General features: G+C 36.4%; 29 protein-coding genes. 21 read left to right on the plus strand and 8 right to left on the minus strand.

All coding sequences use genetic code 11. From position 1 onward, the window contains the following. Positions 1 to 281 precede the first annotated feature (281 nt). The 3 genes from LVD51_RS17810 to LVD51_RS17820 form a co-directional block, all read right to left on the minus strand. The gene (locus tag LVD51_RS17810) at positions 282 to 623 is read right to left on the minus strand and encodes a hypothetical protein (RefSeq protein WP_236972723.1); all 342 of its coding nucleotides are present in this window, start codon (positions 621 to 623) and stop codon (positions 282 to 284) included. Between the two features lie 9 nt (positions 624 to 632). Then, positions 633 to 1,622 (minus strand): permease, encoded by a 990-nt coding sequence (locus LVD51_RS17815; protein WP_236972724.1) that lies wholly within the window; start codon positions 1,620 to 1,622, stop codon positions 633 to 635. A 113-nt stretch (positions 1,623 to 1,735) separates the two neighbouring features. Then, entirely contained in the window at positions 1,736 to 2,071 is a 336-nt protein-coding gene (locus LVD51_RS17820; RefSeq protein WP_236972725.1) for an ArsR/SmtB family transcription factor, read from the minus strand. Between the two features lie 179 nt (positions 2,072 to 2,250). Between LVD51_RS17820 and LVD51_RS17825 the strand changes: the two genes are divergently transcribed. The 4 genes from LVD51_RS17825 to LVD51_RS17840 all read left to right on the plus strand — a co-directional run bounded on the left by LVD51_RS17825 (position 2,251) and on the right by LVD51_RS17840 (position 5,121). Further along, a complete protein-coding gene (locus LVD51_RS17825; protein ID WP_236972726.1) occupies positions 2,251 to 2,658 on the plus strand; it encodes an OsmC family protein in 408 nt (135 codons plus the stop codon). A 162-nt stretch (positions 2,659 to 2,820) separates the two neighbouring features. Then, entirely contained in the window at positions 2,821 to 3,720 is a 900-nt protein-coding gene (locus LVD51_RS17830; RefSeq protein WP_236972727.1) for an oxidoreductase, read from the plus strand. A 4-nt stretch (positions 3,721 to 3,724) separates the two neighbouring features. Next, positions 3,725 to 4,222 (plus strand): hypothetical protein, encoded by a 498-nt coding sequence (locus LVD51_RS17835; RefSeq protein WP_236972728.1) that lies wholly within the window; start codon positions 3,725 to 3,727, stop codon positions 4,220 to 4,222. Next, positions 4,219 to 5,121, plus strand: a complete 903-nt coding sequence (locus tag LVD51_RS17840; RefSeq protein WP_236972729.1) for a helix-turn-helix domain-containing protein — start codon at positions 4,219 to 4,221, stop codon at positions 5,119 to 5,121. The genes LVD51_RS17835 and LVD51_RS17840 overlap by 4 nt, the downstream gene beginning before the upstream one ends. A 108-nt stretch (positions 5,122 to 5,229) precedes the next feature. Here the strand turns inward: LVD51_RS17840 and LVD51_RS17845 are convergent, their stop codons facing one another. The 4 genes from LVD51_RS17845 to LVD51_RS17860 form a co-directional block, all read right to left on the minus strand. Beyond that, positions 5,230 to 6,090 carry an alpha/beta hydrolase gene (locus LVD51_RS17845; RefSeq protein ID WP_236972730.1) on the minus strand — a complete coding sequence of 287 codons (861 nt, stop codon included), beginning with the start codon at positions 6,088 to 6,090 and terminating at the stop codon, positions 5,230 to 5,232. Beyond that, positions 6,087 to 6,644, minus strand: coding sequence for a DUF1543 domain-containing protein (locus LVD51_RS17850; RefSeq protein WP_236972731.1), 558 nt, complete (start codon positions 6,642 to 6,644; stop codon positions 6,087 to 6,089). Before LVD51_RS17850 ends, LVD51_RS17845 begins: the two co-directional genes overlap by 4 nt. Positions 6,645 to 6,670: 26 nt before the next feature. Beyond that, complete coding sequence (locus tag LVD51_RS17855; RefSeq protein WP_236972732.1) at positions 6,671 to 7,945, minus strand: serine hydrolase domain-containing protein; 1,275 nt, start codon at positions 7,943 to 7,945, stop codon at positions 6,671 to 6,673. Positions 7,946 to 8,179: 234 nt separating this feature from the next. Further along, positions 8,180 to 8,710 (minus strand): RNA polymerase sigma factor, encoded by a 531-nt coding sequence (locus LVD51_RS17860; RefSeq protein WP_236972733.1) that lies wholly within the window; start codon positions 8,708 to 8,710, stop codon positions 8,180 to 8,182. A gap of 276 nt (positions 8,711 to 8,986) precedes the next feature. On the opposite strand from LVD51_RS17860, the gene LVD51_RS17865 reads away from it, so the two are divergent. From LVD51_RS17865 to LVD51_RS17910, 10 genes are all read left to right on the plus strand, one after another. Next, positions 8,987 to 9,823 carry a FecR family protein gene (locus LVD51_RS17865; RefSeq protein ID WP_236972734.1) on the plus strand — a complete coding sequence of 279 codons (837 nt, stop codon included), beginning with the start codon at positions 8,987 to 8,989 and terminating at the stop codon, positions 9,821 to 9,823. 29 nt (positions 9,824 to 9,852) lie between these two features. After that, a complete protein-coding gene (locus LVD51_RS17870; RefSeq protein WP_236972735.1) occupies positions 9,853 to 13,269 on the plus strand; it encodes a SusC/RagA family TonB-linked outer membrane protein in 3,417 nt (1,138 codons plus the stop codon). Positions 13,270 to 13,280: 11 nt separating this feature from the next. Then, positions 13,281 to 15,002 carry a RagB/SusD family nutrient uptake outer membrane protein gene (locus tag LVD51_RS17875; RefSeq protein ID WP_236972736.1) on the plus strand — a complete coding sequence of 574 codons (1,722 nt, stop codon included), beginning with the start codon at positions 13,281 to 13,283 and terminating at the stop codon, positions 15,000 to 15,002. Positions 15,003 to 15,520: 518 nt separating this feature from the next. Continuing rightward, positions 15,521 to 18,691, plus strand: a complete 3,171-nt coding sequence (locus LVD51_RS17880; protein WP_236972737.1) for an FAD-dependent oxidoreductase — start codon at positions 15,521 to 15,523, stop codon at positions 18,689 to 18,691. A 21-nt stretch (positions 18,692 to 18,712) separates the two neighbouring features. Further along, complete coding sequence (locus tag LVD51_RS17885) at positions 18,713 to 19,795, plus strand: hypothetical protein (RefSeq protein WP_236972738.1); 1,083 nt, start codon at positions 18,713 to 18,715, stop codon at positions 19,793 to 19,795. 512 nt (positions 19,796 to 20,307) lie between these two features. Continuing rightward, positions 20,308 to 21,273, plus strand: coding sequence for a family 43 glycosylhydrolase (locus LVD51_RS17890; protein ID WP_236972739.1), 966 nt, complete (start codon positions 20,308 to 20,310; stop codon positions 21,271 to 21,273). A 167-nt stretch (positions 21,274 to 21,440) separates the two neighbouring features. Then, positions 21,441 to 22,934, plus strand: a complete 1,494-nt coding sequence (locus tag LVD51_RS17895; protein ID WP_236972740.1) for a sulfatase family protein — start codon at positions 21,441 to 21,443, stop codon at positions 22,932 to 22,934. Between the two features lie 371 nt (positions 22,935 to 23,305). Continuing rightward, positions 23,306 to 24,820, plus strand: a complete 1,515-nt coding sequence (locus LVD51_RS17900) for a sulfatase (protein ID WP_236972741.1) — start codon at positions 23,306 to 23,308, stop codon at positions 24,818 to 24,820. A gap of 784 nt (positions 24,821 to 25,604) precedes the next feature. Continuing rightward, the gene (locus LVD51_RS17905; RefSeq protein WP_236972742.1) at positions 25,605 to 29,117 is read left to right on the plus strand and encodes a SusC/RagA family TonB-linked outer membrane protein; all 3,513 of its coding nucleotides are present in this window, start codon (positions 25,605 to 25,607) and stop codon (positions 29,115 to 29,117) included. 20 nt (positions 29,118 to 29,137) lie between these two features. Then, positions 29,138 to 30,766, plus strand: a complete 1,629-nt coding sequence (locus LVD51_RS17910) for a RagB/SusD family nutrient uptake outer membrane protein (protein WP_236972743.1) — start codon at positions 29,138 to 29,140, stop codon at positions 30,764 to 30,766. A gap of 311 nt (positions 30,767 to 31,077) precedes the next feature. On the opposite strand, the gene LVD51_RS17915 is transcribed toward LVD51_RS17910, so the two are convergent. Continuing rightward, complete coding sequence (locus LVD51_RS17915; RefSeq protein WP_236972744.1) at positions 31,078 to 31,620, minus strand: RNA polymerase sigma-70 factor; 543 nt, start codon at positions 31,618 to 31,620, stop codon at positions 31,078 to 31,080. Positions 31,621 to 31,826: 206 nt separating this feature from the next. On the opposite strand from LVD51_RS17915, the gene LVD51_RS17920 reads away from it, so the two are divergent. The 7 genes from LVD51_RS17920 to LVD51_RS17950 all read left to right on the plus strand — a co-directional run. Continuing rightward, entirely contained in the window at positions 31,827 to 32,900 is a 1,074-nt protein-coding gene (locus tag LVD51_RS17920) for a FecR family protein (protein ID WP_236972745.1), read from the plus strand. A 95-nt stretch (positions 32,901 to 32,995) separates the two neighbouring features. Next, positions 32,996 to 36,454 carry a SusC/RagA family TonB-linked outer membrane protein gene (locus tag LVD51_RS17925; RefSeq protein ID WP_236972746.1) on the plus strand — a complete coding sequence of 1,153 codons (3,459 nt, stop codon included), beginning with the start codon at positions 32,996 to 32,998 and terminating at the stop codon, positions 36,452 to 36,454. Positions 36,455 to 36,525: 71 nt separating this feature from the next. Then, the gene (locus LVD51_RS17930) at positions 36,526 to 37,914 is read left to right on the plus strand and encodes a RagB/SusD family nutrient uptake outer membrane protein (protein WP_236972747.1); all 1,389 of its coding nucleotides are present in this window, start codon (positions 36,526 to 36,528) and stop codon (positions 37,912 to 37,914) included. 13 nt (positions 37,915 to 37,927) lie between these two features. Further along, the gene (locus LVD51_RS17935) at positions 37,928 to 39,334 is read left to right on the plus strand and encodes a sulfatase (protein WP_236972748.1); all 1,407 of its coding nucleotides are present in this window, start codon (positions 37,928 to 37,930) and stop codon (positions 39,332 to 39,334) included. 148 nt (positions 39,335 to 39,482) lie between these two features. Continuing rightward, complete coding sequence (locus LVD51_RS17940) at positions 39,483 to 40,547, plus strand: sialidase family protein (protein ID WP_236972749.1); 1,065 nt, start codon at positions 39,483 to 39,485, stop codon at positions 40,545 to 40,547. Continuing rightward, complete coding sequence (locus tag LVD51_RS17945) at positions 40,531 to 41,937, plus strand: arylsulfatase (protein ID WP_262912806.1); 1,407 nt, start codon at positions 40,531 to 40,533, stop codon at positions 41,935 to 41,937. The genes LVD51_RS17940 and LVD51_RS17945 overlap by 17 nt, the downstream gene beginning before the upstream one ends. 430 nt (positions 41,938 to 42,367) lie before the next feature. Further along, positions 42,368 to 42,959, plus strand: a 592-nt coding sequence (locus tag LVD51_RS17950) for a sulfatase-like hydrolase/transferase (RefSeq protein WP_236972751.1), incomplete at its 3' end; no start/stop codon positions are given.

Below are 42,959 nucleotides of genomic sequence, written 5' to 3' on the forward strand. Positions count from 1 at the left end.
ATGGAGGCAATGCGATATTTATGTTGATATTTGCCCATTATATATAAACATTAGATGTCAATCACAAATTCCATTATGACAAATTAACTACCCTATTAGACGCAAAATCTTGCGTCTCTACAAGTGATGATTTCTGAAATGATAAATCTATATTTTATATAATTTATCTTTTATCCAATGTAATGGATTATTAATAATGGATTAGATATGATGATTGAAAAAATTAGGGAAATTCATGTATCACTTTATAGTTGTATTTTTCCGATTTGTTGACATATCCATTATCTTTTTTCAATGGCACTATTATATCTGTATAGTGCCACATAATTTACACCTAGAATGAGGAGGCCGAGAACTACAAATAATGCTGAATGAATGACATTCAACATTATGAATTCTTTACTGGCTCCAGATAAAATAGCATACCAAAGAAAAGGGCAAAAAACGCCAACTAAGGAAATGTTGCGCCCGGTTTTCATGCCGGTTTTATATCTCTGCATTTTATTTTCTATATTTTTATCGGACTTCGGTGCAGCCTTGAATATCTCAATACCCTTCTTACCAAGGATGGTATAGGGACAAGCTTTTACGATAGATTTAAAATAGCGATTTAGATGAATCATATGGTTAGTTTAAAAGAAAAAGTAAAAAATAAAACCACCGACTATGGCCATGGTCATAACGGAAAAGACAAATGCAATAATAGCCTTGGGTTTCAACATAGAAGAAACAATAGCGATCTCCGGTAAACTCGCCCCTGTTCCTCCAATAATCAATGCCATAGCCGCTCCCATACTCATGCCTTTTACAATAAGTGCTTGTAATATTGGTATGGCCATTTCAATTCGTAAATACAATGGAATTCCTACTGTGGCTGCGATAGGAATGGCAAGAGGACTATCATTTCCTAGATATTTTTCAACCCATGCATCAGGTACAAATACTGCAGAAACCGCACTAATTATGGCGCCGAGCAACACATAGGGAAAAATGCGCTTAAACAATGCCCAACCAAAGGTGAATGCTTCATTTAGTTTTTGATTGGAATCTTTACTCTGTGCACAAGAAGATGGGGAATTCGTATTCGGTGAACTTCCACAAGCGTTTACTGATGAAGATGGAGTGGCGGTACAACTCACTGGTGCCGGTGAACCACAGGAGGTAGCAGCTGATTTTGGCTTTAAATCAATGCGCTTCACACTATGCTTGAGTGATGTTTTTCCTGCAATGCTTCCGAAAATAATAGATCCAATAAACACAACTAAGAAATATACCAATGCTACTTTCCAGCCGAAAACACCGAAAATAAATCCAACCACTACAAAATTAGCTAATGGGGCAGAAAGCAAAAAGGAAAACACCATGGCAAATGGAGCTCCCATTTCTATCATCCCCATTGATACAGGCACCATAGATGCGCTGCAGAAGGGGGTCGGAATGCCCAGTAAAGCTCCCATTAATCCACTGTATTTTCCGGATTTTGATAGTCTTTTTTGAATTTTTTCCTGTGGAATAAAAGCCCTGATCAATCCAGTAATTATTGATACTATGGCAATGACGATGACCAATACTAGGCCTACATGAATAAACTCGTTTAATGCTAAATTTAATTTTTCGTTCATGGTATTTATTTTGAGGTTAAAGATCATATGTGTTTTGGCGCATATGTTATTGCAAAAAAAAGCCAATGCTTGATTTCTTTACTTTTTATGATGTATTTCGTAAATAATGATTTTTAATTCTCTCGTTTCCCTAGTAATACTTTGCATTTCTTGATTTCATTGTGCATCTGTGATTCTGGAATGGTTTTTATCGCATCCTGAATCAATTGTCTAAATTCGTTTTCAATCGGGGTCAAATAGTAAAACACCCACTTCCCTTCTTTAACTTCTTGGACTAATTTGACATTTTTCAATATTTTTAAATGGCGTGATACATTGTATTGATGCTCTTCCAAAACCTCAACAATTTCTGAAACACAAATCTTTTCATCTATATTAGTGAGCAGCCAAACAATTTTTAATCTGGTTGCATCCGATAAGGCTTTAAATATTTCAATCTGTTTATCCATTAACCTTTTTTTACGACATATGTGTTTTGGCGCATATGTTTTCGATTGCAAATATATAAAATTTGTATAAACTCAAACACGACCTAACATTTTTATTTATTTTAGAGCATAGTACATCAAGCGAGCCTTCCTTTAACCGTTGAAGTGTTGCCACTTGCCAGAATAAATAATTAATAATAATGAATTATCAAATCAAAGCTTCCTCAATTGCCAATGAAGATGCAGTGGTCCAAATAAAAGAATCGAATATAGATTTTGGTACCACTAAAGGATCTGAAGAGACCCTGCCAAATCCTGCAGAGTTATTCTTGGGCTCTCTAGCTTCTTGCATACTGAAGAATGTAGAACGTTTTTCAGGCATTTTGAAATATACCTACTCCAAGGCCACTATTGAAATCAAGGCCACTCGTCATGAAAGTCCGCCCAGAATGGAAGATATCATTTACGACCTAACCCTTTACAGTGAGGATAAAAAAATAAAAGTAGATTTACTAAAAAAGAACATTGAAAGATATGGCACGATCTACAATACGGTAAAATTGTCTAGTGACATTTCAGGGACGATTCGTATCATTGATCCTGTTTGATGGACTATAAGGTATTTCGTATTAAACCCTGCAACTGGTTATCTTGAAGGCTATTGTGAAGAGCGAAAGCCAATAATCTGCGAAATGTATTCAACTTTCTGCCATACCGATCATTGGATGTTTTTTTTAACCATGATTTTTGTCTAATAAAAATTGTGAATTATGTCAAAATCAAATTGGGATAAAAATAATATACCGAATCTAAATGGTCGGAATATAATTATTACTGGAGCATCAAGCGGATTGGGAAAAGAAGCTAGTCGAATACTCTCTGAAAAAAATGCTCGGGTTATAATGGCAGTAAGGAATGTTCAAAAAGCAAAAATTGTAGCCAAAGAAATAAGAGATCAGGTTCCGAACGCAAAATTGGATATACGAGAAATGGATTTATCCAGTTTACAATCCATTATGGACTTTTCAGATGGCTTAGTGTCAGAGTATAAAAGGATAGATGTATTGATAAACAATGCCGGAATCATGGCTTGTCCGTTCGATAAGACCAAGGACGGCTTTGAAATTCAAATGGGGACAAATCATTTAGGACATTTTGCACTAACAGGTTTAATGATGCCATTGCTTCAAAAGGCAAATAATGCTAGAATAGTCGCTACATCAAGTCTCGGACATAAAATGGGTAAGATAGATTTTGAGGATATCCATTGGGAAAAAAGAAAATACAATTCTACACAGGCCTATGCAGATAGCAAATTAGCAAATCTATATTTTTCCTATGAACTTGGCCGTAAGTTGGAAAGTATAGGCAGCAACATAAAAGTAACCGCTGCGCATCCAGGTTGGACTAGAACTAATCTACAAAAACATAGTTGGTATATGCGTATGCTTAATCCTTTTTTCTCACAAGGACCGGACAGAGGGGTTTTGCCGACCTTACGTGCCGCATTTGATAGTCATGTTGGTTCAGGGAATTATTTTGGACCATCGCGGTTTTTTGAGATGCACGGAAATCCTGTTGTTGTTCAGTCTAGTAAACTCTCACACGATGGAGTGGCGGCCAAAAAACTATGGGAATTATCAGAACAAATGACCAATATTAAATATTAAAGAGATGAATTTTTTAGAATATAGTTTACATTGGGTAAAAGGGGAAATATTAGAAGGCTGGATTATTTTAATATCTGGTTTAATAACCTTGTTTTGCAGTTTTTGCCTTTGGTATTTTGGGACAACAGCGAATGCTAAATCGTTAATTCTTCCAATGATTGTTGTTGGGACTTTATTTTTGGCAATGGCTTCCTCAATGGTTTATAGCAATAATAAGCGATTGCCAGCGATGCAACAATCTTATCAAGAAAATCCCATGCAGTTTGCACAGAATGAAAAAAAACGAGTAGAGGATTTTCAAATTTTATACCCAATTTCATTAGCTGTGAGTACGGTTTGCTTTATCCTAACCTTGATTTTCTTTTGGTTTACCAATAACCAAACACTGTATGCAGTAGGGATTCCCTTATCCATATTTGGCATCGCTCTGATTGTAATTGATTATTTTTCGAAAGAGAGAGCAAGCATTTATTATGAACAAATTTTAAATTACTTGAAATGACATCCATATACACCATAGAATCAGTGGCTCACTTACATAACTTATTAGAAATAGAAAAACCAGTACATCCATTGATATCGGTGGTTCGACATTCTCCCTCAATGAGGATTGATTTTGGCGATGTAAGGTTCAATAGTGAGCTCTATTTTATTTCTTTAAAGGAGGATATAAATGGTTCATTTAAGTATGGTAGGAATTCCTATGATTTTGGTGAAGGTTCTATGCTTTTTGTAAGTCCACGACAAGTAATTTCTTCAAATGGCAATACGAGAGTAGACGAAGGGGGTTGGTCTATTTTTTTTCACCCCGACTTAATACGCAAATCTAATTTGAGGGAAACTATTTCTAATTATTCTTTTTTTAATTACGATAGTTATGAAGCACTGCATTTGTCGGACAAAGAAAAGAAGATAATGACAGAATGTGTCAATAAGATTGAAATAGAAATAAATCAAAATATTGATAGGCACAGCCAGGAGTTAATTATTCACAATATTGAAGCCATTTTAAAATATGGCAGCAGGTACTACGATCGTCAATTTGTCACAAGAACCAATTACAGCAAAGACCGAATACTTGAATTTGACCGATTCTTAAAGGATTATTATCAAAATAAAAAACAGTTGGAATTAGGTATTCCGACGGTTGATGAATGTGGTAAAGCGATGAATATGTCAGGGAAATATTTAAGCGATTTACTAAAAGCAGAAACCGGGAAAAGTTTAATAGAGCATATTCATTTACATATAGTTGATATTGCTAAAAATGACTTGCTTGGAACCAATATCACAATTAGTCAAATAGCGTATTCTCTTGGTTTTGAATATCCTCAACATTTTAGTAAAGTATTTAAAGAAAAGGTCGGAATGAGTCCTTCAAAGTATAGAAGTCTAAACTAAAATAACCGAATGGCTAGAAGGTATAATAGGTATTTCGTATTTAACCTATTAGGACAACTGAAGACTGTTTTGGTAGTATGTCCAGCCTAGGTGGCAAATTAATTTTATCTATGGTATTTGCTTTTCGATTCTCTTGATTTCTTTGATGAGTAATGGAAAGGCAGGGAAGGTCATACCATGGTTGTAACCATCTAATTCTAACAAATGAGTCTCTGTATGACCAACGACTTTCATCATCCTCATGAGATAGGCATTTTCTTCATACCGACCTAGTAATTCCAGTTCGCGATCACCGGTAATCAATAGGAGGGGGGGAGCATCGGGTCGTACATGATAGAGAGGTGCATATTGATCGATAATGGGTTGACTACCTTTGATTCCATTTTCCGCACGAATGGTGAAATGGGTAATGGTATGACCACTAAAAGGGATAAGGCCTGCAATGCGATTGGCATCGATATCGTATTGCTTTAAATATTCCACATCGAGTCCGACCATACTAATCAAGTAACCACCGGCGGAATGACCCGAAAGGAATATCTTATCCGGATTCCCACCATAGTCTTTAATATTTTGAAAAGTCCATGCTACTGCCGCTGCAGCGTCTTCTATATATGCCGGTGCTTTAACCTTTGGAGATAATCGATAATTGACTCCAATGACGGCCATTCCTTTTTCCTTTAAGGCTGCGGGTATTTCTTTTTGTCCTGCGGTAATACCTCCCCCATGAAACCATACTACTGTTGAATAGTTTTCGCTATTCTCCGGATAATACAAATCTATTTTACAACGCTCTGCGATATACTCATCGCCTGCTCTATCGGCTTCCGAATAATACGGAATGTTTTCAATAAGTCGGTATGTCGTCTGAGCTGAAGAGGTTTGCCCACACAAAAAAGCAATAACCGTTATGGCAGTTGCTATGACTCTATGTAAACCTTTGGTTTTTATATTGATCGTGTAATTCATAGGCCTTGTCTTAATTTTGAAAGTGTTAAGTATCCGATGTGTAATTCGTCTTCTTTACGGTGTTGATTTTTGGATATATGGATGTGAAATTTCTCCTTATATTTTGGATGTAGAATATCTTCGATGGTGTAGAAGTCGTCGACATCAATACCGTATTTGTCGTCGATATGTGAAACAGCACCACTGTATCCACAATGTTTGTAGAAGGCTGTTTTTTTAGCCGTTTGAATGGCTTGAGATTTATTATCAGCCACAGTCAACATTTTGTAATGGTATTCTTCCATGTCATTGACTTTATAACCTCCAAGGTTAATAAAAAAAAGTCGATTTGATTTTACTGACTTAATGGGAATATCGGACAAAGGAAGAATATCTATTTTGAATCCATCAACATTTTCTACTTTACGCCAGGAATCAATATGAATTTTTCCATTGGCTTCTGGCCAAAAATCTACCATGTCGGGAATCAAATCCACAAGGGAAGGAGCAATGCCAAAAAACACATCGTGCTGTTCGATATTGCGACCGGTGGGCCTACATCCCAAGATGACCATATATAATTTGTTGTTCGAGATAATGATTATTTTAAGGCTTGATAAACTAATGTGCGCAACTTGTCGTGATCGTCTAGTCCTCGTGCAGGTCTCACCTGTGTGAAATAGACCACGACCATGTTTTCTTGTGGATCTGCCCAATAGGTTGAGTGATAGGCACCACCCCAGGTAAATTCACCAACGGATGCGGGTTTCCCAAATCGGCCCAGATCTTTGACTACGGAGAATCCCAGTCCAAATCCCGAACCTTTTCGAGAATGATATTCAATACCGTCGAGGTGATCGACGGTCATCAGTTCTACACTTTTTCGAGAGAGGATACGCTGATGGTTATAGCTGCCGCCATTGAGCATCATTTGTAAGAATACTGCGTAATCGTGGGCAGTACTCAAAAGTCCTGCTCCCCCCGAATAACTCATTCTTGGTCCTTCTACATACATTCCTTGTCCGTTCATCTGACCCGGATTAGGGGATTCAATTAAACCATTGTCTGTTAATGAATAAACGGTGGTCAAACGATGGGCTTTGGATTTGGGCAAGTAAAAATGACTGTCCTTCATCCCCAGTGGATGTAAGATTTTTTCCGACAAAAATTCATCTAAGGATTGTCCCGATACTACTTCGATGACGGCTCCCAGAATGTCGGTGTTGTATCCATACACAAATTTTTCGCCTGGGTGGGCGTCCATGGGCAATGAGGCCATTCGTTTAACGGTTTCTAAAATAGGTTCTTTTCTATCGGCAAAATACCAGCCTTGGATGCCCGCTTTTTCCCACAGGTCTTTGGCTACGCCATATCCATATCCTATTCCAGCGGTATGGGTTAAAAGATCGCGAATGGTAATTTTTCTTTTGGCATCTACGATATTGTATTGTCCATCAGTACTGGCTTCTGCAACCGTTGTCTTGTTATACTCGGGGATGTACTTCCCCACTGCATCGTGAATTAAGAGTTTTCCTTCTTCTTGCAAAATCATGATGCCCGCACTGACAATGGCTTTGGTTTGAGAGGCGATTCGAAAGATATCATCTCCTTCCATGTCTTTGTTTGCTGCAATATTTTTTTTACCAAAACTTTCGTGGTAGAATACTTTTCCATCTTTCAATAACATGATGACGGCACCGGGTAATTTCTCTTGGTTCACGTATTCTTCGAAGGTATTACTCAAGTATTCCAGTCGTTCACTTGAGACATTGACTTCTTCAGGGATTACATAGGTTAAGTCTTGGCTATGGGCAAAGGAAAATTGAAAGAGAAATAAGGCTGCAATAAGAATTCTGGGTAGGAAAGTCTTGTACATTTTATGATTTTTTGGGGTTTTATTTTGTGATTATGCAAAGTAATAAAACAACAGAAAAAATGGTCACACTTGCTGTCAATAATTTATTTATGGGTATTTTCAATTGACTACCGCATTGGAAGGTGGGAAATGAATAGTATTACCTAGAATAATAATTTTAGCCGGTTATGAAAAGGTAAAAGTGGTAGTTTTTTAGATCTGATGGTTCTCGATATCTATAGGGGCAGTTCCATCTTACCAAATCGATACCATCCAAAAGATTAAACTAATTACGACTTCTTTTCGCGAGGAGATATAGTTTCGAATAGATTTATGTGCCGCTTGCATATGGTTTTTAATGGTACTAATGGATAAATTCAGTCTGGCACTAATCTCCTTGTAGTTCATGCCTTCCTCATTTTTCATATTGTAAATCTTCCACTGTTGTGGAGTGAGGTTTTTAAGAGCCGCTTTAAACAATTCTTTGGTCTCTTGAAACTCTAAATGTTGCGATGGACTTTGTTCTGTCAGGTATTGATCCCACAGAAAATTTAAATATTTCTGTGAATGGGCTGCTTTTCGGTGGTGGTCAATAATTCGATTTCTGGTAATGGTCCAAATGACGGATTCCACCTCTTCGATTTCCGAAATTTTATAGGTAGTATATAATTTTACAAATACGTCGTGAGCCAAATCCTGAGCGATTTCCTCGGATTTCACGTGGTATTTAATAAAGCCATATATTTTTTCATGGTATTCTTTGTATGTATCTATCTTCCAGTCCATAACTAGTTTTCTGCAAATGCTATAATAAATGCCAGTAGATCGAAAAAAAATAAAAATTTTTGTCAATGATTAGTACTTTTTAATTTTGAAACGTCTACTGAGTACAATGTTTTGCATGAACTGATTTTTGACAATAAAAAGAATACTGAATTGGCGCAATATAATATAAAAAATAGAATTGTTAAGCTGTATGAAAAATATTTAAATCAAACCATAAGTAGAAAAGAGTTTGATGAATTATTTTTTTTGATAAAAAATGATGAAAATAAACCTATTGTGGAATCATTAATCAATGACTCCATATTGGAACGTCACAGCGTATTTTTGTCTAAAGAATACGCAGAAGAGCCTAAATCTTCAGACCAGCAAAAAGTGAAACGAAAGTTTTATTTATGGGCCTCAGCTGCAGCTGCTGCAGTATTAATTCTGGTCTCATTGGTGTTGTTTTTTATTCCGGGTCCAGTTAATTATGTAGTTTATACCACGGGTTTTCAAGAAACCAAGACCGTTGAGTTGCCCGATGGCAGTTCTGTGTTGATGAATGCCAGTTCGGAATTGAAATGGGAAGAAGGTTTCCAAGACGATGAGGACCGTATCGTGTTTTTCAGCGGGGAAGGATTTTTTGATGTGTCTCATCAAGCCGGAAAGAAATTTATAGTCAAAACTCCTGATGTCGATGTCAATGTTTTGGGTACCAAATTTAATCTAGAGTCTAGATCAGCTTTTACCAATGTTTTTCTCAAAGAAGGTAAGGTGTTGTTGCAAGCCAATGAGTTGGAAGATATAGCCATGGAGCCTGGGGATTTGGTCAAATACGATCAAAAGGAAAAAACAGTGGAAAAGTTATTAGACCAATCTGAAGAAGTGAGTACATCATGGACCAATGGCATATTCACTTTTGTGGACAATACTGGATGGCAGATACTGGAAAAGATGACTGCGATTTACGGTAAAGAATTTATAGTGGAGGATTCTTCCGGATTGGATGAAGTCATTGTTATCCACGGTCTTCCCTATACAGATTGGGATTTTACACGAGAAGCGTTAGAGTTGATGCTGCAAAAGAAACTTATGGAGTCAATATCTAACAAAATTATAGTCGGAGAGGAATAGGAATTTTTTAAATATATAAAATATAATAGATGGAACTAGGATTTTTACTTAAAAAGAGATCCTTTAAGGGGATTGTATTGCTTATGCTCGTCGTTCTGCCTGGGTTGATGCAGGCAGCAGAGGGTAGGAAAATGAGCTTGGAAGAAGCTATTCAAGAGATCAGCGCACAGTATGGAGTGTATTTTAGTTACAACAAGAAGTTGATTGAGAATTATACCGTAGATTTTGAATTTGATCAAGGCCAATCTTTAAATAATGCCGTGGAAAAGGTATTGGTAAAGACTAACTTGAAATACAGGATTCACGCGGATAAGTACGTTATTATTTACAGTAGGGATCGGGAAGGACTTCAATCTTTAAAAGAGATGGCCAAGCATTTGGAAATTCTCATCAGTACGGAAGAGAAGAGATCGGAACCCACTCTGGCTTTATTGCCTTCCAAACATATGTTGGATAAATTATCCTATAAGGAAAAGAGATTAGTGGTCAATGTGTCCGGAACAGTTGTTGATCAAAAAGGATTGCCTCTCATTGGTGTCAATGTGATTATCAAAGGGACTGATAAGGGTACGGCCACCGACTTTGATGGGAGATTTACTATTGAAGACGTGGATGAACAAGCCATTCTAATGGTGTCTTATATAGGGTATCAGTCCAAAGAAATAGCTGTAAATGGGAAAACTGATTTTTCCATTACCTTGGTGGAGGACTCACAGACGTTGGACGAAGTCGTCGTTGTAGGTTACGGAACACAGAAGAAAAGTGATTTGACCGGTGCCGTGAGTACGGTGAAAGGAGAAGATTTGGCCAAAAGGCAATCCGTTCAACTTTCTCAAGCACTTCAAGGTTCTGTCGCTGGTGTAACGGTGACAAGAAGTAACAATGCCCCTGGTTCAGAGGCCTCTATTCTCATTCGAGGAGTCACCACCATTGGCAATAGTAATCCATTGGTTATCGTAGATGGGGTGCCTGGCAATTTAAGTGATGTTAATCCCAATGATGTAGAAAATATTTCTGTATTGAAAGATGGTGCATCAGCGTCTATTTATGGTTCTAGAGCTGCAGCAGGAGTTATTCTTATCACAACTAAGCGCGCTAAGACCGGCCAGTTAAGTATTACATATAATACAGAATTCGGCTTTGAAAAACCTACTGAATTGCCAGAATTTGTTGATGTGATTCGATATATGGAGATAACCAATGAATTGCGTTGGAATGATAATGGCAATATGAATGATGAATATCCTATTTATTCACAGGATTTTATAGGTAATTATTATTCTCAAAATGCGAGCAATCCAGACCTTTATCCCAATACAGATTGGACGAATCTAATATTAAAAAAGAGTGCACCAAGACAAAGCCATGTTTTAAGTATTACGGGAGGTTCTAAAAATATTAAAACAAAGGCTTCGGTTTCGTACGACCATGTAGATGGTTTATATGAGCGTTCTTACGAGCGATTTACAGGAAGGATTAACAATGATGTAACGATTACCAATAATCTGTCTGCCACCATTGATTTGTATGCCAAGAGAGATATCACAAAGACACTAAATGGCCAGCCAATTACGAGTATGTGGTATATGCCACCTATTTATGCTGCGAAATGGTCAGATGGACGGATTGCAGAAGGGAAAATTGGTGTAAATCCATATGCTAGTTATAACTATGGTGGATTTTCTAATACGTGGAATGATCAAGTACGAGGTAATATGTCTTTGAATTTCACACCTATCGAAGGATTGAAATTTTCAGCTATATTTTCACCGACCCTTGGATATTCTAAATCCAAAAGATTTACAAAGAAATTGCCTTATTATGATAGAGAAGATCCAACCCAGCTTACCGGTTATATTGAAGGTTTAAGTAGTACCAAATTAACAGAAGGAAGAAGCGACTCATATTATATGACATCGCAATTAATTGGATCTTATGTGAAAACCATGGGCAACCACTCACTTAATGGAATGGCGGGATATGAAAACTATTACAGTTTCAATGAGTATTTAGGAGCGACCAGTGATCAGCTGGAATTGACTTCGTATTCGTATTTGGATCTCGGAAATCCCAACTTTGTAAGCACTGGAGGAAACGCCATAGAAACGGCGTATCGATCCTACTTTGGACGATTAATGTATGATTACAAAAGTAAATATTTAGTACAAGTTAATATCCGAAGAGATGGATCCTCTCGTTTTGATGAGCAATACAGATGGGGTACTTTCCCTTCTATGTCAGTGGGATGGGTGTTGTCTGAAGAGCCTTTTGTAAATAATATGTTCTTAAAATTAAGAGCATCTTATGGAACGTTGGGCAATGAGAGAATCGGGAGTTATCCATATCAATCCAGTATCGAATTTGGCAATACCTTATTATATCAAGGGACGAATACGGTATCTTCTCAAACGGCTGCTCAAAGAAGATATGCTATTCGAGACATTTCATGGGAAACCACCGAAACCGCCAATTTAGGAGTCGATGCTAGTTTCTTTGACGATAGGTTGCAATTTTCTGGAGATGTATTTAAGAAGGTGACCAAAAGGATGCTGTTAGAGTTAGAAATTCCAGATTATATAGGATTTGATAATCCCAATCAAAATACGGGAAAGATGAATACTGTGGGCTGGGAGACAGAATTGGGATGGCGCGATTATATCGGTGATTTTAGTTATTCGATATCGGCTAATTTTTCTGATTTTGTTTCAGAGATGGGAGACTTAGGAGGTAAAGAATTTTTGGGTGATCAAGTAAAGTTTGAAGGAAGTCAATTTAATGAATGGTACGGTTACCAATCATTGGGCTTATTTCAAACCGCTGAGGAGGTAGAAAATTCTCCAAAATTAAATTCAAGTGTAAAACCCGGTGATGTTAAGTATGCTGATATTAGTGGCCCAGATGGTGTTCCGGATGGAAAAATTTCTTCCGAATATGATCGTGTATTGCTTGGAGGTTCTCTTCCTCGATATATGTTTGGTGGTAATGTGAGAGCGGACTATAAGAATTTTGATTTTTCACTCGCTTTTCAAGGTATCGGCAAACAAAATTCAAGATTGTCATCTATTATGGTGACTCCACTAATTGCGAGTTATGCCAATGTGCCAGCAAATATAGATGGTCATTATTGGAGTAATTATAATACAGCAGCAGAAAATCAACAAGCTACTTATCCAAGATTATCGGATACTGGGAAGGGGAACAATTATACAATGTCTGATTTTTGGTTGATTAATGGTGGGTATTTTAGACTCAAAAACGTAACACTGGGTTATACCCTTTCCAATAATATCTCTGAAAAGATATTTGTGAAGAGCGTCAGATTTTATGCCAGTTTATCAGATATCCTTACCATCGACAATTATTTAAAGGGCTGGGATCCAGAGATATCAACTTCTGGATATCCGATCACTTCTTCAATGGTATTTGGTTTATCTGTAAATTTCTAAATTTAAAATTCATGAAAGTAATAATAACTATATCGATAATATTTCTAACCCTGTTTTCTTGTACAGATTTGAATTTGAATCCCTTATCTCAAGGTTCAAGTGATAACTGGTACTCTAATGAAACAGAAATTAGCATGAGCATCAATGATTTGTATTCCATTGATTTTTGGGATAGAGACTCGGACAGTTGGACTGACGATTGGATGAATAGAACGAGTACAACTGAAATTACAAATGCTACCATAAATGGTCAATTTTCAGCTGGTTCTGAAATGTGGAACAGTGCATATACTTGTATAGCTCGAGCAAATACCATTTTGGATAATTTGCCGAAGGTGGCAGAAACCCTTCCGAGTGCTTTAATTAATTTATATGAAGCCAATGCCCGCTTTGTTAGAGCATCTAAGTATGCTCAACTGATTTCACATTGGGGGGATGTGGTATTTTACACCAGTGCCCTAAATATTGAAGAGTCCTTTGCTCTGGGAAGAACAGATAAAGAAATCATCTTAGAATCTATATATGAGGACTATGACTATGCCGCTGAGTTTTTGCCCGTGCAATACGAAAATTCAGAGAATGAGTGGGCTACTAAAGGAGCCGCATTGGGAATGAAAGCTCGGATTGCCTTGTATATGGGCGATTTTGATATCGCTAGCGATGCTGCAAAAGCTTGTATAGATCTAGAAGCTTATACCTTGTATCCCGATTTTGGTGAACTTTTTCAATCTTCTACTAGAAATGCCAATGAGTCGATCTTTAATCTTTCGAGATCGGCTGAACTAGGTGAATTTATTAATGATTGGGGGGCAACTCAAAATGATTATTCTGGTCTTGGTACAAAGTTCTACATCACTCGGAATGCTGGAGGTTCTACTTCTAAGAACCCTACATGGGACTTGTTTTGTTCCTTTTTGTGCACAGATGGTTTACCCATAGATGAATCACCATTATTTAACTCTCGCGAGCCATTTAAAAATAGAGATCCTAGATGTTCGGAGACCATTGTAGAGTTTCAGACAGAGCATCTTGGATATATGTTTCAACCGCATCCAGATTCTGTTACCTGTTATAGTTTTAAATCTGGAACCTATGTACAAAATAATGATACCAGAACGGTTGCACAATTTACTTCCTACAATGGTATGGTATGGAAAAAAGGAATAGATGAGGACTGGGCAGATGATTATGTTACCGATCCTGATTATATTATTTTGCGTTATGCCGATGTTCTGTTAATGTATGCTGAGGCTAAAATAGAACTCAATGAGATAGATGATTCTGTAATCAATGCGATTAACACCGTTCGAGCCCGAGCTTATGGGGTGGATGTAAGCGAGACAACTAGTTATCCAGCAGTGGAGATTCAGAGTCAGGCCGAATTGAGAAGGATTGTGAGAACCGAAAGAAGAATGGAATTTGCATTAGAGGGTTTGAGGTATATGGATCTGATACGATGGAGGCTGGCTGAAAAAACGTTGAATTTGCCAAATTATGGAATGTTGGATGTTATCGATCTCAAAGCAAATGTAGTGGATAAAGATTTGTGGTTTTTCCCTGCTACCCCAGAGGTTGATGAAGATGGAGTCACTGATTTTGAACCATTGTTTCAAGCCGGTTTTGTGAGAGTTCTCAATCAAAAGACTTTTGATGCCAGCAGACAATATCTTTGGCCAATTCCTTCAAAGGAGATATTGATTAATGAGAATATTGTTCAAAATCCTGGATATTAATATGGGAATAGAAATATAATACGAATTACATTTATAATTAACGGTAATCTTTGAATTTATTGTAGAGCCGCAATGCATTGCGGCTTAAATATTGTGGCTTGAGACATAATGTTTTACGTTTGTACGGGAACTTTGTTGGCATTCCCACCCTGAGCACGGTGGCCATTCGCTACCGATTTGAAGTGTGATCACGCCTCGGCATGGTAGCCTCGGTTCCCTCATCAAATGTCCATTAAGGACATTTGGTTGCCCAAGGGGCAACTTCATTCAGTCATTCGAAATCTTTTCCGTCATTATAAAATGTAATTCGTATAAATCAAAAGACTCCGTATTTGTTTGAATAAAATAATTTCGGAGTCTTTTAATGTATTGGAACCATTGTCCATTTTATAGTCAATTGTAATGAAAAATACATTTCGAATATTTCAAGATGAAAAGTTGTTGATGGAGCAAGGAAAGCTTGATCCAGACAAAATTTGTGTTGGAAATAAATTATAGATTTTTTGAAAAAATAGAATATGAAGCGTCGTGATTTTTTAAATATTAGCATACCAGCCACGAGTGCTGCTGTGTTGTCTCCGGGATTTTTAAGTGCAAATTTATTGAAGGAAATCTATAATCAATTTTTGCCTGGAGAAGCTGTTGATTTGTATGATATTGTTATTTATGGTGCTGGCTTGACTGGATATTTCGCGGCAATAGAAGCAGCGAAAAAAGGCAAAAGAGTCTTAATAGTGGATAAAAGGACGAGTCCTGGATATGATATTTTCGCCAAGAAAAAATTATGGCTTAATGAAGCAGGATATCAAGAGTTTGATCAAGAACTGAAAGATTTGTTCTTTCCAGAAAGAGAAAGAATTGAAATGGGAAATAACCATGGTTCCAGTATCAACAATAGTAAGTTCAGTAACGAATATTCGCTATTTGCGGGAAGCATTAGAAAAACAATATTGCGAAACCTCCTGATTAATAAAGTTCATGTCTTATTGATGACTGATGTCTGTGGTGTATTTACCGATGAGAAGAATGTAAATGGGGTATTACTTGCGGGCAAACATGGAATACATTCTGTCAAATGTTTAAATTTTTTAGATGCTTCTGACAACGCAATGTTCAGTCGATCACTGTTCAATAGTCCTTTTAAAATAGATAAAGTAGGATTTGTTTTAGAAATTTTAGGAGCTGAAAGTGCTAATACTGAAACCCTTAATGCGCCGAAATCTCTTAATCTATTGGAAGATAAAATTATGGTTCATCGAGGGAAAAAAACTGAAGATCAAGTTTTTTTCGAATTTGAATATAAACCACAATCCCAAAATATAAATGAATTAGAACATGAATCTCGGTCGAAGGCTCTTGCCATAGGAGAAAATTTAGTGAAAATTAATCCCAATTATTCAAAAGCCGTCATTCATCAAATAGCATTGGAAAACTCCATTTATTTAGAGAAGTCTCCTTTGCCAGATGTAGGGATGAAGGGGTATTATATGGTGGAAGGTCTTCATCAGCCCTTGAGTTGCAAAAAGATAATAGAAATTAGATCCCGAGCTCAATCATTGGTAAGTCAAATAAAGTTTGGTAAAAAATTAAAAAACAAACCTAGGTTGTTGAAAATTGTAGGGGCAGAAATTCCCTATAAAGATTTGACATTTAGTGAAATTGAAGAACCTGGCTTGGCTATTCCGCTTCAAAAATGCAGTATCGACTATGTGAAACATAGTTTAAAACAGAGAACTTGCCAAGTTTGTGTGGCAGGTGGTGGTACTTCTGGTAGTATGGCTGCATTAGGGGCAGCTGAAAAAGGTGTGAGTACAATAGTCGTAGATTATTTTAATGATCTTGGCGGGACTAAAACTATGGGAAGTGTTATGGTGTATTATCACGGAGTGAGAGATCATAAATATTTTAAAAAACAGGTTGATGATTCCGAAGGACTAGCGCTTAAAGCCAATATGAGTAAAAAGGTGGGGCGAATGTTGTATCATCAGTTAGAGATAGCGAAATACAATGGTCAGATAATTAGGAATGCTATTATTTGTGACGCCTACTTAGATGATAATACGGTTCGCGGAATTGTTATTTCAAGGAATGGTTGCTTAGAAGTTATTGAAGCCGAAAGAACCATTGATAGCACAGGAGATGGCGATGTGGCTTGTTTTGCAGGTGCTGATTTTCATTTTGGGGATGCCCGATATGGAAGAACACAAAACTACAGTCAAAAAGATGTGCAAGGAATGAAGCATACTCCATCGCATCCTCATCGAGACTACGATATTATTGATAATGGAAAATTAGCTGAGCTACAAAGGGCCTTGTTTTTATCCCACTATGAAGCTCATCATTATGACTTTAATCCAATGTTGACGGTTAGAGAATCGAGAAGGATAGTGGGGATGTATGAATTAAATTTTATTGATGCTTTAGAGCAAACACATTTTGAAGATGTGATTTCTCAATCGAGTAGTGATTTTGATTTACATAATATAGCCGTCACACCATTCAGTAGATGTGGATTTTTGCTCCCACATTCGAATCCTTTGACGGTTGAAATACCTTACCGCTGTATTGTTCCAAAGAAGTTAGATGGATTACTACTTGCCGGTCGAGCAATTAGTCAAACTCATAATGCGCTTCAGTATACTAGAATGTCGGCGGATTTGATTGTTCTAGGATATAAGACAGGTCAAATTGCTGCTGATCAAATATGGAAAAATATTAGCCCTGCGAATTACGATGTATCTGATATTCAAAAAGAATGGGCAGACCTTGGGTATTTATCATCCGATTACAATCAAAAAAAATTAGGTAATAAAAGCTCAGATTTAGCCGATATTAAGATGCGAATCGAAAATTTGTCAACGGGCAAAGTAGAGTATTTATATGAATGTGTGAGATCGCCTAGAGAAATTATATTTCCAGAATTGCTGAAAGCATTTGAAAAAACAAGTTTAGCAGATGGCAGATTGATGTTGGCTAAAGCCATAGCATGGTATGGAGGTAGTCAGGGCAATGATTTGATTGTGAAGGAGTTGATGGAAATGTTTGAAAAGGAATTAAACGATGGTTATCCTGAAGATTTTGTAGATAATTATGATTCTATTCGTGGTCGTAAGGATAATTTACTCCATGGCTTGTTTTGGAGAATCAATCAGAATATTGGACTTCTTGCTATGGCCGGAAATGAATTAAATAATCCTAGCATAAAATATATCTTGGACAATACCGTATCTGGAGGCCAGGCTGCGGAATTAAAAGATAGTTATTTTAATGAACGAATGGATATTAAATTGATCCCCTTTTACAATCGTATATTCAATCTTGTTTTTTATGCAGATCGGGTACCAGATGCTGGATTTATACCGGGTTTTGAAAAATTGTTAAAAGATAAAAACATAGGTGGTTTTATATCCGAAAAATATGATGAAGTAAGGTGGAGGGTATATGGAGGCAGTCTAGAATTGGCCATAGGAGCCTCACTGGCGCGTTGTGGATCCGAAAAAGGCTATCAAATTTTGACTAATTATCTAGATGATATTCATTTTATATTTAAAAAATTTGCAAAAAATGAATTAATAGATTTAATGAAAGTAGACTATAACTACGATTCTGAAAAATGGAAATCTAAAATGACTAGGCTAAGTTATCCCCAAAAAACCTGTAAATTAGAAGGTTATAATTGGGAGCTTTAACCGTAGTAGATATAGTATATTATGAAATTGACTTTGGTTTTACTTATTACAACCATTTTGGCCTCAAATTCTATGTTGCCAAGTGATATTTTTTTTCAAAGTCCCACTTTGTCTTCATTGAATTTGTATTCCCTCCATAAAAATCACTTCATTTTTGACGATGATAAAAATAAAGTAATCATTGAAGAGTATAAGGATGAACAAGGGTTAATATATTGGTATCGAAATATTCAAACTCCTGTATGTCTTACTGGGGTTTGCAAGGAGATAAATGTTGGCATTTATTGGCGTATCAATGGGGCATTTTTGGGATATGAAGTGTATGGAGAGCCATTGACGAAAACGGATCATAGTGTATTTCAAATATCGGATTATCTTCTCTTAGATACAATTTTAAGTAACAATTGGTCTGTGCTACGAGAGTATGATTTTGAGGAATTATTAGTCGATTCAACAGCTTCAGTAGATGGAGTCACCGGTGCTACGAGAAAGGAGTTGGCAGAAGAGGCAGTTCAGGATGCCGTCTATACTACTTACACGCTTTGGCATAAAGTCAATCAAGGAGAAAATGAACAATTGAAGCGATTGTCCGCTCGTCAATTAAATTCTGATTCATCTTTTCTTGAAATTCTACTAAGCAGAGGTAAGAAAGAAGACTTGGGTCTTATCATGGATTTATTTGCTCAAGGAGAATTAAATAATCATCGGCTTATAGATGGTTTAATATTAGACAACTTAGATAATTCAAATGATAATTCATTGAAGGAATTGTCTTATAAAGCCCTCGTCAATGTTGAGTTTTCAGATTTTAATATTCAAAAGGAATTATCTAATAAATTTCCGTTGCTGAAGATCAATGAAAGAATGCGGGTCTTAAATTCTATGGGAGAGGATATCAATTTAGGTAAAGATCTTTATCAGTCATTGGTTAAAGATCTAGAAGATCAGAATCTTTGGTATGTGGCGAATGTAGTTAAAGTGATTATGAAGTACCCAGATCAAATAGAGGAAGTCGTGAACTTAATTAGAGGATATAGGGAAAGTGACAATAGTTTATTAAATAAAATGGCCAATCGGTTTGTACAATATCACAATATTCAATAGCCTACTTGATAATAATTGGTTACAATAGAATTATTGTCTTTTAAGTATTGTATGTAGTCTGTTGAAGTCAGGGATAAATCAATACGTTGATTAAATAAAAACTGATTTATTTTCATCGATAAAAGTAGAAGGCAGGTCGTGATTTTACATTGTGGAAATGTTTGGAAATGCATAGTCTTGTATGTGTAATATTTAATTAGATAATTAGTTCTTTTTTGTGCTCAATCGTCTATTAAAGTGTAATGCTTCGTCCATTGGTAAGTGTAATGACTTAGATGAAATAAATAGATGGATTTTGTCTCAACTACCATGTGTTTGTCCTGTCAAAAGTTTTTGATGGATGCTTATGCTAAATTTTTGGCTTTACGGAAGACTTTATGGCCTCTTAAGGGAGAGCTGCCAATTATACTAAATGCATTGGGTATAATTCATATTGTGTTGTATCTCCAACGCAAGAAATGAAGGGAATTCTATTTTAAATGTTATTTGAAAATTTGAGAAAAAATTAAAGAATGAAGGTTTTGTGGTTAATATGCATAACGATTTTATTTGGATGTTCAGGCCTGGATCAGGAAGTAGAAAAGGAATTAATTCCTAAACTAGCTAGCGAGTATGTACATGTTTACATGCCGGAAGGTGACACCTTCTCTGGACCTGATACCAAAGATTTGATCTCAGGCCAATATTATGATGAATGGCAACCTAATGATCACTGTTTCGTGAAAGGCAAGGACTCTTCTTGGCATGCATTTGGAATTACCCATCCGGCCCCAAAATCCAATCAACGAGATCATCAAGGGGAATACGTATCATTTCACGCGGTATCTTATGGTAAATCTTTTGAAAGCTCTTTTAGAGAAGATGTATATGAAGATTTGGAAAAAGTTCTTCCTCCAGATGAGCGACCTAATGAAAGTCCCAATAACCATGCGCCGACCATCATTCTGAATGACGGTCTCTACGTTATGATTTATGGACCTGCACCCTTTAAGATGGCCGTTTCCCCAGACCTTTATCAATGGGAACCATTGGGAGATTTGGACCTGAATGAAAAGAGTGGCAGAGATCCTAGTATCGTGAAGATGGGAGATCAATTTTATCTGGTCTACTGTGCGGGCAACTCGGTAAAGATGGCGGTGTCTAAGGACTTAAAGGATTGGACGGAACCGGTAAATATATTCCAACCTACTACAGAGTCATATCAGTGTGAATCACCTAGTTTGCTCAAGCATAAGGATAGATTTTATTTATTCTGGTGTTTGTGGGATACTTCATACGATGGCAATGGTTATGGTGAAAGAACATTTGTTTATAGCTCAAATGATGTGTTTGATTTTAATGCAGATCAGCCTTTGGCTGAACTCAATGCCCATGCCCCAGAGATAATTAAAGATGAGAATGGGAATTTTTTCATTTCCAGTGTGCAATATCCTCATAGAGGGGTAAATCTAGCTAAGATGAAATGGGAGTTGCCATAATTGGTTGTAAATCAATATGGATAGTATCGTTTGAACTTCGTGATTTTTTAATGGGGAGATAAGATTAAATCTATCTTTTGATTTTTGTTGCCAAAATTCCGATGTTTGGGAATGGGATTGTAGTATATTGAAGGATTGGAAATAAACAAAATAAATCAAATTGGTCAATGGTGTATTGTGAAATATATAAAGTCTTTTCGTGGCGATTTCAGATGATTGTGATTTTGTCTCTGATGTTGGGCAATTATGGCTTTAGTCAGTCAAAACAAGACCTGCCCAATATTGTGATTATCTTCGCAGACGATCTGGGCTATGGCGACCTTCAATGTTATAATCCTCAGTCCCTCATTCCGACACCCCATCTTGATCAATTAGCTTCTGAGGGTATTCGATTAACAGATGCGTATTGCCCAGTATCTGTATGCTCTCCGTCTAGATATGCATTGATGACGGGGCAATATCCTTGGAAGAGCTGGAAAAAGACTGGTGTAATGAGGAATTATGAACCTTCAATGATGGATTCTTCTATCCTGACCCTGCCGGAAATGTTGCAAAAAAGTGGATATCATACATTTGGATTAGGCAAGTGGCATTTGGGAACTACATTTCCTACCTTCGACGGTGAAAAACCAGTTGGATATGGACAATTTAAAGCGGAAAAGAACGGTGCCAATATTGACTTGTCAAAGCCAGTGACTGATGGACCCCTGGATCATGGATTTGATGAATGGTATGGATTTAGCTGTGCTAGTGAGTGTTGGATTCTCGATAATGACAGGATAACCGGTGCTATCCATCACGATTTGTACAATATTGATTTTGCCAAAAATACCAGCCAACTAGATCGCTACGCACTGGATGAATATACTCCAGTATTAACCCAAAAGGCCATTGATTTTTTGACGGAGAACAGTCAAAGGAGGAATCCTTTTTTTATGTATTTTTCACCCTATGTACCGCATATACCCATTTCCGTTTCTTCAAAATTCAAAGGAAAAACAAAGGCGGGTTCTTATGGCGACTATGTCCATGAATTGGATCATTATATTGGTCAAATATTGGAATCTATAGATAGATTGGGATTGAAAGAAAATACTATAGTGTTGTTTGCCAGCGACAATGGGTCTCAGTTTGAAATAACCAATGATAAAATGGACTTGAGTAATGCGGTTAATAATCGAGAAAAACAAGATGTTGACGATGTCGAATATTTTCATACTCCCAATGGAGGACTTAGAGGAACAAAGTGGACAGTTTACGAAGGAGGAGTTCGGACTCCCTTGATTGTTCGATGGCCGGGGAAAATAGAAGAAGGCCAAGTAAATCACAATATTTTTGGATTAATAGATGTATTCGCGACTTTAGGAAAAATTATTGATTATCCCCTGAGTATTGAGGAAATGAAAGATAGTAAGGATTTAAGTATGATATTTTTGGGAGGAGAAGGTGAAAAAAGGCAGGATATTTTAGTGCGCGGAAGTGGAGCAGTTTATGGGTATAGAATGAACAACTGGAAATATATTCCAGAAAACCAAAGTAGTAATATTCCGGAATCACTTTTTGATTTGAAAAATGACCCTGGTGAACAAAATAATCTAATCGATGAAAAAAAGACTATTGCTCAAATGATGAGGCAAAAATATAGTGAAATCCTAAATTAGGAGTTCTCCTCTGATACTATATGTCTGAGCTTAAACCGGCTAGTCTTCAATAACTGGGGAGGCCTAATACGAATTGCGTTTATTAATTATGCCGATCGTAATGGTAATTAAATGCTCCATAATTCTTCTGGTCATATATTGCTGTTTGGACTCATTCATGACTTTGGGTAATCAACAGATTTGTGCCGAAAATATCCATAAATAGCTTTTAAACTTTTAAATTTGACAGATAAAATTTAAAACAATAGACCATGTCCAGTAGAAATAATTTCATTTGTTGAAATTTGAAGAATAATCATTGGTTTTTCTTGAGATGTGACCGGGTTTTTCCAATGGATATTTTACGGGAGTGGATTAAAAAATATATTCTGATGGTAAGTAGATATAGAAGGATTCTTATGATTATTCCATTATTGGTTTTCCTTGTCGAGTTAACCGGGCAATCGAATGAAAGACCTTTAGATAAACCCAATGTGCTATTTATTGCAGTGGATGACTTGCGTCCAGAAATATATTCTTTCGGAGCCAAACATATGTATACCCCAAACCTGGATCGACTTTCAAAAATGGGTATGAGGTTTGAACGCGCCTATTGCCAACAAGCCGTATGTGCTCCCTCTAGGAATAGTTTGATGACGGGCTTACGACCCGATGCATTGGGTATTTATGATTTGAGAACATTTTTTAGGAAGAAAGTGGCCGATGTAGTTACCCTGCCCCAACATTTTAAGAATAATGGATATCGGGTAGAGGGTATTGGAAAGATTTATCACACTGGACATGGTAATTCAGATGATAGCCTGTCCTGGTCTACTCCTAAATTGAGTCTCAATGCGATGAGGAAGGGTTTGGTTGAAATTACTAAAGGCGATACAACAGGTTTGGAGAGTGATTTTCCCAGCTTGAATGGCAAAAAATTGCCTTGGTATAAGTCAGATCAACCAGAAGAAAATATGACAGATGGCCTGATTTTACAATATGCTGTAGAGCGCATATCTAGTCTTAAAGATTCTAGTTTTTTTCTTGCTGTCGGATTTATTAAACCTCATTTGCCTTTTGTCACTCCCAGAAAATATTGGGACTTATACAATCCAGATGAAATAAAAATACCAAAAAGAGTCATACCCCATGGTATGCCCGATTTAGCTTTACACAATTTTGGAGAGCTGCGTAAATATCACGGAATTCCAGCGACTGGGACCTTAAATGACTCAATAACTAGAAATTTAATCCACGGTTATTATGCCGCCGTAAGTATGATAGATGCACAGGTGGGTAAATTGTTAGATGCCTTAGAAGAGAACGGTTTAAGTGAAAACACCATTGTCGTTCTTTGGGGCGATCACGGTTGGAAATTGGGAGAGTACGGTGGGTGGTGTAAGCATACAAATTTTGAAGAAGATACTCGAGCTCCATTATTAGTTGCCGTGCCATGGTTGAATAACAAGGACGAAAAAACCGAGTCTTTGGCTGAGTTTGTGGATATTTATCCCACAATTTGTGATTTAGCAGGTTTGGATAAACCGACTCATTTGGAAGGACAAAGCCTTCTTCCAATTTTAAACAATGCTAGAGCTCAAGTAAAAAAGGTTGCCATAAGTCAGTATCCCAGAGGGCCGTCCTTGGGCTATGACAACAAAAATGAGATTATGGGCTATAGTATTCGCAGTCCAAATTATAGATTTACACGTTGGCAGAAGTATGAAAATCCCGACGAGGTAGTTGCCATTGAATTGTATGATTATTCAGATCTAAAATTGGCTACGGAAAACTTGGCGGATAAAAAGAAGTACCATAAAAAAGTGGAGGAAATGAGTAAAATCTTGGATGAGGAGTTGGCGAAATACCAGATACATTCAAAGAATATTCAATCTGATAAACATTAAATTTAAGCTATTTTCTTCTATCATCATTAGAGTTGGTCAAGGCGGGGAAATGATAATTGTTCCAATAATCAAACCGCAGAGTGTGACATTTTGAGGTCTCTTATTATTTTTCTGAATACTAGAATTGTTCCCCGATATCTTTATCTACTCTGTCTCCTCATTTCCATCTATTGAAAGATCTCATTACAGAGATTAAAATACCCTATTCTTATTGGATTAAATCAATTTCTATGTTTTGTTGCTATTGGGGAATGTCGGTGTATGGCATTATTGTTTTGCGATCTATGTAAATGGCATAGTAAAAATAATATCACTGAGTTGTTAATTAAAATTAAAAACTTTCTTTATCGCATAGTTCTTTTTATTTCTCAAACGTCTATTAAGTATAATGTTTTGTGTGGTGTGGTATGTTGCAATTAAAACACATGGATGTGTAATTGAATTAGAGGTATAAGTCATGGCATTGGTGATTATGACAAATTTTTAATAATTGACATTGGGGGATGAGTATTGTCGATTGCGATTTGGTCTGATAAGTAGGTGATGGATTTGCTCATATTTTGATTCCATTTCGCAAGTCAAAACGTCAACCCGTTATAAACTATTGAGAAACTGTAGTGATGAGAAAATGGTGTGAAGAGAAGAAGAGATATTTACTACCCTCATTAGTAATGGTTTTTATTTGAGAAAGCTAGGACAATGCTATTAGTTACTATAGAAATGATAAATAACAATATTAGCGTTAAGGGGAAATAAGAATTTTTAAAATATTAAAATTTAATTGATGGAACTAGGATTTTTACACAAAAAGAGGTCCTTTAAGGATATCGTATTGCTTTTACTTGTCATTCTACCTGGGATAATGCAGGCTAAGGATGATCTGAGAAAAATGAGCTTAGAGGAAGCCATCCACGAATTAAGTGAACATTATGGGGTATATTTTACCTACAATAAAAATTTGGTAAATAACTATACCGTAGAATTTGAAGTTGATCACGAACAAACTTTAAATAATGCCCTAGAAAAAGTATTGGTTAAAACTACCTTGAATTATAAGATTCATGCCAATAAGTATGTCATTATATACAGGAGTGATAAAGAGGGTATTGAATCATTAAAAGAAATGGTTAAGCACCTTGAAAACCTCATCTATACTGAAGAAAAACGGTCGGGAACCGCATTGACTTATTTGCCGTCGAGACGATTAGGTGATAAATTTTCTTTTGATGGAAAGCGATTAGTTGTCAATGTAACAGGGACGGTAACCGATCAGAGGGGGGAGCCACTTATAGGGGTGAACGTTATAGTGAAAGGGAGTGAGAAAGGTACCGCTACGGATTTCAATGGTAAGTTTACCATCGAAGATGTCGATGAGCAGGCTATATTGTTGGTGTCTTATATAGGATTCCAATCGAAAGAAATTGCATTGAATGGGAAAACAAATCTTTCCATTACTCTTATTGAAGATTCTCAAACCTTGGATGAAGTTGTAGTCGTCGGTTTTGGTACTCAGAAAAAGGAAAATTTAACTGGTGCAGTCTCCCAAGTAACTTCTGAAGTATTGGAGAGTAGACCGATTACCAATTTGGGGCAAGGATTGCAGGGAGTGATTCCCAATCTTAATGTCAATGTCAACAGTGGAGCTCCAGGTCGAGGTTCGTCCTTTAACATTAGAGGAACAACTTCTATTAATGGAGGAAATCCATTGATATTGGTAGATGGTGTTGTAAAAGATATCAATTTGATAAATCCAGATGATATCGCATCGATATCGGTACTCAAAGATGCTGCTTCGGCTGCAATTTACGGTGCCCGTGCTGCCTATGGGGTGATTTTAATTACTACTAAGGCCGGGACAGCTTCTGAAAAACCAGTGATTGGTTTTTCCTCTAATTGGTCATTCAATAGGCCTACGGCAAAGCCCGAATATATGAATTCCCTTGAATATGCCAATTGGATGAATGCGGCCAATACAACTACTAATGGTTCTAATTACTTTGACGATGAAACCATGCAGCATATCCAAGCCTATTTTGAAAATCCACAAAGCAATGAGCCGGTGTTTCACCATTCCAATGACCCGAGTAATTTGTATCGATATAATGCCAATACCGATTGGACCGATGTTATGCTCAAGGATTCATATCCTATTAGCAAGTACAATCTCAGTATAAGTGGGGGTGGGGATAAAATGACTTACTACTCTTCCATAGGTTTGTTGAATCAAAAGGGATTGATGAAATGGTTTGATGAGGATTTTAATAGGTATAACTTTGTACAAAATCTTAATTACGATGTCAATCCTTGGATAGAAGTTGGATTGAAGGCATCGTTAAATATAACAGAGCAAACCGATATTCCCGACAACAAGAGGGGGAGTTTTTCCAATGTAGACAATCTTTATATGGCGGGGGATTCTAGACCCATCATGCCGATTTATCATCCCGATGGTCATTTTGCGGGGTATTCAGGAAATGGGTATTTTACCAATATGCCAGCCTTCCTCACTCAAGGTGGAGATCGCAAATACAAGACCAATGATATCTGGGTAACTGGTTTGGCCAAATTAACTCCATTGGAGGGCTTGAGTTTGAACTTGGATTATACAATCAACTATTTCAATCGAAATAATATTCATACTCTCAAGGAGTATTGGGATTTTGATGCGACGGGACCGGCGACTTTATTTCCACATACTACGCCAAATTGGATCAGCAAGGAGGATCATAACGATAAGTATATCGCCATTAATATGTATGCGGATTATGAAAAAAATTGGAATGATATCCACTATTTTAAAGCCATGGTGGGCTATAATCAGGAAGAAAAGCAATTCAACTCATTTTGGGTACGGCGAGCTAATTTGTTGAGTAATGAAATACCATTTATCGATGTGGCCATTGGAGAAAGAAATGGTGGCGATGCTGCCAATGAGTGGGCCATTAGAGGAGGGTTTTTTAGAATGAACTATTCATTTTCCAACCGATATTTGATCGAAGTTAATGGGCGGTACGATGGTTCTTCTCGCTTCCCTAAGGATGATAGATTTAAATTTTATCCTTCATTGTCATTGGGTTGGAGGCTGTCCAGCGAGAATTTCTGGAGTTCACTTAAGCCAGTGTTGGAAGAGTTTAAGATTAGGGCTTCAGTAGGTAGTTTGGGTAATCAATCCTCAGTGGGGAACGACTATTATCCCTATATAGCCTCTTATAATACGGGGCAAGTCAATTATTTGCTCAATGGTGAGCGACCTGCTACTGTCTTTGCTCCTGGGCTAGTGAGTCCGACACTGACATGGGAAACCGTGGAGCAAACCGATATCGGTGTTGATTTAGAAACATTAAATGGAAGGTTGACTACTACCTTTGATTGGTATGTTAGAAAGACCAAAGATATGTTGACTAAGTCCAAAACCCGTCCAGCTATATTGGGAGTTAGTGAACCCCAGGCCAATGCTGCCGATTTGGAGACAAAAGGCTGGGAGTTAATGGTTTCTTGGAAGGACTATATCAATAAAGATTTTTCATATGATGTAGGATTTATGTTGTCTGATTATGTAGCAGAGATCACCAAATTCGACAATCCAGACGGGGTTTTAAGTGATTATTATGTCGGGCAGACTTTGGGTGAAATATGGGGATTGACCACAGCTGGGCTTTTCGTAAGCGACGAAGAGGCTCAAAGCTATAATCAATCAGAAATCGTAGGTCACAACCAATTGGCTGGCGATATTAAATTTGAAGATTTAGATGGCGATGGAAAAATTTCCAGAGGGGGGCAGACCTTGGATGATCACGGTGATTTGTCTATCATAGGCAACAGTAATCCACGTTACGCTTATGGATTTAGGGTGGACGTAAGTTGGAAAAATTTTAATTTTGGCACTTTCTTTCAGGGCATCGCTCAGCGCGATTTCTATCCAAGCGGTACTTTCTTTTATTCTCATTATACATCACAATGGGCTGTTCCACAATCTTTTAATACCGATTATTGGACGGTAGATAATACCGACGCTTATTTCCCAAGACCTCGTTTGAATGGACGAGAAATTACCACAGCACAGACTAGATATTTGCAGAATGGTTCCTACTTAAGATGTAAGCAGATAACACTGGGTTATAATATTCCTCAAGAAATATTGAATCGAATTAAGGTTGAAAGGTGTAATGTCTATTTAACAGGGCAAAATTTATTTGAATTTACCCAGGTTCAAAGTGTTTTGGATCCTGAATCGAATAGGGTAAATATGTATCCCTTAAATCGTGCTGTATCAGTTGGCTTAAACCTTTCTTTCTAAAATTTTAAATTAGATCATTCATGAAAAATTTCAATATATTTTTATCCGTTTTGATTACTCTATTGTTCTTTAATTGCAACGATGAATTTTTGGATCGAATACCACCAGACAAGATCAACGATGCCAATTTTTGGACGTCTCCGAGTGATCTAAAGACCTATCTCAATCAATTTTATGAAGATTTATCGACATCTGGTAATTGGGCCAACGACAACCTTTCTGACAATCAATGTCCAGCCACTAGAAATTCATACATATGGGGGGACTACGTCGTTCCGTCATCTGGAGGAGATTGGACAAAGGCAGGCTGGGAGTCGATCAGACGATGTAATTATTTTTTACAGCGATACCAAACTACCAATGGTGATGCACAAGAGATAGCGATTTATTCAGGAGAGGCCAAGTTTTTTAAGTCCTGGTATTATTTTGAAAAATTGAGTCGATTTGGCGATATCCCTTGGCTGAGTACAGATTTAAATGTGGATTCAGAGGAGTTGTATAATGGGAGAACATCTAGAATGATAGTAGTTGATTCAGTCTTAAATGATTTAGATAAAGCAATTCAGCGTCTGCCGGAAACTTCAAGTGAAGGTCGATTGACCAAATATGCTGCATTGGCATTTAAATCAAGGTTTTGTTTGTTCGAAGCTAGCTTTAGAAAATACCACGGAATGCAAGATTATGAATCCTTGTTTGGTGAGGCTATTTCTGCTTCTGAGGCCATTATGAATGCCGGTTTGTTTGATGTTTACAATGCGGGGAATCCAGACAAGGATTATTACAATCTATTCATTTTGGATGATTTGTCAAATAATGTTGAATCGATTATGTCCAAGACCTATGAAGTGGATTTACTAATGCACAATCGAGTCAGACAGTTGGGGGAAGCGGGCAATGGATTTAGTAAAGATTTTGTGGAGACCTATCTCTGTAGTGATGGAAAACCTATCTCTATAAGTTTATTGTATCAGGGGGAGAGTGTAGAGGATTACGATAGCGAATTTGCCAATAGGGATCCTCGGATGAGGCAATCTGTCTATACTTCTGATCAGCCATATCACATCACCGATGAGGGCGAAATACAGTATCAGATCACTCCTGAATTTGATAATGGCAAGTGTTTTACAGGATATAGAATTTATAAAGGATTTTCACCTACTCAGCGGGATTTTGAGTATCAAAGATGTACTCTCGATGAATTTATATTTAGATATGCTGAGGTGTTGTTGAATTACGCTGAGGCCAAGGCTGAGTTGGAGGAGTGTACTCAAAGCGACCTCGATAAATCTATTAATTTGTTGAGATCTCGTGTAGGTATGCCTGATCTTACGGTTGAAGTTGGATTTGTCGATGAGGATTGGCCCGAATGGGAAGTGTCAATTTCTCCTTTGCTCAATGAAATACGCAGAGAGCGGAGGGTAGAATTGGCTGCTGAAGGCATGAGATTTAACGATATTTTGCGTTGGAAGGCAGGAAAGTTATTGGAAAATCCAAAGACGTATTTAGGGGCGTTAGATCCACAGACTGCTGAATATAGACTGTTGTATCCCGGATTGACGCGGACATGGGACGACAAGCGATATCTATATCCTATTCCTACTCAAGAATTGGTGCTCAATACGGCATTAGATCAAAATCCTGGATGGTAAGGAGGGCTTAGTGTGCTAAGCAATTTGTCAAGTAATTTTGGAGAAGTATAACGCAGCCGCAAAACTAGGCTGGATATCCCTGAATTACTTAATTTATTAAAGAAGAGTTAGAAAAAAGATCAGTCTTTATCGAGGCTGATCTTTTTTGTCTTGCTGACTAGTAATTACAGGTAAAAACAATGATGGATTTGTGATTATTTCGAAACTATTATTTGTTTTTTAATGCAAATAATAGAATGCGTTTTTAGGCCTTGATTATGGACCTTTTACTGTCATTATGAGAAAGGAAATGATTTTGGGAATATCATGGTTTAAAGCAGAGCGAGACCGATATAAATGGCGATTAAATCGATGTCTGGATTGGAAGCTGTGGCTCTTATATTTTTTAAAGCTTGACAAAGATGGTTGGCCACGGTTTGGTTGGAGATATTGAGTTTTTCAGCGATTTTTTGGTGGGAAAGGCCTTCGTATTTACTTAAGCGAAAAATAATTCGTTGTTGGTCGGGCAATTGTTCTAAGGAGTGCTCTAGTATCTTTTTGTAAAAGTCGCTTTCTATTTGAGACTCAATTTCTGGATGGCAAGCATCTGAACTGGCATTTAAAATATAACTTCTATATTTTTGATCATAGGCAGCCCTTCTCATATGGTCAAAAGCGAGATTGCGACACATTAAGTAGATATAACCGTCTAAGTCTTCTATGGTCTCAATATGGTCTTTCTTTTCGTATAGTTTTAGAAATATGTCTTGACTAAGGTCTTTGGCTAATTCGCCATCATTAATGAACTTAATAAAAAAGCCAGCTACCTTTTCTGTATAAGTTTCAAATAAAGATTGAAAGTCCTTTTCCTGCATCTCAGATAAAATTGAATGGGATGTTTTATATATTCTAAAACGAAATTAGTAAAAATAATTTTAAAAAAAAATTAGTAAAAAATTTCAATACTCACTAGTAAGTTTAGTTTTTTGATCCGTTTTGTATATTATAATTTGATTAGTAGGCTTTGTTGCCAAATATAGATTAATCGAATAAGTCAGGATTTTTTGAAGTAAATAAACGAATGAGAGATAGAGAACGAATAAAATACCTTTTTAATAAATACTTGGATAAAACGGCCAATGCCGATGAATCCAATGAATTATTTGAAAAATTAAAGGAGGTTAATGATCCTGATGAACTCAATGCGATATACCAACGCGGATGGGAAGAGGTGAATGAAAATAGAAATATCCCCAAACTGACATGGGATGAATTTATTCAGAGCAAAGGCCTTGCTGAAACAAAGAAGAAAAGAAATAAGGCAAAAATATTCAAATTGGTCCACTGGTCGGTCGCAGCCTCTGTACTTGTGTTGGTCGGTATAGCCATTTGGACAAAGTCACAGATTGGGGAAGAAGTATTTGAAACCGGTATAGGAGAAAAGATGGAAGTCGTGTTAGACGATGGGACTAAAGTGATATTAGGTGAAAATTCTAGACTTATATGGGATGAAAATTGGCAGAGTAAAAGTCATCGATCTGTATCCTTGTCTGGCCAGGCTTATTTTGATGTATCTCATGTGAATGAGGAAGGAGGGATAGAAATTTTAGGTGATGATGAAATGCAATTAATTCCTTTTAAGGTATTGACTTCCGATGTCAATGTCAATGTCTTGGGAACTGCTTTTGAGGTGGTCAACCGATACGAGAAGACCGATGTTTTTCTCGAAAGAGGGAAGGTAGAATTGGATTTATTAGAAAAGATGGAAGGGGGATTAGGTGACCATAAAAAAAGGTTGAATTATGAAAGAAAAACCAAGGAGTCTGTTCTGATGGATCCAGGAGATTTTGTTAGTTTTTCATCCACACATCAAGATCTAAAAAGAATTCACACCGAAGATCCATTGTATGAAGTGAATTTAAATGATGGCGTCATCTTTTTTGACAATATTGAGTTAGGTCTTATGTTGGAAGAATTAGGAGAAATCTATGACAAAAAAATAGTTGTTAGGGATTCTAAGATGATTGACCTTCCGGTATCCTTTGGATTTCCTTATGAAAATTGGGAGACGGTGATTAGCTTATTAGAATTGACACTAAATGTAGAAACAGAAATAGAAAATGATGTAATCATAATGGATAAAAAGAAAAGGTAAGGATATAGTAACTAAACGGTTATCGGTGGTTTTGGTAGAACCACTGAATACTTTCCCTACCCTTTCGTATTGAAGAATCTTTAAAATTTAGAATAATGAAGATAGGAATTTTGTCTTTAATAAAAAGACGATTAGGCATGATTTTGTGTACGATCTTTCTGATGGTATATCAATTGCCCATGGGCTTAGCCCATAATGAAGGCAATCAAGAGGAGGTGTTATTAGAGCAGGCCCTCCAAGAAATAGGTCGCAAATACAGGGTTTATTTCAGTTATGATCGCACCTTAATTGACAATGTAAAGGTGGAATTGTCAATCGATTCATATGAGTCCGTAGATGATGCGCTAACGAGTGTAATGGGGCAGACGAATTTGTTTTATCAAATTTTTGACCAACGCTATGTGGCCGTATATCAAAACACTAAGGAAGGACTGGAGTCCTTAAAGAAAATGGTACAACATTTTCAAAAAATCATAGACACACAGGAAATGGTCAATAAGCGGAGAGTGAATTTGCTATCTCCGATAGCCACTTTTTCTGCCAAAGAGCTGTACGATAAGCGAATAGTGGTCAATGTGTCTGGACGGGTTACGAGTTCAGCGGGTGAGCCATTAATCGGGGTCAATGTATTGGTGAAGGGAACTGATATTGGAACTGCTACTGACTTTGATGGAAAATTTGTCCTTAACGATGTCGATGAAAATGCAGTATTGGTATTGTCTTATATTGGCTACCAAACACTGGAGGTTCCTGTTGCAGGTAAATCAAATGTAAGTGTGACCTTATTTGAAGATTCCCAGACATTAGATGAGGTGGTCGTAGTAGGATATGGTACACAGAAGAAAAGTGATTTGACAGGAGCGGTGAGTTCATTGAAAAATGAAGATTTTAATCAAGGTATGGTTAATTCCCCACAAGATTTAATAGCAGGGAAAATATCGGGTGTTCAAATTGTCCAAAATAGCCCTGAGCCTGGCGGTGGATTCAGTGTAAGTATTAGGGGGGTTAGTTCAATTAATGCTGGAACTGAGCCCTTGTATGTTATAGATGGAATGCCTATTGATAATTCACCAGTTGTTAGTGGAGGGGCTTCAGGAAATGGATCTAGAAATCCCCTTTCATCGCTAAATCCAAATGATATTGAATCTATTGAAGTTTTAAAAGATGCTTCAGCAACAGCAATCTATGGTGCTAGAGGAGCAAATGGTGTTATATTAATAACAACTAAAAGTGGAAAATCAGGTGATCTTAAAGTCAATTATGATTATTATTTAGGTATTCAAAGTATCACTAAAAAACTAGATATTTTGTCACCCAATGAATACCAAACAGTATTGAATGATTTATTAGATGCAGGTGCAATTAATGCTACAGGGACAGAACGAGTCACAGATCTTGTCGACGGAGGAACAAATTGGCAGGATCATATTTTTAGGAATGCTAAAGTGTCTAGTCATAATTTGTCTATTTCTGGGGGGAATTCAGCAACTAAATATTTTTTAGGCATAAATTATTTTGACCAGGAAGGAATTCTTAAGAAAACATCTTTCAAAAGATATGGTCTTAGACTTAATTTAGATCATAAAGTAAATCAACGTTTACTTTTTGGAGCAAAAATCAATACGATTCTACATCATGATGAATATGTTCCAGGAGGTGTGGGAGGAAATGATGGAGGAGTTTTGTATTCTGCGTATAATTATGATCCAAGTGGATCTATTTATGATGATAATTTAGAATATTATAGATCCAATTTTATGGCTCCTATTGATCATCCCATTGCCTTAATGAATGGAAGGAAAAATGAAGCAAATGCATATCGAACATTTGGTACCCTCTTTGGAGAATATGAATTTTTACCTGATTTGAAATTTCGATTGAATGTTGGAGGGGATACGTATCAGCAAAAAAGGGAAGGCTATACTGATCGTTCAACATTAACTGGGGCTGCAAATGGTGGTTCTGCTTATATAAATAATGGTCAAAATGCAAATTATTTGATTGAAGGGTTATTTCAATATAGTGCTAGTATAGGAGATGGTCATCAAATTGATGCAATTTTAGGATCGACTTTTCAACGATTTATTGAAACGAATAATAGTTTAACTGGCAGAAATTTTCCTCTTGATGTTAACATTATTGAGGCTTATGCAATTGGTTCTGGAGATGCTTTACAAAATACAATAGGTAGTTCTCAAGTATCCAATAGTCTATTGTCATATTTATCAAGGGTAAATTATGGTTTACTAAATAGGTATTTGTTTACTTTAAGTTATAGAATAGATGGATCTTCTAGATTTGGTGAAAATAATAGATTTGGCCATTTCCCCTCAGCAGCCATTGCATGGCGAATTGATCAAGAACCTTTTTTCGATAGTTTGGAAAGGTCACTTAGTTCCTTAAAAATGAGGACAAGTTGGGGGCGTACAGGTAATGAACAAATAGGAAATTATCAATCAATTACTACTTTTGGAAGTGGTGGTATAGCCGTGTTAGATAATAATCCAATTTCAACTTTAGTCCCCAATCGAATAGGTAATCCTAATCTTAAGTGGGAGACAACAGAGCAAATAAATATAGGATTGGATTTTGGAATTTTAAATGACAGGATTTTTGGAAGTATCGATTGGTTTAAAAAATCAACGTTTGATATGTTACTAAATCTACCTATTCCTACTTCAACAGGTTTTGGTACTCAGACTCAAAATGTAGGAGGGATGGAAAACAATGGTTTGGAATTTGGAATAACCTCTAGAAATATAGTGAATACAATTACTTGGGAGACAAGTGTTTCATTGACTAGTATAAAAAATAAAGTTACTAATTTGAGTAACTTAGATCAAATAATTAGTGGATCTGCGGGATTTGCGAATCAATTTTCACTAATACAAGTAGATTTACCTGTGAGGTCATTTTATGGATATGAAATTCTCGGTGTTTGGCAAACAAATGATGATTTTAGTGTTACAGATGACAATGTTCAACCTGGTGATTTTAAATACAAGGATACTAATCAAGATGGTGTAGTAAATTCAGAAGATCGAGTGGTATTAGGAAATTCGTTCCCAAAACTAATGTGGTCTATTGGTAATACTTTGACATTTAAAGGGCTTGAATTGTATTTGTTTTTTGAAGGTCAAGAAGGCTTGAAAATGTATAATGGCAATGCTTCGGAAGCTTACTTTCCTATTGATTTTAGACGAAATAAGTATGCGGAACCTATGTTAAATAGGTGGACTGAGCAAAACCCAACGAATGAATATCCTTCATTTTTAAACCCATTAGGTCAAGGAGAAAAATATGTAAACAGTCGGACTGTTGAAGATGCATCCTACATTCGTCTCAATACAATTAGACTGTCTTATAACTTTAATTTGAATCGTTTTATTGAGCATGCAACAGTTTATATAACTGGTCAAAACCTTGCTACTTGGAGTGAATATTCTGGTATTGATCCTGCAGTTAACTCAGGAGCAAATAAGACCTTAAGGATAGATTATAATGCCTATCCATTAACAAAAATTATTACTGGAGGTGTAGTTGTTAATTTCTAAAAAAATGTTTTATGAAAAGGTATAGTTTAATTTATAGTTTATTAATATTGGTTTGTAGTTGTGCTGATTTATTGGACGAACCCATTTATTCACAGTTAGCACCAGAGAATGTTTTTGAAGCCGAGGAGGGAATTCAATCAATTTTATTTGCTGGATATTCTGAATTAGCCAATACTACGGGGAATAATCGAGGTATTTGTGGAATTGAAGAATGGGGTACAGATATTGGGTGGCAAAGTGGTGGAGGTGAAAATTCTACTGCAGTACAATTTTTAAATTTTACATTAGGATCTACAACAAGTCTTATAAAAAATGTGTTTTGGGATCCTAACTATCGAGGAATTAGAAATGCTAATGTAGTATTGGACAATATAGATAAGTCAAACACGGTAGCTCAGAATAAGGAATTATTTATTGCTGAAGCTAAGTTTATTCGTGCAATGTGTTATGCTAAAATGTACTTTCTTTTTGGTCCAGTACCTCTTAGAACAAGTGAAAATGATGATCTTGAGTTGCCTAGGCCATCTGTAGAAATTATGGAATCATTTATTGAAAATGAATTGCTAGAAGTAAGTAATGTATTACCAAAACCAGGGGCAGAGTTGAATTATGGAAGAGCTCATCAAGGTGCGGTTTGGGGTGCATTGACAAAATTTTATTTAAATACTCATCAATGGGAAAAGTGTGTAAATGCAAGTCAAAAAATATTGGATTTAAATTATTATAATTTGTATCCTGATTTTGAGCAATTGTTTCGTGTTGAAAATGAAATTAATACAGAATTTATTTGGGTGAAATCAGTTAATGTTTATGCTACAAGAAGTAATTCATGGGTCTGTGCAACTTTTCCTCCTGGATTTCAAACACATCCACGTACTGGATTAACTTGGCAAGATAATTGGAAGACCATAGCATCCCAATATAGACTTTTGGATGAATATTATAATTCCTTTGAGTCAGGAGATACTAGAAGAAATCTAATTATGGAAAGCTATATTAATACAAGTGGGGATTCTATTTCATTATTAAACCATGACAATACTAGATCATTTAAGTATTGGCCAGATCCTAATGCTGCAGGGAATATTCATGGAAATGATTTACCTCAGATTAGATATTCTGATATTTTATTGTCTAGGGCAGAAGCACTAAATGAAATAAATGGTCCAAATCAAGAATCCATAGATTTAATAAACCTTGTGAGGAATCGAGCCACATTGGAAAATATACAGTTATCTGATTTTAATACAAAAGAATCGCTTAGAAATCATATTCTTATTGAAAGAGGTTGGGAGTTTTACTCAGAGGGGATGAGAAGATATGATATGATAAGAATGGGTAAATTTATTCCATATGCACAATCGCAAGGAAAGCAAGCGCAATCTTTTCATACACTTTTACCTATTCCTCAACAAGCAATAGATGCTAATTCGTTATTAGAACAAAATCCTGGATATTAAAAATGTTTTTAATATGAATATTTATAACATAATACTTACATTTTTTATATCGAGTTCTTTATATGCTCAAACGCCTCCTAATTTTCTGGTTATTTTGGTAGATGATTTGGGTGAAACAGATTTGGGTACCTATGGAAATGAATTTATTGAAACTCCTAACATAGATCAATTGGCGGAGGATGGAATGAAATGGGTAAACGCATATTCCGGTGCACCGGTATGTTCACCTTCACGAGCTGCTTTTTTGACTGGAAAAAACCCAGCTAGAGTTCATTTTACAGGGCATATTACAGCAATAGGAAAACATCGACACCCAGCGAACAGTATGATCATACCCCCCAAAGATCTCTTGTTTATTCCATTGGAGGAATTGATATTGCCCGAATTAGTTAAGTCTTCGGGCTATCGAACCATATCCATAGGGAAGTGGCATGTGGGACCTAAGGGCTATTGGCCACTTGATATGGGTTTTGATGAGAATATTGGGGGGTGGACCCATGGTAGTCCGCCTTCTCATTTTTATCCCTATGAGGATGAAAATAAAAAGTGGAATCCGAATATACCTACATTAAAGGATGGAGCAGTAGGAGAGTATTTATCAGATCGATTAACAAATGAAGCTATAAAATATATACACCGAAATAAAGACAACCCATTTTTGATTTATCTTCCATATTATGCTGTTCATGCACCATTGCAGGCGCCAAAAGAATTGGTCGAAAAGTATAAAAAGAAACAATTAACCAAGGATGCAAATCCTGAGATTGACCCAACTTATGCTGCGATGGTGGATAGACTGGATCAAAATATTGGAAGATTATTAGGAAAATTGGAATCTGAAGGTATCTCAGAAAATACTGTGGTGATTTTTGCATCGGATAATGGTGCAGAAAGAGCCAGTTCAGATATGATGGAATATAGAGCTGGAAAAGGACATTTGTATGAAGGAGGTCTACGCGTACCTTTTATAATGAAATGGCCTAATCACATCAAAGCGAATAGCGTGAATAAGAATAGAACGAGATCAGAAGATGTTTTTGCTACAATTGCGGATATAGTTGGGTATGAGTTAGATGACGATATGAATATAGATGGCGAATCATTGGTCAGTCAATTTACTAATAGTATAGGTCAAGATATAAATAATGAACGAGATATGTTTTGGTATTATCCCCATTACTTAAACAAAGGGAATTATCCAGGAGGGGCAATAATATCTGGAGATTACAAGTATATTGAGTTTTTTGACCCCAATAAAATTGAGTTGTATAACATTAAATTAGATCCAGGCGAAAAGACGGACTTATCCCATGAATTGCCAGAAAAAGTGATAGAATTGAGTGGTAAGTTTAATCTTTGGTTACATGAAGTTAAACCTATTTTACACACTTCCAATCCAAATTATAAAAACCAAAATTAAATTTTTATGAGTTTGGGAAAAGCCATAATGATAAAATCTGCTAAGTGAAATAAATAAGGAATTATTGTAATCTATACACATATAACTTAGCGATTTGTTATGGCTAATATATTTAATTTAAAATTCTAATTATTATAAATAGTTTGTTATGAAGTTGTTAAGGTGTGTTCTTTTATTTATGGTGCCAGTGATTGTGAACTCCCAAGAGATTGTGAAAATAAATAATTTTATTTTTGATAATCCTCCATTTGAAGAATGTCATGCATCTACAATTGTAGAAACTCCTAATGGTCTAGTTGCGTCATGGTTTGGGGGGACAAAGGAAAAAAATCCAGATGTAGAAATTTGGGTGAGCCGTGAAATTAATGGTATTTGGACAAGGCCAATTTCAGTTGCCAATGGGATTCAACACAAAAATAAGCGATATCCAACTTGGAATCCTGTATTATTTCAAATTCCGGGAGGACCGTTAAAGTTGTATTTTAAAGAAGGTCCAAATGCAAAGAGTTGGTGGGGGATGGAAATAGAATCATATAATCATGGTAAAACATGGTCGCAAAAAAAACGGTTGCCTGAGGATGTTTACGGTCCCGTAAAAAATAAACCTATTCAATTAGATGATGGAACAATTATTTCTCCTTCAAGTACCGAGTTTAATGGTTGGCGTACTCATATGGAAATTTCTAAAGATTTAGGTCGTTCATGGGAAATTGTTGGGCCTATTAATCATGGGGAGAAGTATAATATAATTCAGCCAAGTGTATTAAAATATAAAACAGGTGAACTTCAAATTCTATGTAGAAGTAAAGAGGGATTTATAATGTCTTGTTGGTCTAATGATAACGGTTATAGTTGGGGAGAAGTTACCTCTATTGGACTACCTAATCCTAACTCAGGTACTGATGCAGTTTCAATGCAAAATGGTTTGCAATTGTTAGTATATAATCATACCGGTAAAATCGAAGGTAAATGGGGAGGAAAGAGGTCTCCTTTAAATGTTGCCGTATCCAGTGACGGAAAAATATGGAGAAGTTTATTGGTTCTTGAGGATAAACCTGGCGAATATTCTTATCCTGCGGTTATCCAAGATAAAAAAGGAAATATACATATTACATATACATGGAAGCGGAAAAGAATTAAGCATGTAGTTATTGATCTGGACGAAATAGAATTAAAAGAACTAAAAATTATTAGCGATGGTGTTTGGGAATAAAAGATTATTCAGTACATATGTATTAGTTCTAATTTTTGCTGTTCAATTATCAAAACTTCATAGCCAAAACAATCAACCACCTAATATAATATTCATTATGGCCGATGATCTTGGTTATGGTGACTTGGGGTGTTATGGTCAAAAACTATTAAAAACCCCAAATATTGATCAATTAGCTGAAGAAGGTATCCGATTTTTACAAGCTTATGCCGGAGGTCCAGTTTGTACCCCTTCGAGAAGTGTATTAATGACGGGTTTGCACAATGGTCATACGCCTGCAAGGGATAATGTTCCGCACTATAATACCTATTTGGAAGAAGAGGATGTGACTATTGCAGAAGTTTTGAAAACAGCAGGGTATAAAACCGGAGGTATTGGTAAATGGTCGCTAGGAGATGCTGGTACAGTGGGAAGTGCTACTAATCAGGGATTCGATTTTTACTTAGGGTACTTAAATCAAGATCATGCACATTTTTACTATCCAGAATATTTGGATTTTAATGAAAAAAAGATGTGGCTCAAGGATAATACGATCATAAGAGACCGATATAGTCATGATATTTTAACCAATGGGGCATTACAATTTATTAGAGAATCAAAGAGGGAACCTTTTTTTCTATATGCAGCCTATACTTTACCTCATTATTCTTCTTCTAGGGAAGATGAGGATGGATTAACTGTGCCTAATGTCAATAATTTTTACAATCAAAATTGGCCAATTGACGCAAAGAAGTATGCCACTATGATTGAAATGTTGGATAGAGATGTTGGAAGGATAGTCGATTTAGTTAAATCATTGGGCTTAGAGGAAAATACGATTATTGTTTTTACCAGTGATAATGGTGGTCATTCTTCGGTTTGGAAGGAATTCAATACAAGTGGACCATTAAGTGGATATAAAAGGGACTTAAATGAAGGCGGTATAAGAGTGCCATTTATTGTTAAATGGAAAGGTCATATTCCCGAGAATAAGGAAAGTAGTGAAATTATTGCTTTTCAAGATATGTTGCCAACTTTTGCGGCATTAGCTAATGTGAAAACTACTAAGCCTTTAGATGGTGTCAATATTGTCGATGCCCTAATGGGAGAGAAGATAGAAAAGCCTCACAAGTATTTGTATTGGGATTATGGTCACAATCGACTTCGATATGATCAAGCTGTAAGGTTTGGAAATTGGAAAGGAATAAAGATGGGTAGAGAGGGGGAAATTATGCTGTATAATCTTGAAAAGGATATTGGAGAATTTTATGATGTGGCTTCAGATCACCCCAAAATAGTAGAGCAAATTTCAGACATTATGAAAACGAGTGTTATATCTAGTGAGAAGTACCCCATTGGAGAAACTTATCAAGGAAGTTCAATTTGGAAAAAGACTTATAACTTAGATTGATTTCAAGTAGGTTTTGATTACTATGAATATGTTCATATAAATGAGTACTTTTTTAGGCCAGTATCTATATGATGCTCAAATGAAATCTGAAACTATAAATGATCGGATGTGGTATTTTTAATTGAAATTGGTGCGGGTTCTTTATGGTATATCATGTTCAGAGAGACAAAATATTGGGGATAATCTCCATTATTCTTTAAGAAATCAAAATTATTCTAAGGACTTCGTTTAAGATGCCAAGGATAAATTTTTTTTCATACGGAGCAGTATGGTGGTAGAAGATCGGATTATAAATAAATTAGGTTGATCTTAATAAACCGAAATTTTACCATGGAGAGCAATCAAGCCCAATCTTTTCGTTCACTTTTCAGCATTAAGCAATTGATGACAAATTATATAAAAAAAAATCAGAGTAATAAAATTTTAAAAGATGAAAAATAATATATACTATATAATTTTTGCATTATTATTAACGAGTTCAATCTATGCACAATCTCCACCTAATTTCCTAGTAATATTGGTAGATGATTTAGGGAAGACAGATTTAGGCACATACGGAAATGAATTCATTGAAACCCCCAATATCGATCAATTGGCTCAAGATGGAATGAAATGGGTTCATGCGTATTCAGGTGCACCGGTTTGTTCACCATCGAGAGCTGCTTTTCTAACTGGTAAAAATTCAGCAAGAGTACATTTTACAGGTCATATTACAGCTATAGGAAGGCACCGTCATCCTGAAAATAGTATGATCATACCTCCTAAGGATTTAATGTTTATTCCTTTGAAGGAAGTGATATTACCTGAATTGGTAAAGTCCACGGGTTATCGCACCATTAGCATAGGAAAGTGGCATGTGGGGCCTACCGGGTATTGGCCTCTCGATATGGGCTTTGATGAGAATGTAGCAGGCTGGACTCACGGCAGTCCACCATCTCATTTTTTTCCTTATGAGGATGAAAATAAAAAGTGGAATCCCAATATACCTACGTTAAAAGATGGGAAAGTAGGAGAGTATTTAT

This window comes from Membranihabitans marinus (genome assembly GCF_021729155.1).
GTDB classification, from domain to species: domain Bacteria; phylum Bacteroidota; class Bacteroidia; order Chitinophagales; family Saprospiraceae; genus Membranihabitans; species Membranihabitans marinus.

What these genes read in the sequence shown, in the direction of transcription:
- LVD51_RS17945 (WP_262912806.1), top strand. Translation starts at nt 40,531, where the DNA reads ATGGTGTTTGGGAATAAAAGATTATTCAGTACATATGTATTAGTTCTA.
- LVD51_RS17920 (WP_236972745.1), top strand. Translation starts at nt 31,827, where the DNA reads ATGAGAGATAGAGAACGAATAAAATACCTTTTTAATAAATACTTGGAT.
- LVD51_RS17860 (WP_236972733.1), bottom strand. Translation starts at nt 8,710, where the DNA reads ATGGACTGGAAGATAGATACATACAAAGAATACCATGAAAAAATATAT.
- LVD51_RS17895 (WP_236972740.1), top strand. Translation starts at nt 21,441, where the DNA reads ATGGTGTATTGTGAAATATATAAAGTCTTTTCGTGGCGATTTCAGATG.
- LVD51_RS17890 (WP_236972739.1), top strand. Translation starts at nt 20,308, where the DNA reads ATGAAGGTTTTGTGGTTAATATGCATAACGATTTTATTTGGATGTTCA.
- LVD51_RS17820 (WP_236972725.1), bottom strand. Translation starts at nt 2,071, where the DNA reads ATGGATAAACAGATTGAAATATTTAAAGCCTTATCGGATGCAACCAGA.
- LVD51_RS17850 (WP_236972731.1), bottom strand. Translation starts at nt 6,644, where the DNA reads ATGGTCATCTTGGGATGTAGGCCCACCGGTCGCAATATCGAACAGCAC.
- LVD51_RS17870 (WP_236972735.1), top strand. Translation starts at nt 9,853, where the DNA reads ATGGAACTAGGATTTTTACTTAAAAAGAGATCCTTTAAGGGGATTGTA.
- LVD51_RS17905 (WP_236972742.1), top strand. Translation starts at nt 25,605, where the DNA reads ATGGAACTAGGATTTTTACACAAAAAGAGGTCCTTTAAGGATATCGTA.
- LVD51_RS17825 (WP_236972726.1), top strand. Translation starts at nt 2,251, where the DNA reads ATGAATTATCAAATCAAAGCTTCCTCAATTGCCAATGAAGATGCAGTG.
- LVD51_RS17845 (WP_236972730.1), bottom strand. Translation starts at nt 6,090, where the DNA reads ATGAATTACACGATCAATATAAAAACCAAAGGTTTACATAGAGTCATA.
- LVD51_RS17885 (WP_236972738.1), top strand. Translation starts at nt 18,713, where the DNA reads ATGAAATTGACTTTGGTTTTACTTATTACAACCATTTTGGCCTCAAAT.
- LVD51_RS17900 (WP_236972741.1), top strand. Translation starts at nt 23,306, where the DNA reads ATGGTAAGTAGATATAGAAGGATTCTTATGATTATTCCATTATTGGTT.
- LVD51_RS17810 (WP_236972723.1), bottom strand. Translation starts at nt 623, where the DNA reads ATGATTCATCTAAATCGCTATTTTAAATCTATCGTAAAAGCTTGTCCC.
- LVD51_RS17925 (WP_236972746.1), top strand. Translation starts at nt 32,996, where the DNA reads ATGAAGATAGGAATTTTGTCTTTAATAAAAAGACGATTAGGCATGATT.
- LVD51_RS17840 (WP_236972729.1), top strand. Translation starts at nt 4,219, where the DNA reads ATGACATCCATATACACCATAGAATCAGTGGCTCACTTACATAACTTA.
- LVD51_RS17880 (WP_236972737.1), top strand. Translation starts at nt 15,521, where the DNA reads ATGAAGCGTCGTGATTTTTTAAATATTAGCATACCAGCCACGAGTGCT.
- LVD51_RS17815 (WP_236972724.1), bottom strand. Translation starts at nt 1,622, where the DNA reads ATGAACGAAAAATTAAATTTAGCATTAAACGAGTTTATTCATGTAGGC.
- LVD51_RS17875 (WP_236972736.1), top strand. Translation starts at nt 13,281, where the DNA reads ATGAAAGTAATAATAACTATATCGATAATATTTCTAACCCTGTTTTCT.
- LVD51_RS17855 (WP_236972732.1), bottom strand. Translation starts at nt 7,945, where the DNA reads ATGTACAAGACTTTCCTACCCAGAATTCTTATTGCAGCCTTATTTCTC.
- LVD51_RS17910 (WP_236972743.1), top strand. Translation starts at nt 29,138, where the DNA reads ATGAAAAATTTCAATATATTTTTATCCGTTTTGATTACTCTATTGTTC.
- LVD51_RS17915 (WP_236972744.1), bottom strand. Translation starts at nt 31,620, where the DNA reads ATGCAGGAAAAGGACTTTCAATCTTTATTTGAAACTTATACAGAAAAG.
- LVD51_RS17835 (WP_236972728.1), top strand. Translation starts at nt 3,725, where the DNA reads ATGAATTTTTTAGAATATAGTTTACATTGGGTAAAAGGGGAAATATTA.
- LVD51_RS17830 (WP_236972727.1), top strand. Translation starts at nt 2,821, where the DNA reads ATGTCAAAATCAAATTGGGATAAAAATAATATACCGAATCTAAATGGT.
- LVD51_RS17935 (WP_236972748.1), top strand. Translation starts at nt 37,928, where the DNA reads ATGAATATTTATAACATAATACTTACATTTTTTATATCGAGTTCTTTA.
- LVD51_RS17940 (WP_236972749.1), top strand. Translation starts at nt 39,483, where the DNA reads ATGAAGTTGTTAAGGTGTGTTCTTTTATTTATGGTGCCAGTGATTGTG.